Raw genomic sequence first — 57237 nt, forward strand, 5'->3', positions numbered from 1 at the left:
TGGCTCCCGGGGGTGGGCTCCACAGCCACGAGGCCATGCGTTCCACGCGTTCCGCGCACGCGGCGACCGTCGCCGCCGACGTCAGCCTCGACCAGGCCTGTCACGACGGCTGCGGCTCCGGACACCTCCATCACGCCGACGCGAGCTGCGCGTCCGGTGCCGTGAGCGGTGGGCCGGTGCTGCCCGCGCTCGCGCCCGACCCCGCCTTCACCGTCGTAGGCGCCAACGAGCCGTGCCCGGACGGGTTCGCGTCCCAGGACGGGGCCCGCGCTCCGCCGTCCCTCTCGGAACTCCAGCTGCTGCGGATCTAGGGACCGCGTGCTCCGACGCGTCCAGATCCCTTCAGCAGCAATGGAGTTCCAGCATGCGTACCACCCGACGGATCGCCGTGTCCGTGAGCGCCGTGTTCACCCTCGCGGCCTGCGGGAGCGATGCCGACAGCGGTAGCGCCCCCTCCCACAACGCCCAGGACGTCTCCTTCGCCCAGGGCATGATCCCGCACCACCAGCAGGCCGTGGAGATGGCGGAACTCGCCTCCGGCCGGGCCTCCTCCGCCGAGGTCAAGGACCTCGCCGGGCGGATCGAGAAGGCCCAGGGGCCGGAGATCACGACCATGACCGGCTGGCTGAAGTCCTGGGACGAGAAGGTCCCCGGGGCGATGTCCGGCATGAACCACTCCGCGCACTCCGGCATGGCCGGGATGATGGACGACGCCGACATGGGCAAGCTCGAGAAGGCCACCGGCGGAGAGTTCGACACCATGTTCCTGACCATGATGGTCGAACACCACGAGGGCGCCGTGAAGATGGCCACGACCGAGAAGGCCAAGGGCGAGTACAAGGACGCCACGGCCATGGCCGGTGACATCGTCACCGCGCAGAACGCCGAGATCGCCGAGATGAAGAAGCTCCTCGACGCGGAGTGACCCACACCTCACGGATAACGAGTCCTTCTCCGGGCACCCGGGGAAGGACTCTCCGGATCCGCGAGGAGCGACAGTGGCGACAGGGCGACTCCCCGATCACGAACAGCGCATACTGGACGAGGTGGAGCGCGCGTTGCGCCGCGACCGCCGTCTGGAGCGCCGGATGCGCACCCATCGGATGCGCCGGTCTCCCGACCTCTCCCGGGTCACCCACTACCGTCCGCATGTGCTGACCGTGGGGCTGCTGCTGACGGTGTCGATCACGCTGATGGTGCTGGGGATCGTCACCTCGCGGCCCGCGGTCATCTGGACGTTCGCGGCCCTGTGGCCGCTGACCCTGTTCGCGTCGTTCCGGCTGCTGTGCCGCTGGACGGAACGCTGACCGTCCCCGCCCTGTAGGGACGGTCAGCCCTCCCCCGGCTCGAACGCCGACTCGATCGGTCGTTCGTCCACCAGGACCCGTCCGCGCGGCGGTCCGCCGAGCAGGGCCCGTGCGGCGGTCAGGAGGTCCGGCGCCACGTGCTCGGCACGCGCCGTCTCCTCCGGGCGGGTCCGCTCGTCCGGTACGAGGATCCCGTGGGCGCCCACCCGGGCGGCGGCCTCGGCGTCCGCCGCGGTGCCGACCACCGCGCAGTCGCCCGGCGCGGTGCACACCCGGCCCGCCGCCCAGAGGATCAGGCCCGGTTCGGGCGGACGGCAGTGGCAGCCCTCGTCGGGACCGTGCGGGCACACGCCCCAGATGTCGAAGGGGCCGAGGAGTTCGTCGACACGGCGGTTGAGGGCCCGTACGCCGGCGTCGCCGAGCCGCCCGTCGCCGGGCCGTACGGCGACGAACCCGGTGCGGACGTCGTACAGCCGCAGCAGGTCGAGCGCCTCACGGGCTCCGGGTGCCGGGCGCACCTGGTCCGGGTCGAGGGCGTCCTCGACGAGAAAGCTGTCGCGGTCGAACAGGACCGTACGCACGCGCGTCATGCGCGCCACCTCCTGGCTCTCGCGTCACTCCATTCCCTGACGGGTAACCACACGGGGGCGGTCCATGCGGGGCCGCTGGTCCACCAGGTCGGGCGGAGGCGGCGAGTTCGGGCGGGGCGTGGCAAGTCCTGGCAGCGCGTGGCAGGGCGTGGCAAGTCCTGGCAGGGCCCGGCGGGCCCGATTACCTAAGATCGGCGGGTGGTCACCTTCCTTCTCGAACGCACCGCCCCGCTCTCCCAGGAGGAGGCCTGGCGCCGCCTCACCGAGTGGCCCCGCCACGGCGAGGTCGTCCCCCTGACGCGCGTCACCGTCGTGCCGCCCGGTCCGACGGCCGAGGGCACTCTGGTGGTCGCCCGTTCCGGGATCGGCCCGCTCGCCTTCGACGACCCCATGGAGGTCATGGTCTGGCGCCCGCCGACGGAGGGCGTCTCCGGTCTGTGCCGGCTGGAGAAGCGCGGCCGGGTGGTGAAGGGGTGGGCCGAACTGGAGGTGCACCCCGGCCCCGGCGGCCGGGCCCGCGTGATCTGGCGCGAGGAGCTGGGGGTCCGCCTCCTCCCCGGCCTGCTGCTGGGCACGGCGGCCCGGTCGGTCTTCGGAAGCGCCCTGAACCGGTTGCTGCGCGGAACGTGATCGGCGGGCCGTGCAACAGTGGCCGGTATGACGGAAGTTGACGGTACGACGGTACGGACCGACGAGGTCGAGGCGCTCGCGGTGGACGGACTCCGTTGGCTCGTGGGGACCGCGCGCGAGACGGCGGACGGCGGACTCCTCTGGCCGTCCGCGCCCTCGGAGAAGGAGCCCGAACCGTGCCTGTACGACGGCACGGCCGGGATCGTCACCGTACTCCTGGAGGCCTGGCGGCACTTCGGCGACGACTCCTGGGCCGATCTCGCCCTCCGCGCGGGCCGCGGTCTGGAGTCCGCGGTCGACGGCCTCGACGACAACTCCCTGTACTTCGGCCGGGCGGGCGTCACGCTGATGCTGCACACCCTGCACGGGGAACTCGGGGACACCGCCTGCGGCGCGGCGGCCGACCGGGCGATGGCTCTCGTACGGGCGGGCTTCGACGGGGAGCGCTGGGGCGAGCTGTTCGAGCTGATGGGCGGCAACGGCGGAATCGGCCTGACCGCGCTGGCGCTCGGTGACCCCGAGTTCGCGGTCCTCGCGGTGGAGCCCTATCTCCGGGCGGCCGAGCGGACCGAGTGGGGTGTCACCTGGCCGCACCGGCCGGGCACCGAGGCGCGTATGCACCACATGTCCCACGGCACCCTCGGCATCGCCTACGCCCTGGCCCGGATCGGGTACGCGACCGGCCGGGCCGACCTCGTGGAGTCGGCGCTGGCCGGGGTCGCGGACGTCGTGGCCCGCGACCAGGACGGCCCGGACGGTTTCCTGGTCCGGCACTCCAACCCGCAGTTCCTCCCGGACCTCATCGAGCCGATCAGCTACGGCTGGTGCCACGGCCCGGCCGGTGACGCCCAGATCTTCCGGCTGCTGCGCGACTCGGACAGGGACACGGGCAGCGACACAGGCCGGGGCACCGGCAGCGAAACGGGAAGGGAAGCGGCCAGGGACACGGAGCCCGGCTCGGACGGCGGCTCGGACGGCGGCTCGGGCGGCGGCTCGGACGGGGACCCGGCCTGGGACGCCCTCGCCGACCGCTGCTGGCACACCATCACGCACTCGGGGCTCCCACGGCGGCTGCGCCCCGGGTTCTGGGACAACCAGGGCCGCTGCTGCGGTACGGCGAGCGTCCTGGCCCTGGCCTCGGACCGGATCGCCGAGGGGCGGCGCGCGGAGGACTTCGCACAGGTCCTGGTCGCCGACCTCGCCGCCCGCGCGGTCCGGGACGGCGACGGGGCCCGCTGGTCCAACGTCGAACACCGGTCCACCCCCAGCGAGTTGGAGCCCCGCACCGGCTGGGCGCAGGGCAGCGCGGGCATCGTGCGGGAGCTGCTGCGCTTCGTCCGGCTGAGCCGGGGCGGTGAGCCGGGGTACGCGTTCGCGTGGCCGGACCAGCCGCCGGTGTCCGCTCAGGCCACGGACCCGATCCGGCGGGGCGCCTCCGCGGTGACGTCGTGATGGATCGGGGTGTGCGCACCGGTGAGGGAGACCCCGCTGCCGCCGCGCCGGGCCGCGACGATCTCGGCGGCGATGGACAGGGCCGTCTCCTCGGGGGTGCGGGCGCCGAGGTCCAGTCCGATGGGTGACCGCAGACGCGCCAACTCCATCTCGGTGACGCCGACCTGGCGGAGGCGTTCGTTGCGGTCGAGGTGGGTGCGGCGGGAGCCCATGGCGCCGACGTAGGCGACCGGGAGGGTGAGGGCCAGCTGGAGCAGGGGTACGTCGAACTTGGCATCGTGGGTGAGGACGCACAGGACGGTCCGGGCGTCGACCTCGGTGCGTTCCAGGTACCGGTGCGGCCACTCGACGACGATCTCGTCGGCCTCCGGGAAGCGGGCCCCGGTGGCGAAGACCGGCCGGGCGTCGCACACGGTCACCCGGTAGCCGAGGAACTTGCCGATCCGCACCAGCGCCGACGCGAAGTCGATGGCGCCGAAGACGATCATCCGGGGCGGCGGCACGGAGGACTCGACGAGCACGGTGAGCGGGGCCCCGCAGCGCGATCCCTGTTCGCCGATCTCCAGGGTGCCGGTGCGGCCCGCGTCCAGGAAGGCGCGGGCCTCGGCGGCGACCGTGCGGTCCAGTTCGGGGTGGGCGCCGAAACCGCCCCGGACGTCGCTGTCGTCGGAGTTCCCGGGCCGTACGACCAGTGCGCGGCCGATGAGTTCCGCCGGACCGGAGACGATCCGGGCCAGGGCCGCCGTCTCCCCGTCTGCGGCGGCTTCGAGCGCGGCCGTGACGGCCGGGCGGACCCGGTCGGCCGCCCGGACCGGGGTGACGAGGATGTCGATGACGCCGCCGCAGGTCAGGCCGACCGCGAAGGCGTCGTCGTCGCTGTAGCCGAAGCGTTCGAGGACCGACTCCCCGTCCTGGAGCGCCTGTTGGCACAGGTCGTAGACGGCTCCTTCCACGCAACCGCCGGAGACCGAGCCGATCGCCGTGCCGTCGGCGTCCACCGCGAGGGCGGCGCCCGGCCGGCGGGGCGCGCTGCCGCCGACGGCCACCACGGTGGCCACGGCGAAGTCACGTCCCTGCTCGACCCACCGGTGCAGCTCGTCGGCGATGTCCAGCATGTCTCGGTCTCCTAACGGAAGTCGTGTACCGGGGGCGGCTAGCGCACGCCCATCCAGCTCTCAATGGGATTGAGGGCGAAATAGACGAAGAAGATCACTGTCAGGGCCCACATGAACGCCCCGATCTCCCGCGCCTTGCCCTGGGCGACCTTGATGGCGACGTACGAGATGACGCCCGCCGCGACGCCCGCCGTGATCGAGTACGTGAACGGCATGATCACGACCGTCAGGAACACCGGGATCGCCGTCGCGCGGTCCGCCCAGTCCACGTGCCGCGCGTTCATCATCATCATCGCGCCGATGACCACCAGGGCCGCCGCCGCCACCTCTCCCGGCACGATGGCCGTGAGCGGGGTGAAGAACAGACAGGCCGCGAAGAACAGTCCGGTGACGACGGAGGAGAGCCCGGTGCGGGCGCCCTCGCCGACGCCGGTGGCCGACTCGACGAAGACGGTCTGGCCGGACGCGCCGGCCACACCGCCGATCGCGCCGCCCGCCCCGTCGATGAACAGCGCCTTGGACAGGCCCGGCATCCGGCCCTGCTCGTCGGCGAGCTTCGCCTCGGTGCCGACGCCGATGATGGTGGCCATCGCGTCGAAGAACCCGGCGAGCACCAGCGTGAACACGATCATGCCGACCGTCATCGCGCCGACCTGGCCCCAGCCGCCGAACTCGACCTTCCCGAAGATCGAGAAGTCGGGCATCGAGACCGCGCTGCCGTGCAGTTCGGGGGCGCCGCTGGCCCACTGCCCGGGGGCGATGGCCCCGACGGCGTTGAGGACGACGGCCAGGACGGTCCCGCCGACGATGCCGAGGAGGATCGCGCCGGGCACGCCTCGCGCCTGGAGCATGAAGATGGCGAGGAGGGTGACGGCGAACAACAGGACGGGCCAGCCCGCCAGTTCGCCCGTCGGGCCGAGCGTCACCGGGGTCGCCTTGCCCTGGTGGACGAAGCCGGCCTTGTAGAAGCCGATCAGGGCGACGAACAGACCGATGCCCATGGTGATGCCGTGCTTGAGGGCCAGCGGGATCGCGTTCATGATCATCTCACGCAGTCCGGTGACGACCAGCAGCATGATGACCACGCCGTACATCACGCACATGCCCATGGCCTGCGGCCACGTCATCACGGGCACGACCTGCGAGGACAGCACGCCGGACACGGAGAGGCCGGCGGCGAGCGCGAGCGGCACCTTGCCGAAGAAGCCCATCAGCAGCGTGGTGAAGGCCGCCGCGAACGCCGTCGCGGTGATGAGGGCCTTCTGGCCGAGGGTGTCCCCGGCGACGTCCTTGCCGGACAGGATCAGGGGATTGAGCAGGAGGATGTACGCCATCGCCATGAAGGTGGTGACGCCGCCGCGCACTTCACGCGCCACGGTGGATCCGCGCCGGGATATGTGGAAGTACCGGTCGAGCCAGGACCGGCCGGCCGGGACGCGGGTGCCTTCGCCCGCGTCGTCGGCGGTGGTCGCCGGCTCGAGTTGCTGTTGGGTCATGGTGCCGTCTCCCAAGGTTCACAGGGGCACCCGTGCGACCGCCTTTTCGGGCACGGGATTTGGGATGTGCACGACCCGGGGGACGGCCCAGGACGGACAGTTGGGGGCCCGGGGGAGCAAGTCCCCCGGGTGACTCGCCGGTTGGTCAGGTGCCGGTCAGGTGTTCCGGCCGTACCGGTGTCCGGTTCAGCTCCAGGCCCGTCGCGTTGCGGATCGCCGCGAGCACAGCGGGGGTCGAGGACAGGGTGGGTGCCTCGCCGATGCCACGCAGCCCGTACGGGGCGTGATCGTCGGCGAGTTCGAGCACGTCGACGGGGATGGTCGGCGTGTCGAGGATCGTGGGGATCAGGTAGTCCGTGAAGGAGGGGTTCCTGACCTTCGCCGTCACCGGGTCCACGATGATCTCCTCCATCACCGCGACGCCCAGGCCCTGGATCGTGCCGCCCTGGATCTGGCCGACGACGGAGAGCGGGTTGAGCGCCTTGCCGACGTCCTGCGCACAGGCCAGCTCGATCACCTTGACCAGGCCGAGCTCGGTGTCGACCTCGACGACCGCGCGGTGGGCGGCGAAGGAGTACTGGACGTGTCCGAAGCCCTGCCCGGTGCGCAGGTCGAAGGCCTCGGTGGGCCGGTGCCGCCACTCCGCCTCGACCTCGACGGACTCGCCCTCCAGCACCTCGGCCAGGTCCGCGAGGACCTCGCCGCCGTCGGTGACGACCTTGCCGCCCTCCAGGAGCAGCTCGGCGGTGGCCCAGGCGGGGTGGTAGGAACCGAACTTGCGGCGCCCGATCTCCAGGACCTTCTCCCGGACCAGCTCGCAGGAGTTCTTCACGGCGCCACCGGTGACGTACGTCTGCCGGGAGGCCGAGGTCGAACCCGCCGAGCCGACCTGGGTGTCGGCCGGGTGGATGGTCACCTGGGCGACGCCGAGCTCGGTACGGGCGATCTGCGCGTGGACGGTGACACCGCCCTGTCCGACCTCCGCCATGGCGGTGTGCACGGTGGCGACGGGCTCACCGCCGATGACCTCCATGCGGACCTTGGCGGTGGAGTAGTCGTCGAAGCCCTCGGAGAAGCCGACGTTCTTGATGCCGACCGCGTAGCCCACGCCCCGCACCACGCCTTCGCCGTGGGTGGTGTTGGACAGGCCGCCGGGAAGCTGACGTACGTCCGAGCCCTGGCTGGACTCCCACTGGCGCTCCGGAGGAAGCGGCATCGCCTTGACGCGGCGCAGGAGTTCGGCGACCGGGGCCGGTGAGTCGACGGGCTGGCCCGTCGGCATGATCGTGCCCTGCTCCATGGCGTTGAGCTGCCGGAACTCGACCCGGTCCATGCCCACCGCGTCGGCGAGCTTGTCCATCTGGGCCTCGTAGGCGAAGCACGCCTGGACCGCGCCGAAGCCGCGCATCGCCCCGCACGGCGGGTTGTTGGTGTAGAGGGCGATGGCCTCGATGTCGACGTCGTCGACCACGTAGGGGCCGATCGACAGCGAGGAGGCGTTGCCGACCACGGCCGGGGAGGCGGAGGCGTAGGCGCCGCCGTCGAGCACGATCCGGCACTTGACGTGGGTCAACTTGCCGTCGCGGGTGGCCCCGTGCTCGTAGTACAGCTTGGCCGGGTGGCGGTGGACGTGTCCGAAGAAGGACTCGAACCGGTTGTAGACGATCTTGACGGGCTTGCCCGTGCGCAGGGCCAGCAGACAGGCGTGGATCTGCATCGACAGGTCCTCGCGGCCGCCGAAGGCCCCGCCGACGCCGGACAGCGTCATGCGCACCTTGCGCTCGGGCAGGCCGAGGACGGGCGCGATCTGCCGCAGGTCGGAGTGCAGCCACTGGGTGGCGATGTAGAGGTGGACGCCACCGTCCTCGTCCGGCACGGCGAGACCCGACTCGGGGCCGAGGAAGGCCTGGTCCTGCATGCCGAACGTGTACTCGCCCTTGACGACGAAGTCGGCCCGCTCGGCGGCTCGTCGGGCGTCACCGCGGACGATCGGCTGGCGGTGCACGATGTTCGGGTGCGGGACGTGCCCGATGTGGTGGTCGTCGCGGTTCTCGTGGACGAGGATCGCGTCGGGGGCGGTCGCGGAGGCCTCGTCGGTGATGACGGGCAGCTCGCGGTACTCGACCTTGATCTTGGCGGCGGCGCGGCGGGCCGTCTCGGGGTGGTCGGCGGCGACGATGGCGACCGGCTCGCCGTGGTGGCGGACCTTGCCGTGCGCGAGGACCGGGGTGTCCTGGATCTCCAGGCCGTAGTTCTTCACCTCGGTCGGCAGGTCGTCGTACGTCATGACGGCGTACACGCCCGGCAGGGCGAGCGCCTCGCTCGTGTCGATGGACACGATCTCGGCGTGCGCGACGGTCGAGCGGAGGATCTGCCCCCAGAGCATGTCCTCGTGCCACATGTCGGAGGAGTACGCGAACTCGCCGGTGACCTTGAGGGTGCCGTCCGGGCGGAGCGTGGACTCGCCGATGCCGCCCTTGGTCGGCGCACCCTGGGTGAGCTTGGTGGGGGTGCCGTTGGGAGTGGACATCTCAGACCGCCTCTCCCTGCCGGGCGGCCGCGAGGCGGACCGCGTCCATGATCTTCTCGTAGCCGGTGCAGCGGCACAGGTTCCCCGAGAGCGCCTCGCGGATGTCCGCGTCGCTCGGGTTGGGGTTGCGCTCCAGCATCTCGTCGGCGGCGACCAGCAGCCCCGGCGTGCAGAAGCCGCACTGGACGGCACCGGCGTCGATGAACGCCTGCTGGATCGGGGCGAGTTCGGTGCCCTCGCCGGTCTGCGAGTCCTGCCCCTCGGGAGAGCGGTGCCCACAGGCACGCTCCTTGGCGTAGTCCGCGAGCCCCTCGACGGTGACGACCTCGCGGCCCTCGACCTGCCCGGCGGCGACCAGGCACGAGCACACCGGGACGCCGTCCAGGCGGACCGTGCAGGATCCGCACTCACCCTGCTCGCAGGCGTTCTTCGAGCCCGGCAGCCCGAGCCGCTCGCGCAGCACGTACAGCAGGGACTCGCCCTCCCAGACGTCGTCGGCTTCCTGCGGACGGCCGTTGACAGTGAAGTTGACGCGCATTACGCAGCTCCCTCCGTGGTGGCGGCGGTGCCGCGGTACGACTCCCAGGTCCAGGTCAGGGTGCGGCGGGCCATGATGCCGACCGCGTGGCGGCGGTAGCTCGCGGTGCCCCGGACGTCGTCGATCGGGTTGCAGGAGGCGGCGCACAGGTCCGCGAACTGCTTGGCGACCGACGGGGTGATGATCTTCCCGTTGTCCCAGAAGCCGCCCTCCTCCAGGGCCGCGTTCAGGAACTCCTCGGCGGCCTTGGCCCGCACCGGCGTGGGTGCGGCGGAACCGATCCCGGTCCGCACGGTCCGCGTCTCGGGGTGCAGCGCGAGCCCGAACGCGCACACGGCGATGACCATGGCGTTCCTGGTGCCCACCTTGCTGTACTGCTGGGGCCCGTCGGCCTTCTTCACGTGCACCGCGCGGATCAGCTCGTCGGCCGCGAGCGCGTTGCGCTTCACGCCGGTGTAGAACTCGTCGATCGGGATGCGCCGCGATCCGCGTACGGACTCCACCTCGACCTCGGCGCCGGCCGCGAGCAGCGCCGGGTGGGCGTCACCGGCCGGGGAGGCGGTACCGAGGTTGCCGCCGACGCCACCGCGGTTGCGGATCTGCGGGGAGGCCACGGTGTGCGAGGCGAGGGCCAGCCCCGGGAGCTCGCCGCGCAGGTGCTCCATGATGTGCGTGTACGGCACGGAGGCGCCCAGCCGCACGGAGTCCTCGCCGACCTCCCAGTCGGTCAGCTCGCCGACGCGGTTCAGGTCGAGCAGGTACTCGGGCCGCCGGTGGTCGAAGTTGATCTCGACCATCACGTCGGTGCCGCCCGCGATGGGCACAGCGGTGGGGTGCTCGGCCTTCGCGGCGAGCGCCTCCTCCCAGCTGGCGGGGCGAAGGAAGTCCATGACCGGCTCTCTTCTTCGTCTCGTGATCGTACGGATCGAGCCAGATCGTGTGCGGCGGCCCAGGCTCGTTCATGTGCTGTTTACGTGGAGTGGAGCCAGTACACAGCGCCGTACTCCGACCGGGTCAGTCACGGAAACCATGAAGGAGTTGGCTGGTCGCGGCCCTCATCTTGTAGATTCGTATGAACGGAGGCCCTCGGTAACCTCCATGGTTTGCTGTGGAAACGTGCGGCACAGCCCACGTGACCTGGGACACAGCCCCGGAGTCGGCAGAAGCCGCTCCTCCTCCACCGGACCCTTCCCCCATCGTAGATTTCGAGACAAAGAACGGCGGCGACGAGAATGCGGCTGCGCGCACTGCTGGACACCGACGCGCTGGGCCTGCGGCTGCTCGGTGGCGAGGGCGAACTGGACCGCACCGTGCGCGGCGTCATGACCACGGACCTGCGCGATCCGAGCCGCTACCTCTCGGGCGGCGAGCTGGTCCTGACCGGCCTCGCCTGGCGCCGGGACGCCGCCGACTCGGAGCCGTTCGTACGACTGCTCGTGCAGGCCGGAGTGGCAGCGCTGGCGGCCGGCGAGGCGGAGCTCGGGGACATCCCGGACGACCTCGTCGTGGCCTGCGCCCGGCACCGCCTCCCCCTCTTCGCCGTGCACGAGTCGGTGGCGTTCGCGACGATCACCGAGCATGTCGTACGGCAGGTCTCGGGCGAGCGCGCGGGCGACCTGGCGGCCGTGGTGGACCGGCACCGCCGCATGATGACCTCGGGCCCGGCGGGCGGCGGCCCGGACGTGGTCCTGGACCTCCTCGGCTCCGACCTGGACCTGCGCGCCTGGGTGCTGTCCCCCACCGGCCGGGCGATCGCGGGCCCGAAGACGGCGGGCCCGGGCCTTCCGGCGGACCTCTGCGCGAAGCTCGCGGCGGAACACCTGGCGGCGGCCCGCACCGGCCGCCGCGGACCGCACCGGGTCACGCTCGGCTCGTCGACGTACTCCCTGTTCCCGGTCCGCAGCTCGGGCCGCTCCCCCCACGCCTCCCGGGACGTCCGCGAGACGGTCCTGTCCGACTGGCTGCTGGCGGTGGAGGCGGACGCCGGTGACTGGCCCGAGGAACGCCTCGACCTCCTCCAGGGCGTCACCCAGCTGATCGCGGTGGAGCGCGACCGCAGGGACGCGGCCCGCACTGTCCGCCGCCGCCTCGCCCAGGAGGTCCTGGAACTGGTCCAGACGGGAGCGGCACCGGCCGAGATCGCCGCCCGCCTCAGGGTGGCCGCCCCGGTGCTGCTGCCCGGACTCGGAGCCGCCCCGCACTGGCAGGTGGTGGTGGCCAGGGTCGAGTGGCAGGACGCCGAACTGGAGGGCGGCCCGGTGGCCCAGTCCCTCCTGGAGGAGATCCTGGTGGACCCCCTCGCGACCGGCCCCGAGCCCTCCGACCGCATCGCGGTGGCCCACACCGGCGACGAGGCGATCGCCCTGGTCCCCCTGCCCGCCGTCTCGACGGAACACGACGGCTCGGAGACGGGCATCCTCGCCGACGCCCTCCTCGCATCCGTCCGCGATCCCCTCTCCGCGGGCCTGGACGGCGACGGCCGGGTCACCCTCGGCGTCAGCGCCGCGGTCCACTCGGCCGAAGGCCTCCGGGGCGCCCTGGAGGAGGCGCGGCACGCCCGCCGGGTGGCGGCGGCGCGCCCCGGCCGGGTCTGCGCGGCGGGCCACCAGGAACTGGCCTCGCACGTCCTCCTCCTTCCCTTCGTCCCGGACGACGTCAGACGAGCCTTCACGGCCCGCCTCCTCGACCCCCTGCGCGACTACGACCGCCGCCACCGGGCCGAGCTGATCCCCACCCTCGAGGCCTTCCTGGACTGCGACGGCTCCTGGACCCGCTGCGCGACCCGCCTCCACCTGCACGTCAACACGCTGCGCTACCGCGTCGGCCGGATCGAGCAGTTGACGAGCCGCGACCTGTCCCGCCTCGAGGACAAGCTGGATTTCTTCCTGGCACTGCGGATGAGCTGAAACCCACGAGCCCCCGACTCCCACGACTTTGTGAATTCCTTCACCCACCCCCTTGGCCGGGCCCGCGGATTCATGCTGAACTGCGCCCACCACTCATAGCTCGATGGCGCGCTCGGGGAGGGCAACGTGGCGCATACCGCCATGTCTGGTAACGGAACGACTGCCGGTGACGATCCACTCCAGACCGCGGTATGGCGGCTGCGCTCGAGAGCCTGCTGGGCCGACGCGGCCGCCCTGCTCCAACCGGTCACCGCACAGGCGGCCCTCCAGCGGACAGCGCTGCTGGTGGAACGCTGTCTGTACACCGAACAGGGCTGGGCGGAGGCGGAGGACGCGCTGCGCACCGCCGAGGCGCTGGCCCACAGCGACGAGGAGCGGGGCGCGGCCGCTTGTGAACGGGGGCACCTTGCGTACGCGGCGACGGTGCACGGGGTCCGTGACCGGGCGGACGAGGCGAGGGCGGCGCTCGGCCGGGCCGCCGCGCTGATCGCCCCGGGCGCCGAGGGACGGGCCCTCCTCGACTTCCGCCGGGGCCTGCTGGCGGAGAACCTGGCCCACTCCCCCCAGTCGGCCCGCGCGGCCTACCGCCGCGCCCACGCCGGAGCGACGGCCCAGTCCGACCCGCTGCTCCTCTCCTGCACCTGGCGCCACCTCGCCGGACTGGCCCTGCGGGACGGCGAGTTGGCCGAGGCCCGCCACGGCTTCGCCGAATCCCTCCGGATCCGCGAGGAGTTGGGCTACCTCGTCGGCACGGCGCCGGCGCTGGCGTCCCTGGCCGAGGCGGAGGTCGAACCCGAGGCCACGAGACTCCGCGAGGAGGCCCGCCGTTTGCACCGCCTGCTGGGCGGCATCCCGACATGGCTCTCCCGCCAGTTGACTCCGCCGGCGGCATCGGCGTGAGCGACTGAGGGGCGCCTAGGGGGGGGTGCCGGGGTCGGTTGTCAGGCGGCTTGAGGTCTGTTGTGGCTGGTCGCGCAGTTCCCCGCGCCCCTGGGTGGGTCATGGGGACGCACGCCACGACGCACTGTTCGCCGCGTACGGCGCGCAGGGGACGGGGTGGGGGGTGTCCGCCCGCAGCGGCCGGCGTCCGGAACCGAGCGCATCTCAAAGTGACCGAGCCGCCGGACCGAGGACGGATACCCCCCACCCCGGCACCGACCCCAAACCGAACGGAACGCGCTACGCACGCCCCCACCGGACAGAAACGGGCCGCCGCAGGCATTTCAGGGGCGCGGGGAACTGCGCAAAACGCCCGCCCCCACCAAGCCGCAGACGACGGACCAACCTCACGAAACGCCGGCGAAATGCCCGCCCACCAAAACCCGCACCACATCCACGTCCCGAGCCATCAACGCGTCCAGCAACGCCACATGCTCCCCCGCATCCGCCACCAGATCACCCCGCCCCCGCGACGAAACACCCCCCACCAACGGCCACTGCGACCGCCGATGCAAGTCCTCCGCGATCTGGACCAGTTGCTCGTTCCCCGACAACCCCAGCACCCCGCGGTGAAACGCCCGGTCGGTCTCCGCGTACGTCGCCCGGCACCCCGACGCCGCCGCCCGCACCGTCGCCTCCGCCAGCGGCCGCAGCTCCGCCCACCGTTCCACCGACACGGTCCGCGCCAGCCGTACCATCACCGGCACCTCGATCAGCGCCCGCACCTCGGCCAGCTCCGCCAGCTCCCGGGCCCCCCGCTCGACCACCCGGAACCCCCGGTTGGGAACGACCTCGACGGCCCCCTCCAGCGCGAGCTGCTGCATGGCCTCCCGCACGGGCGTCGCGGACACCCCGAAACGCTCCCCCAGCGCGGGCGCCGAGTACACGTCCCCCGGGCGCAACTCCCCCGCCATCAACGCCGTACGCAGAGCGTCCAGGATCTGCCCCCGCACGGACGCCCGCTGCACCACCGGCCGCGGGATCGGCACCTCGCTGTGCGTGTGCTCACCGCGCGCGTGCTCACCCTGCTCGTGCTCAGCCCTCATCTCGGACGCCCGCGTCTGCGGCGGCACCCGGACGTCGGCGGCCAGGGCCTCCCGCACGTCCCGCCCCACACCCTTCACGGGCCCTCCTCGGACGTGTCAGCACTTGGGGTCATTACGACGGGTTGTTACTCACCCGTCAAGCACCTTAGGCGCAGAACGCCTCAGTTCAAATCCCGAAAGCCTTGCTAAGGTAAGCCTTACCTTTGAAGCAGGCCCGCCGCCAGACCGACCGCGAACGGGTGGCCCCACATGCCCACACCACCGCCCACCCCCGTTTCCATCGCGACCCCCGCCACCCCCGCCTACGCCCGCCTGACCAAGGCCCTGCCCGCCCTGACCGTCACCGAGCTCCCCCCGCTCACCCCCCTCCCCTCCACCGACGGCTGGGTCACCGCAGCGGACCTCGCGGGGAACCCCGCCGCGCTGGACGCGTTCCTCGCCTGGGACCACGAGCAGGTCCTCAGGGACAACCACCGGCCGGGCCGTCCGGACGTGATCGCCGGCTTCGGCCTGCACCGCTACGCCTGGCCGGCCTGTCTCCTCTTCACCGCCCCCTGGTTCCTCCACCGCAGGGTCCCCCGCTACCCCGTGACCCACGTCTCCTACGACCGCACCCGGGGCCCGATGGCCCTCGCGGTGCACCCCAGCTCGTTCGCCTGCCTCCCGGACGACCCCGCGGCGGCACTCCCGGGCGCACGCCCGGTCCCCGACGAGGAGTCCCTGCGCGCCGAGCTGCGGGACGCGATCGCCGAGCACATGGAACCGCTGCTCACCGCCTTCGGCCCCCGTATGCGCCGCCGCGGCCGGGCCCTGTGGGGCATGATGACGGACGAGATCGTCGAGGGGATCTGGTACGTCGCCGGACTTCTCGGCGAGCACGAGAAGCGCCGGGCCGAGCGCGAACTCGACCGGCTCCTGCCCGGAACCACCAAGCCGTACGTCGGCTCCCCCGCGTTCCGGATGCTGGCCGGCCCGGACGGCGTGACGCTGCCCACCCGGGACCGGGTGAGCTGCTGCATGTACTACACACTGGCCCCGGACGACACCTGCGCCACCTGCCCGCGCACCTGCGACACGGACCGGATCGCCAAGCTCACCGCGGTCGCCGCGAGTTGAGCCGCCGTCAGGGGGACCCCCCGTGCACACCCCTCGGACGGGTCCCGTAAGATCAACGCCGACTGAGACGCCCGTTCGGTTACAGGCACTTCACAACTTCCTCACTTGGCGCAGGAACTTTCCGGAGAACCACCCGTACGGGTAGTCTTATTCGAACTCAACTCCCGCCCCTCAAGCGGCAGTTCGAGCAAAACGCTGCCCTGGGCAACTCCCTTGCACTTCCTTGGCGGCCACTTGCCCCGAAACCCCCTGAGGGCCGGTGGGAGTGGGCCACTATGGCGGGCGTTACGCCCTATCCCAATGCAAGGGACCCCCAGATGAGACTGACCGACATATCGCTGAACTGGCTGCTTCCGGGCGCCGTACTGCTCCTGGGCATGCTGGCGGCGGTGGCGGTGCTCGCGCGGAGCAAGCGGTCCGGCGGGGAGCACGCGAAAGACGACTCCTGGGAGCGCAGCGAGGAGCGCCGCAGGCGCAAGGAAGCCATATACGGCACCGCCTCCTATGTTCTCCTCTTCTGCTGCGCGGCGGTCGCCGCCGCCCTTTCCTTCCGGGGCCTGGTCGGCTTCGGTGAGGAGAACCTGAGCCTCTCCGGCGGCTGGCAGTACCTGGTGCCGTTCGGACTCGACGGCGCGGCGATGTTCTGCTCCGTGCTCGCGGTGCGCGAGGCCAGCCACGGTGACGCGGCCCTCGGCTCCCGGATACTGGTGTGGACGTTCGCCGGTGCGGCGGCCTGGTTCAACTGGGTGCACGCCCCGCGGGGCTTCGGCCACGACGGCGCCCCCCAGTTCTTCTCCGGCATGTCCCTCTCCGCGGCCGTGCTGTTCGACCGCGCGCTGAAGCAGACCCGCCGGGCCGCGCTCCGCGAGCAGGGTCTGGTGCCGCGGCCGCTGCCGCAGATCCGTGTGGTGCGCTGGCTGAGGGCGCCCCGTGAGACGTACAAGGCCTGGTCGCTGATGCTGCTGGAGAACGTCCGCAGCCTCGACGAGGCGGTCGACGAGGTCCGCGAGGACCAGCGTCAGAAGGAGACCGCCCGCATACGGCGGCGGGAGCAGCAGCGCGTCGAGCGTGCGCAGCTCAAGGCCATCAGCCGTGGCCACCGTGGATTCGTCGGCCGGGGACGGCAGTTGGAGCAGGCGCCGCAGGCCGCGGCTCTTGAGCGCGCGTCCGCGGAGCCTGCCATATCGACGCCGGAGCCCCAGCCGCTGCCCGTACGGCAGCGTCCTTCGCTCCAGCCCGTTCGCCATGGGGCTGACTCCTCCGTCGACCTCACCGCGGAGGACGACACAATGGCTCTGCCGCGTCTCGACTCGCTGGAGCGCAAGCTCAAGGATCTTGAGCAGCAGTTCGGCTAGGGAAGCCGAGGCACCATGGGAAGGGGGCGTGACCGACGCGGTCACGCCCCCTTCCCGTTGCCGTCTTTCAGGCCGCTTCGGCGTCCAGTTCGAACCAGACGGACTTGCCCACCCCGTGCGCCCGTACGCCCCAGGCGTCCGCGAGGGACTGCACCAGGACCAGGCCGCGGCCGTGCGTACTCTCGCCCGCTTCGGGTATCCGCATCCTGGGCCGGTGGGCCACGAAGTCCCGTACCTCCACCCGCAGCGCCTGCGGGCCCACGGTGGCCGTGACGACCGCGTCGTGATCGGTGTGGACGAGTGCGTTGGTGACCAGTTCGCTGGTGAGCAGTTCCGCTATCTCCGATCGTCCGGGCCTGCCCCACTGCCGTAACAGCTCGCGCAGGGCCCTGCGAGTCTCCGGTACGGCCCCCAGGTCCGCCCGCTCCAGTCTCCGCCGGAGCTGTGGCGACCGCGCCTGCTCCAGGGTGCCGTCGGTCGTCTCCTCCATGGTCTGTGCCGAGAAGGCCCCTCCTGTCGTGGGACCGCCTCCTCGTGCCTGCCTCTTCATGACCCCCGCCCGCGTGCCGATGTCGGTTCCCCTCCTGCTCGAACACGTTCACGGGGATCCATGCCCCGTAGTTCAGGCGGCAGTCATGTCGAATCATCAACACCAGGTGTTCGGCCACAGTTGCGGCGGCGGCCCCGGTCCCGCCCGCGGAGCTGCGGATTCCCTCACCGCGACGCCCGGACCGCCGTGCACGAAGACGGCTCCCGGCCGCGCCGCGCCGCGCCGCTCGACGTCCGTGCCTCCGGACTCGCCTCACGGCATGTGCCCGGCGAACCGGTACCGGCACACCGGTCCTCCGGCTCGCAAAGCCCCTGCTGGGAGCGGTGGTTGAGGCCGAGGGCGGTCCTGCCCGGGGACGCTGGGTCGCAGGCACGGCCCGGAACACCCGGGTGGGGCCTCAGGGCTCACGGGCGGGTGACTGTCGTACGGCACCTCGGACGGCCCCGGGACGGCGAGCGGAGGTGCGCCGGTTCATCCGGCCGGGCGTCGGCGGCCGGTCCCGCGCTGCCACACGGCAAACGGCCCACGCGGCCCCGGGACACCGGGACGACACCGCATGGGCCGATTCACCTACGCCCGGCTGCCGTTCCCGCCGTAGCCGGCGAAGAGCCGGGGCAGGCGGGAAACTGGCCGGATTCTGCCGTCACTTGCCTCCGCTGCTCTTGCCTCCTACGCCCTTGGTGCCGATCCCCTTGGTGCCGATGTGGAAGATCTTGTGGGTGTCGCGGGTCATGTCGACGACGAGCGTGCTGGTCTGGCCGGCGCTCCACGTGAGGGTGACGACGGCCTCCGTGTGCTTGTTGTTTCCGCTCTCGGTGACCTTCCAGGCGAGCGGGACGTTCTGGGCGCGCAGGACGCCGTCGGCGTGCTCCCTCTCCTCCCAGGCGTTCAACTCCTTCTGGAAGGCGGGCGTGAGGTAGTGGGCGCGGAGCGCGTCCCGGAGGTCGCCGCTGCCCTCGTCGGTCACCGCGTCGATGTACGTGCCGTAGAAGTCGGCGATGCGGGTGAGGTTGTCGGAGGGCTTCCCGCCGACGCTGCGCGGAGCTTTGGCGGAGGCCTGGGCGGTGGCACCGAGGCCGAGGGCCAGGGCGAGGCCGACGGCCAGGGCGGTACGGCGGGTCCTGGTGCTGCTGTTCATGTCTGATCCCCGTTTTCAGGTGCTGTGCGCTGCTGTGCGTGCTGTGCGCTGGTGTGGTGTGCGCTGGTGTGGTGTGCGCTGCTGTGTCGTGGTCCGGAGCGGGGCCGCCCGCCCGACCCCCGTGCGGGAGGGCGGCCCCGCCGGTCAGTGGAGCTTGTTGACCGCGGTGACGGTGGTCTTCTTGAAGGCCTTCACCGGGGCGTCGCCGAGGCGGCCCATCTCGCCCCAGTTGACGACGGTCACGGTGCGGCCGTCCCGGCCGACCGACATCAGGTGGACGTCGAGGGCGCCGAAGGACGTCTCGGTCGCGAGCCCGTACACATGGGCGCCCTCCTCGACGGACAGCTTCCCGAAGTCCTTGCCGGTCGCGCTGGTCTCCGGGTCGGCCTGCTCGATCCTGGTCGCGCAGTTCTTGAAGTCCCGGTTCAGCTGGGAGACGAGGCTCTTCGCCGTCGCCGTGTCGCGCAGCACGAGGGTGACCTGGCGGGCGCCGGTCTCCAGCTCGGTGCGGAACTCACGGTTCCAGGCGGAGGAGCGGGCCGGGACGCCGGCCTCGGCGCAGACGCCGAGTCCTGCCTCGCCCACCCCGACGGTGACCTTGCCGGCTGTCCAGTCGGAACTCGGGTGCGGCGGGAGGTCGGCGGCCGCGAGGAAGCCGGGTGCCTTGGGCGCCGCCTGCGCCGGAGTGGCGAGCGTCGCGCCGAGGGCGAGACCGGTGAGGGCGAGAGCGGAGAGCGCGCCGACTCGAGTGCGCATGAACATGGATGTCCCCCGTGATGAGTGCATGAGTGATCGCATGCATGAGTGATGAGTGCATGAGTGCATGAGTGCATGTGTGATGAGTGCATGAGCGTGGAATGACGCCCGCCGCCGGCTGGTCGGTCCGGCCCTGGTCGGTGCGACACCAGAAGCATCGGCTGTCACAGCAGGTCGGCGCAACGACTGACGGCCTTTTCGGAGCGGTGGAACCATCCCACCCCTTCTGACGTGCAGGTATATGGTGGGCCTGGGATACCGGATCAGGGGGGAATCGTTGTCCGCACCCGAACCGCAGGACGAGGTCCAGGAGTTCGCGGCACTGCTGCGGCGCCTGAAGGAACGCACGGACCGCAGTTACGGCTCGCTGGCCCGGCGCCTGAGCATGAACACCTCGACCCTGCACCGCTACTGCGCCGGCGACGCGGTGCCGCTCGACTTCGCTCCGGTGGAACGATTCGCCGCGCTGTGCGGGGCCTCGGCCGAGGAACGGATGGATCTGCACCGGCTGTGGCTGTCGGCGGTGGCGGCGAGGCAGCGGCCCCGGACGGCGGAGGAAGCCACGGCGGCGTCGCCGGCCCCCGGTGGAGACGATCCCGCCGACGCGGCGGTCGGTGACGCGGCTCCGGACGCGGCGGTCGGTGACGCGGTTACCGGCGACGAGACCAGCGCCGCCGACGGTGATGATGACGGTGACGACAGGCTGCTCGCGGGCCCCGGTCCCGCTGCTCCCCCGCCCCGCCCCTGGTACCGCCGTCGGCGGATCGCCGTCACCGCGGCCGCCGCGGTGGCGCTCCTTGCGACGCTGGGCAGTCTGTCGGCGCTGCCCTCGGGGCGTTCCGGGTCGGACACGGTCGCCGAGGCGCCGGGCCCCTCGTCCCGCACAGCGGCGTCGAGCACGCCCGACCGCTCCCCGTCCACCTCACCGAGCCCGTCCGCCACCACCTCCGGCTCCCCGAAGCCCAAGGGCGTCGGCGGGAGCCCGTCCGCGTCGGCGTCGGGCGGAGGTTCGGCCTCCCAGGGCGGCGGCAAGGCCGGGAAGCAGGGCGGCTTCACGGGAACGCCGCTCACCTGGACCGCCGACTCCCACGTCTGGTTCGGAGGCTGCGGCCACGACTACGTCATCACCAAGCCGCCGGCCCAGGTCCCGCCGCCCCCGGTCTCGCAGGACGCGGCGCAGTGGGCGGCGACGCAGGGCGCGATCCACGGCCGGCAGACCATGGTGCGGATCTCGGTGCAGGGCCGCAGCTCCACGGCGGTCGTCCTGGAGGACCTCCGGGTCCGGGTGGCCTCGCGCGGCGAGCCGGTCCAGGGCAACTCGTACGCCATGGAGCAGGGGTGCGGCGGCGCCCTCACCCCCCGTGAGTTCTCCGTCGATCTCGACAAGGACCGGCCGATCGCCCGGTCCAAGCCCGGCAACGACGGCGGGAACGTCATCCCGGCCGTCAAGATGCCGTACCGGGTCTCCTCGACGGACCCGGAGATCCTGCTGGTGACCGCGGAGGCGGTCACCTGCGACTGCACCTGGTACCTCGAACTGGACTGGTCCTCCCAGGGCCGCACCGGCACGGTCCGGATCGACGACCACGGCAAGCCGTTCCGCACGACGAGCATCAAGGGCCTGCCCCGCTACTGGTACGGCACGGACGCGGCCGGTCAGCGGGCCTGGGTGGAGTACACCGACTGAGGACGGGTCTAAGGCCTGGGCACGTTCCGGAGGTTGGAGCGGGCCATCTGGAGCATCCGGCCGACCCCGCCGTCGAGGACGATCTTCGAGGCGGACAGGGCGAATCCGGTGACCATCTCGGCGCTGATCTTCGGCGGGATGGACAGGGCGTTGGGGTCGGTGACGATGTCGACGAGGGCGGGGCCCTTGTGCTTGAACGCCGCCTTCAGCGCCCCGGCGAGATCCTTCGGCTTCTCGACGCGCTCGCCGTAGGCACCGCAGGCGCGGGCCACGGCGGCGAAGTCGGGGTTCTTGTTGGCGGTGCCGTAGGAGGGCAGTCCCGCGACCAGCATCTCCAACTCGACCATGCCGAGCGAGGAGTTGTTGAACAGCACGACCTTCACGGGGAGGTCGTACTGCACGAGGGTCAGGAAGTCGCCCATCAGCATGGAGAACCCGCCGTCCCCGGACATCGACACGACCTGTCGCTTCCGGTCGGTGAACTGCGCCCCGATCGCCATCGGCAGCGCGTTCGCCATCGACCCGTGCGAGAACGAACCGATCACCCGGCGACGCCCGTTGGGCGAGATGTAGCGTGCGGCCCATACGTTGCACATACCGGTGTCGACGGTGAACACGGCGTCGTCGGCGGCGAGTTCGTCCAGTACGGAGGCGACGTACTCGGGGTGGATCGGGACGTGCTTCTCGACCTTGCGGGTGTACGCCTTGACGACGCCTTCGAGCGCGTCGGCGTGCTTCTTGAGCATCTTGTCGAGGAAGCGCCGGTTCGTCTTCTCCTTGACCCGGGGTGTCAGGCACCGCAGGGTCTCCTTCACGTCGCCCCAGACGGCCAGGTCCAACTTGGAGCGGCGGCCGAGGTGTTCGGGCCGTACGTCGACCTGGGCGATCTGGACGTCGTCGGGGAGGAAGGCGTTGTACGGGAAGTCGGTGCCGAGCAGGATCAGCAGGTCGCACTCGTGGGTGGCCTCGTAGGCGGCGCCGTAGCCGAGCAGTCCGCTCATGCCGACGTCGAAGGGGTTGTCGTACTGGATCCACTCCTTGCCCCGGAGGGCGTGCCCCACAGGGGACTTGACCTTTTCCGCGAACTCCATGACCTCGGCGTGCGCGCCCGCGGTGCCGCTGCCGCAGAAGAGGGTGACCTTCTGCGCCTTGTCGATCATCTCGACGAGCTTGTCGATCTCGGCGTCGCCGGGGCGGACCGAGGGCCGTGAGGTGACCAGGGCGGTCTCGGCGGCCTGCTCGGGGGCGGGCTGGTCGGCGATGTCACCGGGCAGGGAGACGACGCTGACGCCGGAGCGGCCGACGGCGTTCTGGATGGCGGTCTGGAGCAGCCGCGGCATCTGCTTCGGGCTGGAGATCAGCTCGCTGTAGTGGCTGCACTCCTGGAAGAGTCGGTCGGGGTGGGTCTCCTGGAAGAAGCCGAGGCCGATCTCGCTGGACGGGATGTGGGAGGCGAGGGCGAGGACCGGGGCCATGGAGCGGTGGGCGTCGTAGAGGCCGTTGATGAGGTGCAGGTTGCCGGGCCCGCAGGAGCCGGCGCAGGCGGTGAGCTTGCCGGTGATCTGGGCCTCGGCGCCCGCGGCGAAGGCGGCGGTCTCCTCGTGCCGTACGTGCACCCAGTCGATGGCGGCGTTGCGCCGGACGGCGTCCACGACCGGGTTGAGGCTGTCGCCGACGACGCCGTAGAGACGCTTCACTCCGGCTTTGACGAGGATGTCCACGAACTGCTCGGCGACGTTCTGTTTGGCCATGGATCCCTGCACCCCTCTTCGGTCTTCCTTGGGTCCATCAATCCACAATGGCCGCGATCACGCCTCCCAAACCGCGGCGGCCGTCCGGTCGTCGGCGTATCCCTTGACTCTTACCTGGCTGTCGGCGAGGAACGCGGCGAGTCCGGGTGGGGGGCCTGACCACCGTCCCGTGAGGTATTCGCACAGTTCGGGTTCGCCGCGCAGGGGTTCGGCGAGGCCGCCGGTGCACATCAGGAGGGTGTCACCCGGGCGGGCGACGGAGGCGCGGAAGCGGAAGGGTGCGCGGGGCGGTTCCGGGGCGGGCTCGTAGGGGCTCGGGGGTGTGGGGATGCCGAGGTCCATGGTGAGGCGGTCGCCGTCGGGGGTCTCGGAGGGCAGCGAGCCGAAGCCGACGACGGGTTCTCCGGTGACGTCGCTGACCAGGGGTTCGATGTCGTGCCACTCGCCGTCGCGCAGCCGGAAGAGACCGCCGTCGCCCACGCCGAAGAAGACGCGGACCCGGCAGTCGGGGTCGGCGGGCAGCAGCAGACAGCGCAGGGTGGCCGCGTACTCCTCGGGGTCGACGCCCTGTTCGGCGGCGCTGGCCCGGAGTCTGCCGAGGCTGCGGTCGGTGAGGCGGTGCAGTCCGGACTTCAGGTCACCGCGGCGGGCGGCGCCGATGTCCTGCGCGAGGCGGGCGTGGCTGCGTCCCACGGCCCGTGCGATCCACTGACAGGCCTCGGCGGCGGCCCGGTGGGCGCCGGGGGTGGCGCGGGCGCCGGTGGCCATGGCGACGAGCACCAGCGCCTGGTCGCCGGTGCCGAAGCGGGCGGTGAGCAGGGAGTCCCTCCTCGGCTCCCCCCGGAACCGCGCGGAGTCCCCCCGCACGGACACCGCCCGCAGCGTGCAGGCCCCGTACCTGGCCCCGTCCAGCACGGTGTCCGCCACGAGGTCGTCGAGCTCGTCGGGATCGGCGGGCGGGAGCGCGGTGGGCTCGGCGTCATAGGTGGGCGGCCCGGACCCCACGAATCCGACGGGGGCGGGAGGGAGCGTGGGGAGGTCCACTCGGGTGGCTGTGCGGAGGGGGGCGGGGGTGGGGGGCGGGGGGCTGGTGAGGTCAGGGGCGGCCGACGGGCGATCGGGGACCGGCGTGGGGGCACCGGGTGCCGGGTCCGGGGCAAGTGACGGGGGGCTGGTGACGTGCGGGGCGGCCGACGGGCGGTCGGGGACCGGCGGGGGGTGGGCACCGGGTGCCGGGTCGGCGGTGGGGCCGGGTGCTGAGGATGCGTTCGGTGCCGGATGGGGACCAGGCTCGGGATGGCGGTCGGCCGTGGTCTCGCCGCGCTGTGGGGAGGCACCCGCGCCGGAGGTCGCGTCGCCGACCTGGTCGGGGGGTTCCGGCGTCGGGTTGGGCTGGGTGGAGCCGGGGCCGGTGGGGGCGGTGGGCGCAGCGGGTTGCGGGGCGCCGGGGGCCGGGGTGGCCCACCAGTCCCCTTCGGCGCGGTGGGTGGGCTCGTCACGGCGGACCGCGGGGGTCCCGGGGTAGTGGGGGCCGGCCTGGGAGGACGCGTCCCCGGAGCCGCCCGGGGAGACCGAGCCCGGTTCGGGGTCGCCCCTGCGCGGGTCCGGGCCGACGCCAGGGTCGCCACTGCGCGGGTCCGCACCGGAATCGCCTGTGCCGGAGTCCCCCGCGCGCGGCTCCGTGCCGGCGCTCGATCCGACCTCGCCGGAGTCACCGGGATCGTACGGAACGGGCCGGTTGTCGCCCGGCGCGGCACCCGCGCCGACGTCCCCCGCACCCGGCCGACCGAAGCCGGGACCTGACTCGGACCGGCCGCCACCGCCTCCAGGCACCCGCCCGGCGGCCCCCTGCGAGGCACCGTCCCGACCGCTGCCCCTCACAGCACCCCCGTTCCCCCGCGCACCCCAGTCGCCGTCCTCCGGCAGCGGGGGCGGAGTCGCGGGGCGTGGCGGGGCCGTGGGTGGTGGCGGTGCCGCCGTGGGTGGCCTCGGGACGTCGGGGGGCCTGCGGGACGCCGGGATGTTCGTGACGGGGGGTGTCTCCGTGGACGTACGGCCGCCGGGAGGCGAGGGCGGGAGGTCCGACGGGCCCCGCTCGTCGAAACCGGGGGGTGTGGGGCCGGGAGGGAAGGCCACAGGGCCCTGGGCGGTGCCGGGCGGCGACTGTGGGGAGCGGGGGTGCCGGCCAGGGTCCCGACCACTGCTCGTGCGGGGCGGCACGTCCCCCGGCTCGGAGAAGCCGGGCCCGGTGGCGCCGGGCTCAACACCGGGCTCGGAGAAGCCGGACTCCGCAACACCCGGCTTGTGGAAGCCGGACTCCGTAACGTCGGCCCCGGAGAAGCCGGACCCCGCAACACCAGACTCGGAGAAGCCGCGCTCCGCAACACCCGGCTCGGGGAAGCGCGGCGCAGGCACGCCCCCGGCGGACCGCGCGCTCGGTCCGGCGGCGCCCCCGCCGCCGTCCTCCACCGCCCCCGCCGCCGAGGCGAAGCGGTCGTCCAGGGTGTCCGGGGCCGGTGCGGGGCCCGTGTCGTCCGTGGAGTCGTACAGCTGCCCCCACCAGTCGTCCTCGTGACCCGTGGGCCTACCCCCCTGCTGGCTCATGCCCCCAATTGTCCACCGCGGGAGCCGTATGGAAACGGGGCATCCGCAAAAATGGCGCACGACCGAGTGCCTCGAACGGCGTGTCGAGTGAACCCTCGAACAGGTGTGGCGAAGGTGTGGCGAAAGCTGCCCGCCTCGGCGCCGGACCAGCGGACCTGCGCATCCCCGCCCCCTCCTGCACCCTGGACGAATGGGAGTGTGGGAGCTCCTGCTGGTCGGCCTGGTCATGCTGTTCGGCCTGGTCGGCGTCCTGGTGCCCGGAGTGCCGGGGTCGTGGCTGGTGTGGGCCACGGTCCTGTGGTGGGCGCTGAAGGACCCCCAGCCGGTCGCCTGGTTCGTGCTCGTGTCGGCCACCGTCGCCCTGTTCCTGTCCCAGGTGGTCCGCTGGGCGCTGCCACCGCGCCGGCTGCGGGAGAGCGGGGCCACCCCGAGGATGGCGGTGTACGCCGGGACGGGCGCGTTCCTCGGGTTCTTCCTCGTCCCCGTGCTCGGCGCGATCCCCGGCTTCATGGCGGGCATCTACCTCTGCGAACGCCACCGCCTCGGCCGGCACGGCGAGGCGCGGGCCGCGCTGCGGCAGGCGATGCGCTCGGGCGGCTCGAGCGTGCTGGCGGAGCTGTTCACCTGCCTGCTCATCATGGGCGCGTGGCTGGGGACGGTGCTGTGGGGCTGAGCTGTGGGGCTGAGCTGTGGGGCTGAGCTGTGGGGCTGACGCAGGACCGCCGCCCTGGGACCGGATTCCGATGTGCGGTTCCCCCGCGCGTGTTTGGGTGTCTGCCATGACCGCATTCAGCGAGGCCGAGCGCGCGTACCTGAAGTCACAGCGGCTGGGACGCCTGGCCACCGTCGATCAGCACGGGCAGCCGCAGGCGAACCCGGTCGGTTTCTTCCCGCAGGACGACGGCACCATCCTGATCGGCGGCCACGCGATGGGCCGCACCAAGAAGTGGCGCAACCTCCAGAGGAACCCGAAGGTCGCGCTGGTCGTCGACGACATCGTGAGCCTGAAGCCGTGGAGGGTACGCGGCATCGACATCCGCGGGGAGGCGGAACTCCTCACCGGCCCGCACGAGTTGGGTCCGCACTTCAGCGAGGAGGTGATCCGCGTCCATCCTCGCCGCATCCACAGCTGGGGTCTGGAGGAGGGCTAGAGCGCCCCTTCCAGGGTGAGCAGGGCCGTCTTGCGTTCGAGGCCGCCCGCGTATCCGGTCAGGGAGCCGTTCGCGCCGATCACGCGGTGGCAGGGGCGGAGGATCAGCAGCGGGTTGGCGCCGATCGCACCGCCCACGGCCCGTACGGCGACCCGGGAGGCGCCGACGCGGGCGGCGATCTCACCGTACGTCGCGGTCGCGCCGTACGGGACGTCGTCGAGGGCGTCCCAGACCCGGGTGCGGAACTCGGTGCCCCCGGGGCGCAACTCCAACTGGAACTCCTTGAGTTCACCGGCGAAGTAGGCGGAGAGCTGCTCCCGGGCAGCCCGGAAGGGGCCTGGGTCGTGGCGCCAACTCTCCTGGACGGTACGGCCGTTCTTCTGCCCGGGCACGGAGAGCGAGGTCAGCGCGCCGGTCTCGTCGGCGGTGAGGAGCAGTTCGCCGACAGGGCTGTCCAGGCGGGTCCAGCGGGTGGTCATGATGTCTCCAACTCTCCTGCTGCGCGCAGGTGTTGCCAGGCGTAGGAGCGCCATGGGCGCCAGCTGTCGGGGGTGTCGAGGCCGGGTGGGACGACATCGGGGTCGCCGAGCGCACGGGTGCGGACGGTGGCGACGGTACGGGCGTCCAGGCCGGGCAGGGCGAGCAGCGCGTGCTGCGCCTCGTCGCGGTCGGCGCCCGGGTCCAGCCGTACGGCGCCGTCGGCCAGGGCGGTCGCGAGCGCGCCCAGCGGTCCGGTCGCCCCCGTGAGGGCGGCGGGCTCGGGGAAGAGGTGGGTGAGGCTCCCGCAGGGGGCGTCCAGGGTCTTGCCGTGGCGCTGGACGAGACCTTCGGATGCGGTGCGGCCCACCAGTGCACGTACCGCGAACTCCTCGGGATCGGCGGCGCCGGGCGAGCGGAGTCCGGGACGGGCGGCGACCAGCGGGGCGAGCCGCGGGTCCTCGGCCAGGCGCTCGTCGACGGCGTAGGGGTCGGCGTCGAGGTCGAACAGGCGCCGCAGCCGTCCGACGGCGGTGGTCAGGTCGCGGGGGTCGGTCAGGTTCAGGTGGGCGTCGAGCCAGCCGCCGGGGTGGGCGCCGGAGGGGGCCCTGACCGTGCCGGGCCGTTCGAGGACGGCGACGATCCCGGTGCCGTGCGGGAGGCGGAGCGTGCGGCGGTAGGTGCGCCGGCCCGGTGCTCCGGTCACCTCCTCGACGCCGTGGACGGCCTCGCTCTCCAGCAGGTCGAAGACGGCGGCGGACTGGTAGGGGCCGCGGTGGGCGAGCCGTAGCGGAATGCCCGCGGTGGGGGTGGCGGGACGGCGGGCGGTCCTGGCGGCGGCCCTGAGGCCGGTGGGGGTGGCCGCGTAGATCTCACGGACGGTGTCGTTGAACTGCCGCACGCTGGCGAAGCCGGACGCGAACGCGATCTCGGTGACCGGCAGGACGGTGGTCTGGAGCAGGACGCGGGCCGTGTGGGCCCGCTGGGCGCGGGCCAGGGCGACGGGTCCGGCGCCTAGCTCGGCGGTGAGCTGCCGCTGGACCTGCCGTGGGCTGTAGCCGAGGCGGCCGGCGAGCCCGGCGACGCCCTCCCGGTCGACGACTCCGTCGCCGATCAGGCGCATCGCCCGGCCCACGACGTCGGCGCGGACGTTCCAGTCGGCGGAGCCGGGCACCGCGTCCGGACGGCACCGCCGGCAGGCCCGGAATCCGGAGCCCTGCGCGGCGGCGGCCGTCGGGTAGAAGCGGACGTTGTGACGCTTCGGGGTCACCGCGGGGCAGCTGGGGCGGCAGTAGATCCCGGTCGTCCGGACAGCGAAGAAGAACTCCCCGTCGAACCGGGCGTCCCTGCTGCGGACGGCTTCGTACCTGGTGTCTTCGTCCATCACACGTTCCAGTGTCCGCCGTGCGCAGGGGTGCGGCTGGCGGAAAACGGACGTGGGGGTGCGGTGCGTGGGCGGGTGCGGGTCCGTTGTGGCCGGTCGCGCCCACGCGGCGGAGCCGCACATGGATACAGCCCCGCGCCCCTGAAGTGGGTGCAGCCCAGGTATGCCCAGCAGTAACCCACCTAGGGGCGCGGGGAACTGCGCGACCAGCCCCCACCCAGCCGCACGCGAACGACTACGCCCAGCGCCCCCGCTTCGCCTCCATCGCCGCCTTCCCCTGCGCCCCCCGCTTCTTCCACTCCTTACGGATCTCCGACCGGAGCCGCGCATCCGTCTTCGCCACGATCCGCTGGTTCTCCCGGATCAACTTCCGGTAGCTCTCCAGCCGTCGCTCCGCCAACTCCCCGGAGTCGATCGCGGCGAGCACCGCGCACCCCGGCTCGGCCTCGTGCGCGCAGTCGTGGAACCGGCACCGCTCGGCCAGCTCCTCGATCTCCGAGAAGACCTGTCCGACACCGGTCTCGGCGTCCCACAGCCCCACGCCCCGGAGGCCGGGGGTGTCGATCAGCACGCCCCCGCCCGGCAGGGCGAGCAGGTTGCGGGTGGTGGTCGTGTGGCGGCCCTTCCCGTCGACGTCCCGGGTGGCGTGCACCTGCATCACGTCCTCGCCGACGAGCACGTTGGCCAGCGTGGACTTCCCCGCGCCGGACTGCCCGAGCAGCACGGTCGTACCGCCGGAGACGGACGCGACGAGGACGTCGAGGCCGTCGCCGTCCAGGGCGCTGACGGTCAGCACGGGCACTCCCGGGGCCGTCGTCTCCACGTCCTGCACGAGATGGGAGAGCGTGACCGGGTCCGGCACGAGGTCCGCCTTGGTGAGCACGACGAGGGGCTGGGCACCGGACTCCCAGGCCAGGGCGAGGAAGCGTTCGATGCGGCCGAGGTCGAGTTCGACGGCCAGCGACACGGCGACGATGGCGTGGTCGACGTTGGCCGCGAGGATCTGCCCCTCGGACCGCTTGGAGGAGGTGGAGCGGACGAAGGCGGTACGGCGCGGCAGATACGTCCGTACGTAGCGGGGGTTGCCCCCGGGTTCGACGACGGCCCAGTCGCCGGTGCACAGGACCCGCATCGGGTCGTGCGGGGTGACGAAGGCGGTGTCGGCGCGCAGTGTCCCGTCGGCGGTGACGATGTCGCACTGCCCGCGGTCGACCCGGACCACGCGGCCGGGGATGAGCCCTTCGGACTCGTAGGGGGCGAACGCGTCCGCCCATGCCTCGTCCCAGCCGTAGGGAGCGAGAGCGGTGAAAACTGAGGTGGAAGTCAAGGGAGACCCTTCACAGGGTGGCCCGGCACAGGAATCTTCGAGGTCAGCCGAGGGCCACGGAGGTGGACGTGATGATCTGGATGCGGGCAGCGCTCATCGCAAAGACAGCCATCGGTCGACACCTCCTCTCATCCCAAGCTCATAAGGCACGGCGGCCGTGAGCCGGCGTGCGAAGCGGTCCTCACTTTAGAGGCCCCCTTCCGTGCGCGCCACGGGTTTTTCTCGTCACCGCGTACTCACTCGAACAGCCCTGTGCGCTGGTCGTACGGGAGCGGCGGCGGTGGCATGGAAGGCACCGGAAGGCATCGCCCACGTCCAGGAGACCTCGTGATGACCCAGCGTCCGTCCCGCCCCGTCCGTGTGCTCGCCTCGGCCCTGGCGGCCGGTGCCCTGTTGACGACAGCCGCCTGTTCGGACGGTGACGACAGCGGGGCGGACGGCGCGGACACCACGCGGATCTCCTCCTCGCCGCTCGCGCAGGAGTCCCCGGCCGCGCTCACCCCGGCCGGGGCGCGGGCCGCGCTGGTGACGGAGGGGGACCTGGAGGGCGACTGGGACCAGGTGAAGGACGCGGCCGACTGGCGGGACAGTCTGCTGGTCGGCAAGGTCGACGTGGCCGACTTCCTGACCGCGAAGACGAACGCGGCCGACTGCCAGAGGTTCCTCGACGCGCTGTACAGCGACGACCTCCTGGGCAAGCCGTCCGGCGCGTCGGCGCTGACCGGCTTCGAGGAGGGCGACTCCCGGCTGCTGTACCAGGTCGCCGCCTACGACAGGAAGGCGCTCTCCGGCTCGCTGGCGTGGCTGAAGAGCCTGCCGGTCACCTGCGACCAGTTCACGGCCACGGACAGTTCGGGCGGGAAGCGCACGGTCCAGGTGACCGAGCGCTCGCTGCCCAAGGAGGGCGACGCCCGGCAGGGGCTGCGGGTCACGGTCCAGGGCACCTCGGGCGGCGCGGCCACCACCCTCACCCTCGACGTCGCGGCCCTGAGGGTGGGCACGGACGCGATCACGATCACCAACGGCGGGCTCGACGGCGTGGACGGCGACAGCACCGACACCGCCGCCGAGCTGGGCACGGGACGTCTCGAACAGGTGCAGGCGGGCCGGACGCCGTCGGCGAACCCGGGCGACACCGACTGACCGGCTGCCGCCGCTGGGACGGACGGGGGACACCCGGGCGCGGCCGAGGGTGTTCCCCAGCTCAGCGCCATGTGACATAGTACTGCCGTGAGCAAGCGACTGACCTGCGATGTCGTGGTCGTCGGAGCCGGAATGGTGGGCGCTGCCTGTGCTCTGTACGCCGCGCGGGCGGGCCTCGACGTGATCGTCGTCGACCGCGGCCCGGTGGCCGGCGGCACGACCGGCGCCGGTGAGGGCAATCTCCTGGTCTCCGACAAGGAACCGGGTCCTGAGCTCGACCTGGCCCTGCTGTCCGGCCGGTTGTGGACCGAGCTCGCGGAGGAGCTCGGCGAGCTCATCGAGTACGAGCGCAAGGGCGGCCTGGTCGTCGCCTCCACCCCCGACGGTCTCGACGCCCTGGAGAAGCTCGCGACCGGGCAACGGACCGCCGGAGTCGACGCGATGCGGGTGGCCGCGGAGCAACTCCACGATCTGGAGCCCCACTTGGCGCCCGGTCTCGCGGGCGGTGTGCTGTATCCCGAGGACGCCCAGGTCATGCCGACGCTGGCCGCCGCTCATCTCGTACGGGCCTCGGGTGCCCGTCTGCTCACCGGCGCGACGGTGACCGAGGTGCCGCGTGACCGGGCAGGTACCGTGCGCGGGGTGCGGACCGACCGGGGCGACATCGACGCGCCGTACGTCGTCAACGCCGCCGGGACCTGGGGCAGGGAGCTGGCCGCACTGGCGGGGGCGAGCCTGCCCGTGCTCCCCCGGCGCGGCTTCGTCCTCGTCACCGAACCGCTCCCCCGGCTGGTCCGCCACAAGGTGTACGCCGCCGACTACGTGGCGGACGTGGCCAGCGACTCGGCGGCCCTCCAGACCTCTCCGGTCGTCGAGGGCACGGCGGCCGGGCCCGTCCTCGTCGGCGCGAGTCGTGAACGGGTCGGCTTCGACCGGTCGTTGTCGCTGCCGGCCCTGCGTGCGCTGGCGGCCGGGGCGACCCGGCTGTTCCCGTTCCTGGAGCGGGTGCGGGCGATGCGGACCTACCTGGGGTTCCGGCCCTACATGCCCGACCATCTGCCGGCGATCGGCCCCGACCTCCGGGTCCCGGGGCTGTTCCACGCGTGCGGGCACGAGGGCGCGGGGATCGGACTGTCCACGGGGACAGGGCAGTTGATCGCCCAGGTGCTGACCGGCGGTACTCCCGAACTCGCTCTCGCGCCCTTCCGCCCCGACCGGTTCCCCGACCCCGAGGAGGCCGTGTGAACCCGCTGGAGCTGGCCCGCGCCGAGCCCGGTCCCGCCTTCACCGTCACGCTCGACGGGCGGCAGATCGAGGCCCTGCCCGGTCAGACGGTCGCCGCCGCGCTGTGGACGGCGGGCGTCACCTCCTGGCGCGGCACCCGGGGCGAGGGGCGCCCGCGCGGGCTGTTCTGCGGCATCGGCGTCTGCTTCGACTGCCTGGTGACCGTCAACGACCGCCCGAACCAACGGGCTTGCCTGCTGCCCCTGCGCCCGGGCGACCGGATCCGCACCCAGGAGGGGACGGGCCACGATGAGTGAACCCACCCTGGCGGTGATCGGCGCGGGCCCGGCCGGGCTCGCGGCCGCCCTCGCCGCGGCAGCACGCGGCATCCACGTCGTCCTCGTCGACTCGGTCCCGGCGGCGGGCGGGCAGTTCTACCGGCAGCCCGCGACCGGCCTGGGCGCCCGACGCCCCCAGGCCCTGCACCACCAGTGGCACACGTGGGAGCGCCTGCGGGACGGGCTGGACGGCCACGTACGGGCGGGCCGGGTACGGCACTTGACGGATCATCATGTCTGGCTCGTCGAGCGCCGTGGTGCCGCCGGCTTCTCCGTGCACGCCCTCCTCGGTGCCGAGCAGGAGGAGCCGGCCGAGGTCCGCGCGGACGCCGTCCTCCTCGCCACCGGAGGATACGAGAAGGTGCTGCCCTTCCCCGGCTGGACGCTGCCCGGTGTCGTCACGGCGGGCGGGGCCCAGGCCATGCTCAAGGGCGGGCTCGTGCTGCCCGGCCGTACCGTGGTCGTCGCCGGGACCGGCCCCCTGCTGCTGCCGGTGGCCGCCGGGCTCGCCACGGCGGGCGCGACGGTCGCCGCACTGGTGGACTCCGCCGACCCCACAGGGTTCGTACGGCGGTCCCGGGCGCTGGCGGCCCAGCCCGGCAAGGTCGCCGAAGGGGCCCTCTACGCGGGGCAGTTGGCCCGGCACCGGGTCCGCACCCTCCTCCACCACACCGTCGTGGAGGCACACGGCACCGAGCGGCTGGAGGCGGTCACGGTCGCGGCGCTCGACCGGGACGGACGGGTGCGCCCGGACACCCGGCGGCGCCTCGACTGCGACACCCTCGCCGTGGGTCACGGCATGCTGCCGCACACCGACCTCGCCGACGCGCTCGGCTGCCGGATCGACGGCACGGACGTGTACGCCGACGACGAGCAGCGCACCGATGTGCCGGGCGTGTGGGCGGCGGGCGAGACCACGGGGATCGGCGGCTCCGCCCTCGCGCTCGCCGAGGGGCACATCGCCGGGCGCTCGATCGCCGCGCGGCTCGCCGGCCGGGAGCCGGATCCGCGCGGGTGGGCGGCCGCCGCGCGGACCCGGAAGCGGCTGCGCGCCTTCTTCGCCGCCGTCGACTCCGTGTACGCGCCGCCCGCGCACTGGGCCGAGCAGGTCACCGACGAGACGGTGGTGTGCCGTTGCGAGGAGGTGTCGGCCGGTGCGGTGCGGGAGGCGGTCCGCGAGCTGGGGGCCGGTGATCTGCGGACCGTGAAGCTGCTGACGCGGGCCGGGATGGGCTGGTGCCAGGGCCGGATGTGCGGGCCCGGGGTCGCCGGCGTCGCCGGGTGCGCGGAGACGGCCGTGCGCAGGCCCTTCGCGCGGCCGGTGCCGCTGGGGGTGCTGGCGCGGGCCGGGGAGAACGAGAGCCGTTGACATGTCACACCCCATCGAGAGGGAGACCGTATGACCACCGACCTTCGTCCCTGGCGCGGAGTTCTCGTCGCCACCGCGCTCCCGCTGAACGACGACCTGTCCGTGAACTACGACAAGTACGCGGAGCACTGCGCCTGGCTGGTCGAGAACGGCTGTGACGGGGTCGTACCGAACGGGTCGCTCGGTGAGTACCAGGTGCTCACCCCCGAGGAGCGCGCGAAGGTCGTCGAGACGGCCGTGGCCGCCGTCGGCGGTGCCCGGGTGATGCCGGGAGTCGCCGCGTACGGCTCGGCGGAGTCCCGCCGCTGGGCCGAGCAGGCGCGCGAGGCGGGCTGCGCGTCGGTGATGCTGCTGCCGCCCAACGCCTACCGCGCCGACGAGCGGGCCGTCCTCGCCCACTACGCCGAGGTCGCGAAGGCCGGGTTGCCGGTCGTGGCGTACAACAACCCGATCGACACCAAGGTCGACCTGGTGCCGGAGCTGCTCGCCACGCTGCACGGCGAGGGGTGGATCCAGGGTGTGAAGGAGTTCTCCGGAGACGTCCGCCGGGCCTACCGGATCGCCGAACTCGCCCCGGAACTGGACCTGTTGGTCGGCGCGGACGACGTCCTGCTGGAGCTGGCCGTCGCGGGCGCCAAGGGCTGGGTGGCGGGGTACCCCAACGCCCTGCCGAAGTCCTCGGTCGAGCTGTACCGGGCCGCGACCGGGGGCGACCTCGACACCGCGCTGCCGCTGTACCGCCAGCTGCATCCGCTGCTGCGGTGGGACTCCCGCGTCGAGTTCGTGCAGGCGATCAAGCTGTCCATGGACATCGCCGGGCGGCACGGCGGCACCTGCCGTCCGCCCCGGGTGCCGCTGCTGCCCGAGCAGGAGGCCGCCGTCCGGGCCGCCACCGAGAAGGCCCTCGCGGCCGGACTGGCCTGAGGAAAGGCGGGATCATGCGCAGCAGACTCGTCCTGCACGCCGTCGACTCGCACACCGAGGGCATGCCCACCCGGGTGATCACCGGCGGCATCGGGACCATCCCCGGCGCGACGATGAACGACCGGCGGCTGTACTTCCGCGAACACCGCGACGACATCAAGCAGTTGCTGATGAACGAGCCGCGCGGGCACGCCGCGATGAGCGGCGCGATCCTCCAGCCGCCGACCCGCCCCGACTGCGACTGGGGGGTGGTCTACATCGAGGTCTCCGGCTATCTGCCGATGTGCGGACACGGCACGATCGGGGTCGCGACCGTCCTGGTGGAGACGGGCATGGTCGAGGTCGTCGAGCCGGTCACCACGATCCGGCTGGACACCCCGGCGGGCCTGGTCGTCGCCGAGGTCGCGGTGGAGGACGGCAGGGCGAGCGCGGTCACCCTGCACAACGTCCCGTCGTTCTCCGTCGGCCTGGACCGCAAGGCCACCCTGGCCGACGGACGGACGGTGACGTACGACCTGGCGTACGGCGGCAACTTCTACGCCATCCTGCCGCTGGAGCAGTTCGGGCTGCCCTTCGACCGCGGCCGCAAGGACGACATCCTGAACGCCGGGCTGTCCCTCATGGAGGCGATCAACGCGGAGGAGGAACCGGTCCACCCGGAGGACCCCTCCATCCGCGGCTGCCACCACGTCCATCTGCTCGCCCCCGGCGCCACCGCCCGCCACTCACGGCACGCCATGGCCATCCACCCCGGCTGGTTCGACCGCTCCCCCTGCGGCACCGGCACCAGTGCGCGCATGGCCCAGCTGCACGCACGCGGTGAACTCCCGCTGCACACCGAGTTCGTGAACGAGTCCTTCATCGGGACACGGTTCACGGGTCGGCTGCTCGGCACGACGGAGGTCGCGGGGCGCCCGGCCGTGCTGCCCAGCTTCACCGGCCGGGCCTGGATCACCGGCACGGCCCAGTACCTGCTCGACCCGACGGATCCGTTCCCGGCCGGGTTCGTGCTCTGAGCCCGCGACAATGGGCCGTGTCACGTGACATTGCACCACCTTCTAGGAGACGACCTCATGGCAGCCCAGCACCCCGGCGCCCCGGCCCTGCCCGTACTGGGCGGCAAGAAGAGCAGCTACCGGGAGCGGGTCGCGGACGCGCTGCGGGCGGCGCTGATCGCGGGCGAACTGCTGCCGGGCCAGGTGTACTCGGCGCCCGCGCTGGCCACCCGTTTCGGTGTCTCGGCGACGCCGGTCCGTGAGGCCATGCTCGACCTCGTGAAGGAGGGTCTGGTCGACACCGTCCCCAACAAGGGGTTCCGGGTCACGGAGGTGTCCGAGAAGCAGCTCGACGAGTACACCCACATCCGCTCCCTCATCGAGATCCCCACGGTGGTGGAACTGGCCACGACCGCCGACCCCGTCTCCCTGGAGGCGCTGCGGCCGGCTGCCCGGGAGATCGTGCTGGCGGCGGGCTCCGGTGACCTCATCGCGTACGTCGAGGCGGACACCCGGTTCCACCTCGGCCTGCTCGCGCTCGCCGGGAACGCGCATCTGGTCGAGGTGGTGGGGGATCTCCGCAAGCGGTCCCGGCTCTACGGGCTGACTCCGTTGGTGAAGTCGGGGCGGTTGCTGGCGTCGGCGGAGGAACACCTGGAGCTGCTCGACGCGTTGGTCGCCCGCGACGAGGAAGGGGTTCATCGCGTGATGACACAGCACATCGGGCATGTTCGGGGGTTGTGGGCGGCGCGGTAGGGGGTGCCGGGCGCGGTTGTGGGGCGGGTGCGGGCGCGTCGTGGCTGGTCGCGCAGTTCCCCGCGCCCCTAGGTGGGTGCAGTGACGGTGTGCCCAGCTGTGCCCACATGTTTTTAGGGGCGCGGGGAACTGCGCGACCAGCCCCCACCGGCCCGCACCCGACGAACTACCCCCTCGGCGCTACCCCTTCGCGCACGCATGCCCGTTCAAGGAGAAGTCGTACGCCGGCGCGTTCTTGCCCTGCCAGGACGCGTTGAAGCCCAGGGAGAGCGAACCGTCCGCGGGAACAGACCTGTTGTAGTCGGTCGCGGTCGCGGTCACCTTCGCCCCGCTCTGGCTGTAGTTCGCGTCCCACATCTGCGTCACCCGCTGGCCGTCCTTGAAGGACCAGGTGAGCCGCCAGTCGCTGAGGACCTCCGTGGTGGTGAACGTGACCGTGGCCTGGAAGCCGTCGGGCCACTGGTTCACGAGGGAGTACTCGACCTCGCAGGACGGCGCCGCGCTCTCGCTGGGCTCGGGCTCCGGGACGCCGCCCGAGTTGGTGCCCTGCGGTTCCGGATCGGACTTCTTCGCGCTCGACGACGGGGACGGACCGGTGGTCGGGGTCTTCGTGGGCTCCGCGGAGCCCTGGGCCCGCGAGGTGGCGGAGGGGACGGGGAAGGTGGGATTGGCCACCGGCTGCCCGTCGGCGGGGGTGCCGGTGCCGGGCTTGGCGGTGTCGTGCCCCATGTCCCCGCCCGGCATCATCGAGACGGCGAGGGCGAGCAGGGACACCAGGACGGCCGCGACGAGCAGTCCGTTTCGGACGACCTTCGCCCTGTGCGCGCCGGGGTTCGGGGGACCGCTCTCCAGCGCCGGACGGCCGGCGCCCAGGCGCACCTCGGCGGCCCGGCGACGGCGTTCCAGATAGGCGAGGCCGCCCCAGCCGATGACCCCGCCGGCCAGCGCCGCGGGCAGTCCGCCGCCGTGCAGCCGCAGACAGGCGGCGGCCTCGGCGCACTGCTGGCAGCGCGCGAGGTGCCGGGAGAGGTCGTCCGGGGTCTCGCCCGAGGTGGACCGGGTGACGGCGTCCAGCAGCCGGGCGTAGCTGCGGCACGGGCCGTCCATCGGCGAGTCGAGGTGGTTGCGGTTGCTGCGGTCCCGGAACAGGACGCGTACCTGGGCGAGTTCCTCGCCGACGGTGGCCGGGTCGAGGCCGAGCCGTCGGGCCACGACGGGCAGCGGAAGCGCCTCCACCTCGGCCAGCCACAGCAGTTCGGCGTCCGCCGCCTGGAGGTCGCGCAGTCCGCGCAGGGCGATCGGGCGCTGGAGCGGCGGGCCGGTGTAGCGTGCGGCCTTGTCGGAGTGGAGCCACAGCCGCAGGTCGGGGTCGAGGCGGTGGCCGAGGCCCTGCACCTCCCAGTCCGCCGCGGTGGTGCGAACGGCCGTGAGCAGCAGGGGTATTCGGGGCAGCCGGGCCTGGCGGCGGCCCGCACCACGGACGGCGGCCTCCGCCTCACGGGCCTCGCGCATCCCGAGGGAGAATGCCTCCGTGGCCAGATCGGTGGCGGCGGCGGAGCCGGCCGTGCACAGATCGGCATACGACAGCACGGCATCCCAGCACTCGGAGAACAGCGCGGCCTCAGCGGCGTCCTGGGGGGTCGGCAGGTCGGGCATGGGTCTCCTGCATCGAAAGCGAGGTCAACTCGCCATACTGGCAAAGGAGTTGGGGGGAACCTCGCGGCAGGACAGGAGCCTTTCACGTCTCCCACACAACTGACAAGCAGGCTATTCAAATCTGGTGACGAACGGTTTCAGCCAGAGATACGGACCCGAGGCGGAAAAGTATCAATCCCCGGCGGAATCAACCGTCTCACTCACCTTCTGCGTATCACGGAGCCCAAATGTCACACAGAAGACCCGGCTGCCGGGCAGCCGGGTCTTCACGCTCAGAGAGCGGCCTCGCGCGAGGCCTCGTCTCACACCTCCAGCGGCTCCTGCGCGGGCAGGCTGTCCATGAAGGAGCTCACCGAGAACACCGCGCGGCCGGGACCGGGAGGGCCGTAGCCGGGCGGGGAGGAGAGGCCGAAGTCGTCCATGGTCTGGCGGTAGGCCTGGAGGAGCCGGATGTGGTACTCCAGCGGCGCGCCCTGCGGGTTGGCCTTGCCGAGCGGGGTCGTCGGCTCCGGGCACCAGGTGGTGAAGCGGGGCGTAATGCCGTTCGACATGAAGAAGCGCAGGCCCTCGGTGGTGGAGGCGATCGCCTCGTCGACCGTCTTGAAGCCGAAGGGCTCGGCCATCTCCACGCCCGCCACGAAGTTGGGGATCACATTGCGTGCCCCGAAGACGTCCGCCGAGTCCAGGATCCGCTTGTGCCACTCGTCCCGGCCGACGTACCGCTCCTTGCCCGGGCAGTACATCTTGAAGAGGTACTCGTCCCACACCTCGTAGTTGGGGTGGTAGATCTGCACGCCGTAGTCCTTGAACCGCTGCACGTCGTCCTTCGGCAGCGCCTGGGCGACGACCTTGCCGATCCAGCGGTTCGGGAAGTGCTCCTCGATGGCCTTGGCGTACATGCCGTAGAAGTCGGCCTCGTCACGGCCCTGGAGCTTGGAGGTGATGGCACCGCCGGTGAGGGTGTAGGCGGTCGACGCCTTCGCCGTGTCGTAGCGGTCGATGATCTCCAGGGCTTCCAGGACCTCGTCGACGTCCTTGACCCCGGTGTACGGCCGCCCGGCCGCCTTGTGCTGGCGCCAGTTGTGGTTGATGTCGCAGTACTGGCACTCCTCCTTGGCGCCGAAGTACTGGCAGACCCGGAAGACGGTGAGGTAGATCAGGTAGCCCCACTGGATCGTCGGGGCGACCTCCATGACGGACTTCCCGCTGGAGAGCTTGTGCCGGTAGTACTCCGGCATCGGCGGCACACCCACGTCGGCGATCCGCTTCCCGTCGAGGTAGAGCCCGAGCAGCCCCTCCTCGTCGGCGGCCACGCGGTACGGCGAGGCGGGGTTGACCCGCACCGACACCACGGTCCGCCGGAGGTCGTACGGCCCGCCGGTGAGGATGATCTCCTCGGGCGGGCGGCGCAGCGCGGCCTCGCCCAGCTCCGGCAGGGTGCCGTGGTCGAAGGAGAAGATGAAGTACGACTTCGGCTTCACCTCGCCGGACTCGTTGTCGCTGAGGGCGGACGGGTCGAAGGCCACGCCACCCCGCAACAGGTCCTCCTTGAAGACGGCTTCCCGCGGAACCTGCGGGAACCGCTCCATCAGATCCTCGACCAGCGCGGTTCGGCTGCCCATCCCGTGTTCTCCTCCCGGATCGGACGTACGACTCCTCACGGTATGCCTTCGGCGGGGCGAGGGCGGAACGGGGGTCTGCTCGGTGGGCGATATATGGGTGTATGGGGTGATGAGAGTGACCGAACGTGTGCTGTCAGGCACTCCGTCCCAGCTCGGCCTCCGTCACCGGATGGGCCACCGGCTCCCCCGCCACCATCCGCCGCGCCTCGTCCACGACCGCCTCGCCCAGCCGGGCCAGTTCGTTGCCCTGCGAACCAGCGAGGTGAGGGGTGACGAAGACGTTGGGGAGGCTCAGCAGCGGTGAGTCGGCCGGGAGCGGTTCGGGGTCGGTGACGTCGAGGATCGCGGAGAGCCGGCCGGTGCGCAGTTCCGCGAGGAGGGCGTCGTGGTCCACCAGCGATCCGCGCGCGGTGTTGAGCAGGACGGCCCCGTCGGGCATCAGGGCCAGCTCACGGCGGCCCAGCAGATGGCGGGTCTCCGGGGTCTCGGGTGCGTGCACGCTGACGATCTCGGAGTCCCGCAGCAGCTCGTCCAGCGGCAGCAGCGGCACGCCCAGCGCGGCGGCGCCCGCTGAGTCGACGTAGGGGTCGTACAGGGCCGGCCGCAGGTCGAAGGGGCGCAGCAGCTCGATCACCTTGCGCCCGATCCGGGACGCCCCGATCAGCCCGACCCGCCGCCCGTGGTTGCCGATGCCCGGCACGATCCCCCAGCCGGAGGACGGCCGCCCTGCCCGCAACTGCTCCCGCCGCACGAGGACCTCCTTCCCGGCGAGCAGGATCATCGCGAGGGTGTACTCGGCGACGGGCAGGGCGTTGGCCTCGGCGGCCGAGGAGACGGCGATGCCGCGCCGCCAGAGCTCGGGCGTGGCGAAGCCCTTGACCGAGCCGGCCGCGTGCAGGACGGCCCGGAGCTTCGGGGCCGCGTCGAGGACGGACGCGTCCAGGCGGGGGCAGCCCCAGCCGGTGACCAGGATCTCGGTGCGGGACAGGACCTCGGCGAGTGCCGGGTCGGTGAGATCCTCGGCCACCAGCCCGGGATCGATGTCCACGGACTCCCGCAGCCGCGCCAGCACCTCGGGCGGGAAGACGAGCGGCACGTTCCCGGCGGTCATGGCGAACAGCGCGCGGGGGCGTTCGGACGACGGCACCTGGGGTGGCTCGGACGACGGCGTCCGGGGTCGCTCGGACAAGGCGGGGGCCTCCATACCTGCCGACATCACGTAGAAAACGCTCTCTACGTTAGGTCTCGGCAAATGAGAGGGTCAACGTATACACACTCCCCTGGAGGAACGACGGACATGTCGGAGACGATCACCAACTGGGCGGGCAACATCACCTACGCCGCCAAGGAGCTGCACCGGCCCCACTCGCTGGACGCGGTCCGCGCCCTGGTCGCCGCGAGCGCCCGGGTACGGGTCCTGGGCAGCGGGCACTCCTTCAACGAGATCGCCGAGCCGGGTCCGGAGGGCGTCCTGCTGTCGATCGCCGACCTGCCGCCGGTGATCGACGTGGACACCGCGGCCCGTACCGTACGGGTCTCGGGCGGCGTCCGCTACGCCGAACTGGCCCGCACGGTCCACGCCCACGGCCTCGCGCTGCCCAACATGGCCTCGCTGCCGCACATCTCGGTGGCCGGCTCGGTGGCGACCGGCACCCACGGCTCGGGCGTCGGCAACGGCCCGCTGTCCTCGGCCGTGCGGGAGGTGGAGCTGGTCACGGCGGACGGCTCCCCGCTGACCCTCGGCCGGGACGACCCGCGTTTCGGCGGGGCGGTCACCTCTCTGGGCGCGCTGGGTGTCGTCACCGCGCTCACCCTGGACCTCGTGCCGTCCTTCGACGTCGAGCAGTACGTGTTCACCGAACTCCCCCTCGCCGGACTGGACTCGGCGGCTTTCGAGGCGGTCATGTCGGCGGCGTACAGCGTGAGCCTGTTCACCGACTGGCGTGAGCCGGGCTTCCGGCAGGTGTGGGTCAAGCGGAGCGCGGACCAGCCGTTCGGGGACTTCCCGTGGGCCGCGCCCGCCGGCCAGAAGATGCACCCGGTGCCGGGGATGCCCGCGGTCAACTGCACCGAGCAGTCCGGGGTGCCGGGGCCCTGGCACGAGCGACTCCCGCACTTCCGGGCCGAGTTCACCCCGAGCAGCGGGGAGGAACTCCAGTCGGAGTACCTGCTGCCGCGCGAGTACGCCCTCGACGCCCTGCACGCGGTCGACGGCATCCGGGACACGGTCGCCGGGGTGCTCCAGATCTGCGAGGTGCGGACCGTGGCCGCCGACGAGCAGTGGCTGAGCCCCTCCTACGGGCGGGACACCGTGGCGCTGCACTTCACCTGGATCGCGGACACCGCGGCCGTGCTGCCGGTGGTGCGCGGGCTGGAGGAGGCGCTGGCCCCCTTCGACGCCCGGCCGCACTGGGGGAAGGTCTTCGCCACGCCGGCGGAGGTGCTGCGCGGGCGCTACCCGCGGCTCGGCGACTTCCGGAAGCTGGCGCTCGAGCTGGACCCGGGGGCAAAATTCGCCAACGCCTTCGTGCGGGCCGTACTCGCCGACTGACGTGACCCACCGGCGGGGCGCCGACATCGCGCCGGACTTTATAAAGCCCCTTTCCTAACCCCTTGTACAAAGTCCCCGCAGCCCATAGCCTTGCGCCGCGCCGGTGCCACTGTCGTCCCGGCCTGAGCTGAAGGGATGGGGGTCGGCCCTGGTGAAGCGCACATCACGTGACATCCGCACCGCGAACCGCTACGAGGTGCTGCGCCAGATCATCGCCGAGTCGCCCACCTCACGGCAGGAGCTGGCGGCGGCCACCGGGCTGAGCCTGGCCACCGTCGCCACGCTCGTGGGCGAGCTGCTCGACCTCCATATGATCACGGAGGTCGGGTTCGAGGAGTCGGCCGGCGGCCGGCCCCGGGGGCTCGTGGCCGTCAACGCGTCGGGGGGCGCGTTGATCGGCGTGGACATCGCGGAGACGTACGTCCATGTCGAGCTGTTCGACCTCGGGCTGAACGTCCTGGCCCGCGCCGAGGAGGACGTCCGGCCCGGCGAGAGCCTCCCCGAGCAGGTGGTCGCCCATGTCGCCGCCGCCGTCGGCTCGGTGGTCACCCAGGCCGGCATCGAGGGGGCCCGGGTGCTCGGCGTCGGCGTGAGCGTGCCGGGACAGGTGGACCGCGCGACCGGCATCTCGGAGTACGCGCCCAACTGGGACTGGCACGACGTGCCGCTGGTGGACCTGCTCTCCGAGTACATCGCCTACCCGCTCTACCTGGACAACCCGCTACGTGCCGTCGCGGTGGCCGAGCTGTGGTTCGGGGCCGCGCGCGGGAGCCAGAACGCCGTGGTGGTCACCCTCGGCACCGGCGTCGGCGCCGGTCTCGTGCTGGGCGGCGGGCTGCACCGCGGTGTCTCCAACAGCGCCGGCGAGTGGGGGCACAACACGATCGTCCTGGACGGACGCCTGTGCCGGTGCGGCAACCACGGCTGCGTGGAGACGTACGTGGGCGCGCCCGGGATCATGCTGAACCTGCGTGAGCTGAGCCCCGACAGCGAGCTGCTGCACCCGGGCGACCAGACGGCCACGATCGACGCGCTGGCCCGCGGGATGCTGACCGGGGACCCGGTGGCCGTCGAGGTCGTCCGGCACACCGCACGCTATCTGGGCGCCTCCGTCGCGCACCTGGTCAACCTGTTCAACCCCGAGGTGGTCGTGCTCAGCAGCTGGGTCGCGGCCGCCCTCGGCGAGCCCCTGGTCGCGGAGGTGCGCGAGGCCGTCGCCCGGCACGCGCTGCCCCGGCCGATGGCCGCCACCGAGATCGTCCTCTCCCCGATCCCCACGGACCCGGCGTGCCTGGGTGCGGCGACGTTCGCGCTCGAAGGGGCGCTCCAGTCGGTCGGGCAGAGGTCGGCGACAAAGCGCACCACCTCAGCGCGGAGCAGCACCCACAACCCCCGCTAGGAGCCGTACACAGCACCGCCTCCGCACCGAGTCCGCACCGCCTCCGCACCGCCTTCACGACGACGGAAGGGATGCACGTGACACACCCCCACCGCAGGAGACCGGCACTGCTGACGGCCGCGGCCGCACTGGCCGTCGCCGGTCCCCTGATATCCGCCCCGCCCGCGTCGGCCGTCACCCCCTCGGCGGCCGAAGTCTCCCCCCACGCGGCCCAGACCATCGACAACATCGGCGCCTCGGGCGCCTGGTGGGTCAACGACCTGAAGAACTTCGACCCCAAGGTCCAGGCCCGGGTCGCAAAGCTGCTGTTCTCCGAGGACGGCCTGGCCCTGAGCAGTTACCGCTACAACATCGGCGGTGGCGGCACCGGCGTGACCTACGCGCCCCGCGCTCCCGAGGACTTCCTGAACGACGACGGGTCCTACGACTGGAGCAAGGACAAGGCGGGCCGCACCTTCCTGTACGCGGCCGCCCGGTACGGGGTCAAGGACCTGATCGCCTTCGTCAACAGCGCGCCCGCGCGGTGGAAGACCAACGGCCTGAGCTGCGGCGGCTACCTGAAGGCGGAGAACACCGAGGACTACGCGAAGTACGTCGCCGACGTCACCGCCCACTTCGCCAAGCAGGGCGTGAAGTTCGACTGGATCAGCCCCTTCAACGAGCCGACCAACAGCTTCGCCGACTGCGGCCAGGAGGGCATGCTGGTCCCGGTCGACCAACGCGACGACATCGTGCGGGCGTTGGGCGCCGAGCAGCGGTCCCGGCACCAGCGCACCGGGATCATCGCGGACGAGTCCAGCTCCACGGTGAACTTCAACACCGAGCTCCCGCAGTGGATCTCGCAGCCGGACACCGCCCAGTACGTCGACAGGCTCGCCCACCACACGTACAACAACCCGGGCGACGACCAGCGCGCCAAGGTCTACGAGACGTCCAGGTCGGTCGGCAAGAAGTCGTGGTCGACGGAGATCTGCTGCTTCGGCAACGGCGGCACCGGCTGGGCGCAGGAGTACGACCCCACGATCGACGGCGGCCTGAACCTGTCCCGGATCATCTACAAGGACTTCGCGACCGCGCACGACTCGGCGTTCCAGTGGTGGGTGGCCCTGTCGGAGATGGTCGGCAGCGATCCGCTCGCCCGCAACAGCGAGGGCTGGAACGACGGCCTGATCTACTACGACCCGAAGTACGCCGCCAACGGCAACCAGACCCTGTACTTCACCAAGCGCTACTACGCGCTCGGCCAGTACAGCAAGTTCGTCCGGCCGGGCGCGGTCGCCCACAACGTGACCGGGGTGCCGGCCGGCGTCGAGGTGTCCACCTACGACGACCACGGCAAGTGGGTGGTGGTGGTCAACAACCACAACACCACCGACACCGCGCTGAACCTGCACTTCAACAGCAGGGCGCCGGTGCGCGCGAGCAAGGCCGTGCGGACCTCGGCGACCGAGAGCTGGGCGAAGGTCGCGAGGCCCGCGGTCGAGGGCGGCACGGCGTCGGCGACCCTGCCGGCCCGGTCCATAACCACGTACGTCCTCGACCAGAAGGGCCGCGGCACCTCGGCGGTCACCGGCGCGCTCCAGGGCCGGCAGTCCGGGAAGTGCCTGACCGCGGACACCTCCGGGGCGGTGATCAGCAGCTGCACCGGCGGGGCCGGACAGGTGTGGTCGTACGACGCGAAGGGCCGCCTGAAGGGCGTGAACGGCTACCTGACGGCAGGCGGTTCGGGGCTCGTCACCAGCCCGGAGGCGACCCGTGACGGCAGCCAGCAGTGGCTGCTGAACTCCAACGGCCAGATCGTCAGCGAGACGTCGGGGCAGTGCCTGGACGTGGGCGGACAAGCCACCGCCGACGGCAGCAAGGTCGGCCTGTGGACCTGCAACGGCGGGACCAACCAGGCCTGGTCCAGGCAGTAACGCGTTCCACCCGCAAAGGGTCGCGGGCCGCTGGTGCGGCGGCCCGCGACCCGGGGGCGTCCGGTATCCCGAACGCTTCACAACGCTTCGTACAGACTTCGTCCAACCCCTTGCCGAAGCCTTAGCCGAAGGTTACCGTCCCCGCACCGCTACAGCATTTGAGCCACCTGGCACTGAGCCGCAGAGCCAAGGCGCAGAGCCGCAAGCCGTATTCGAGACAAGGACGTCAGCATGTCGGCAATGAGCAGCACCAACTGGAACCGTCGTAACGTGATGAAGGCCGCGATGGGTCTGGCCGCGGCGGGCGGACTGGCCGCGTGCGGCGGCAACAACGGCCGTGGAGGCGGCTCCGGTTCGGGCACGGCCCTGACCCAGTACTTCCACGCCTACGGCGAGGCGGGCACCGAGCAGGCCATCAAGCGGTACGCGGCGGCGTACAAGAAGGCCGACGTCAGCACCAACTGGATCACCGGCAACAACTTCGAGTCCGCGCTCTTCGCCGCCCTGCTCACCAAGAAGGCGCCCGACGTATTCGAGTTCCACCCGCAGCTCCAGCTCGTCAAGAGCGGCCAGGTGGCGGACCTGACCGACCTGATCGACCCGGTCAAGGACGACTTCAACCCGAACGACATCAAGTCCCACACGGTCGACGGGAAGATCTACGGGATACGCATGATCGACGACCCGCAGTTCTTCTACTACCGCAAGTCGATGTTCGAGAAGGCCAAGGTCGAGGTCCCGACGACGCTCGACGAGCTGATCGAGGCCGCCGCCAAGCTCACCACGGGCAAGGTCAAGGGCGCCTTCCTCGGCAACGACTTCACCGCGATCCAGAACGTCATCATCTGGTCCGCCGGCGCCGACACCATCAACGAGAAGAACGAGATCGCCTACCACACGGACGGCGTCGTCGAGGGTCTCAAGAAGCTGCGCCAGCTGTTCACCAGCGGCAACGTGCTCCTGGACGCCCCGACCGACTTCTGGGACCCCTCCTCGCTCAACCAGGGCCTGTGTGCCATGCAGTGGGGCGGCATGTGGTCCATGCCGGCCATGCAGCAGGCACTCGGCGACGACCTCGGCATCTTCCCCTTCCCGAAGATCGGCTCCGCGGGCAAGCAGTCCGTCTACAACGGCGGCTGGTCGATCTTCGTCAACGCCAAGGGCAAGAACGTCGAGGCGGCCAAGGAGTACGTCAAGTGGCTGTGGATCGACCAGAAGCAGTACCAGGAGGACTGGGCCACCTCGTACGGCTTCCACATCCCGCCGCGCACCTCGATCGCCGCCTCGGCCACCAAGCTCAAGACCGGCCTGCCGGCCGAGGGCGTCAAGCTCTTCACCGACTACGGCCACTTCGACAACATCGCCTACGACCAGACGATGCAGACCGCGTTCGCCGAGGTGATCTCCTCCTCCGTCCGTAAGAACGGCAACCCGGAGGCGGCGCTCGACACCTGCGACAAGAAGGTCAACGTCGAGCTCAAGAAGCTGTTCGGTTAGGCCGCCGGGAAGACCACGTCATGTCGACCACCACCACGCGCGGGGTCGCCCAGCCCGCCCCGGCCACGGCCTCCCCGGCCCGGCCGCGGCGGGGCCTGCGGGGCAACCCGACCGTCAACTTCTGGCTCTTCACCGGGCCGTTCCTCATCGGCCTGGCGATCTTCGTCTTCGTGCCGATCTTCTGGAGCATCTGGCTCAGCTTCTTCGACGCCCGGTACACCGTCACGCCGAGCAAGTTCGTCGGCTTCGACAACTACGTGCAGATCCTGACCAACAGCGAGTTCCCCGACTCCCTGGTGACCTTCACCGTGTTCGCCGCGTTCATCGTGCCGACCACGTGGGCGCTGTCCCTGGGGCTCGCGCTGCTGGTCAACCGGCTGCGCTTCATGCGCGCGTTCTTCCGCTCGGTGTTCTTCCTGCCGACCGCGGTCTCCTACGTGGCCGCCGCGCTGATCTGGAAGATGTCCATCTTCAGCGGTGTCCGCTTCGGCCTCATGAACACCATGCTCGGCTGGTTCGGCGTCGACAACATCGCCTACCTCGCCAACCCGAGCCCGCCCTGGTACTGGCTGGTCATCGTGACCCTGCGGCTGTGGATCCAGTCCGGGTTCTACATGATCCTGTTCCTGGCGGCGCTCCAGAACATCCCGGCCGAGCTGTACGAGGCCGCCGCCATCGACGGCGCCAAGCCCGGCTGGCAGACCTTCCGGCACATCACGCTGCCGCAGCTGCGCGCCACCTCGACCGCCGTGATCCTGCTGCTGCTCATCGCGGCCTACCAGGCGTTCGACGAGTTCTTCAACATCATCGGGCAGAAGGCGACCTGGGCCCAGACCCCGCTCATGGAGCTCTACAAGACCGCACTCGGCACCAGCCAGGACTACGGCGCGGGCAGCGCGGGCGCGGTCGTCCTGTCGCTGCTCATCTGCCTCGTCACCCTGATCCAGGGCAAGTTCATGGGCTTCGGAAGGGGGGAGGACTCCAAGTGACCACCACCACTCCTCCGGTCGGCAAGCAGCGCGACAAGGGCCGGGGCGTCTTCGGCAACACGGGGCTGTACATCGCCGTGGGCGTCGCCGCCGTGCTGTTCCTGATCCCCTTCTACCTGATCTTCCGCAACGCCCTGTCCACGGACCTGGAGATCACCGGCGAGAACTGGAAGGTGCTGCCCTCCTTCCAGTGGGGCAACATCTCCGAACTGTTCAACGACCCGACGGTCGAGTTCGGCAAGTCCATGGTGAACTCGCTGGTCGTCGCCGTCGCGAGCACCGTGGGCACCCTCCTGGTCTGCTCGCTGGCCGGCTACGGCCTGGCCCGCATCCCCTACAAGCACGCCAACAAGGTCTTCTACGCCGTCCTCGCCACCCTGATGGTCCCGACGGCCGTGACCTTCGTCCCGAGCTTCGTCCTGGTCTCCTCCCTGGGCTGGGTGGACACGTATCGTGGCCTGATCATCCCGGGTCTGTTCAGCGGTTTCACCTGCTTCCTGTTCCGGCAGTACTTCCTGGGATTCCCGAAGGAGCTGGAGGAGGCGGCACGGGTGGACGGGCTCGGTTACTGGGGCGCGTACTGGCGGATCGTCGTACCCAACTCGCTGAACTTCTTCGCGGCCATCGCCACGATCACGTTCATCGGCGCCTGGAACTCCTTCCTGTGGCCCCTGGTCATCGGCCAGGACCCCAGCTCCTGGACCGTCCAGATCGCGCTCTCCTCCTTCATGACCAACCAGACCGTCAACTTCCACCTGATCTTCATGGCCACGGCCATCTCGATCCTGCCGCTGATCTTCGTGTTCCTCTTCCTCCAGCGCTGGCTGGTGCAGGGGATCGCGCAGACCGGCATCAAGGGCTGAGGCCCCTCTCTCAAGACCCCTCTGCCAAGACCTGGAGACCGATGTCTTTCCGCACCACCCCCAGCGCCTTCGACTACGTCGAGGACGTCTCACCCGGCAGCGGGGCCCTCCCGCCCCGCGCCTGGTACGCCTCCTCCGACGCGAAGACCCTGTCCCTCGACGGCACCTGGCGCTTCCGCCTGTCGGCGACCGCCGACGCCGAGGACGAATCCTTCGCCGAGGAGGGATACGACCCGGCCGGCTGGGCCGAGGTCACGGTCCCCGGGCACTGGGTCCTCCAGGGCGAGGGCGCCTTCGGGCTGCCCATCTACACCAACCACCTCTATCCGTTCCCGGTGGACCCGCCGCACGTGCCGACGGAGAACCCGACCGGCGACCACCTGCGCGTGTTCGACCTGCCGGAGGACTGGCCCGCACTGTCCGAGGGCGGCGCGGTGATCCGGTTCGACGGCGTCGAGTCCTGCGCCCGGGTCTGGCTCAACGGCACGGACCTCGGCGATTTCAAGGGCTCCCGGCTCGCGCACGAGTTCGCCGTCGGCCATCTGCTGAAGCCCAAGGGCAACGTCCTCGCGGTCCGGGTGCACCAGTGGTCGGCCGGCTCCTACCTGGAGGACCAGGACCAGTGGTGGCTGCCGGGCATCTTCCGTGAGGTGACCCTGCTGCACCGCCCGGCGGGCAGCGCCCTGGACTTCTTCGTGCACGCCTCCTACGACCACCTCACGGGCGAGGGCACCCTGCGCGTGGACTCCGACGTCGACGGGCGGGTGCTGGTGCCCGCCCTCGACATCGATGTCGCGACCGGTGAGTCCGTCACGGCCCTGGTGGCGCCGTGGAGCGCCGAGAGCCCCCGGCTGTACGACGGCGAGCTGGTCACCGAGGGCGAGCGGATCCCGCTCAGGATCGGCTTCCGTACGGTCGCGCTCGAGGACGGCCTGATCAAGGTCAACGGCAAGGCGATCCTCTTCAAGGGCGTCAACCGGCACGAGTGGCACCCCGAGAAGGGCCGCACCCTCGACCTCGCGACCATGCGCGAGGACGTGCTGCTGATGAAGCGGCACAACATCAACGCCGTGCGCACCTCGCACTACCCGCCGCACCCGGCCTTCCTGGACCTGTGCGACGAGTACGGCCTGTGGGTCGTCGACGAGTGCGACCTGGAGACCCACGGCTTCACCGAGCAGGAGTGGCGGGACAACCCCGTCGACGACGACCGCTGGACCCCGGCCCTCCTGGACCGTGCGGCCCGCATGGTCGAGCGGGACAAGAACCACCCCTCGATCGTCTTCTGGTCGCTGGGCAACGAGGCCGGCACCGGGCGCGGCCTGACCGCGATGGCCGAGTGGATCCACGGGCGCGACGCCTCACGTCTGGTGCACTACGAGGGCGACTGGAACTGCCGGGACACCGACGTCTACTCCCGCATGTACGCCGACCACGCCGAGGTCGAGCAGATCGGCAAGGAGCTGGACGGGGGCACCCTGGGGCGCCGGAAGCTGCCGTTCATCCAGTGCGAGTACGGCCACGCCATGGGCAACGGCCCCGGCGGCATCGCCGACTACCAGGAGCTGTTCGAGAAGTACGAGCGGCTCCAGGGCGGCTTCATCTGGGAGTGGATCGACCACGGCGTCACCCACCCCGAGCTGGGCTACGCCTACGGCGGTGACTTCGGCGAGGAGCTGCACGACGGCAACTTCGTCTGCGACGGCCTCATCTTCCCGGACCGCACCCCCTCCCCCGGCCTCGTGGAATACAAGAAGGTCATCGAGCCGGTCTCCTTCGAGGGCTCCGACGGCACCGTGCGGGTGACGAACAAGTACGACTTCGCCGACCTGTCCGCGCTCGCCTTCGAGTGGTCGTACCAGGTCGACGGCGAGACCGTCGAGGCGGGCACACTGTCGGTGCCGGCGCTGGCACCCGGCGAGTCCGCGGACCTCAAGCTCCCCGAACCGCCCGCCCACGTGGACGGCTCGGAGACCCGGTGGACGGTACGGGCCCTGCTCGCCGCCGACACCGCGTGGGCGCCGAAGGACCACGTGGTCGCCTGGGGTCAGTTCCCGGCGGTCGCGGGCGTACGGCCCTCCCTCGTGCCCTCCGCCTCGCCGGTGCGCGAGGAGCGGCTGATCACGCTCGGCCCGGCGACCTTCGACGGCCGTACCGGCGCGCTGCGGACGGTCGGCGGGGTCGCCGTCGAGAACCCGCGGCTGGACGTGTGGCGGGCGACGACCGACAACGACGACGGCACCGAGTGGAAGTCCGGGCTGCGCTACAGCACGCTGTGGCGGACCCTGGGCCTGCACCGGATGCGGCACCGCCTGGTCGGGGTGGAGCTGGAGTCCCAGGCCCTGGTCGTCCGCACCCGTGTGGCGCCCGCGGCCCGCGAGGTGGGCCTGGCCACCGAGTACCGGTGGACCTCGGACGGCTCGCGGCTGAAGCTGACCGTGTCGGTGACGCCCGAGGGGCAGTGGACGGTGCCGCTGCCGCGGCTCGGCGTCCGGCTGGGGCTGTCCGCGGTGGACTCTTCGGTCGACTCTTCGGTCGATGAGGTGACGTGGTTCGGCGGCGGGCCCGGCGAGGCGTACCCGGACACCCGGGCGGCCTCCGAGGTCGGCCGGTGGAGCGCGACCGTGGAGGAACTCCAGACGCCGTACCTGCGCCCGCAGGAGAACGGCGCCCGTGCCGACGTGCGGTGGCTGGAGCTGGGTGGCCTGCGGATCGAGGGCGACCCGGAGTTCTCCTTCGCGGCCCGGCGCTGGACGACCGAGCAGCTGGACGCGGCGACGCACCTGACCGACCTCGTGGCCGGCGAGACGCTGTGGGTCAACCTCGACCACCGCCACCACGGCATCGGCACCGCGTCCTGCGGTCCGGGCGTGCTGCCGCAGTACCACCTGCTCGCCGAGCCGGCGGAGTTCTCGTTCGTGTTCTCGGAGGTCTCCGGGTGACCTCCGGGTGGACCGTGATCTCCGGGTAAACCGTGGTCTTCGGGTGGACCGTGACCTTCGGGTGATCGAATAGTCCAACTCACGGATCGATTAATCCATTGCCCGATTGATCGACATTCTGGGACGGTCATGGTGTACCCGCGGCCGGTCGGCCCTCAAAGCCGGCCGGCCGCAACTCTTGTTCCCAGCAAGGGAGTTCACAGCGTGCCCGGAAGCATCGAGGTCCGCGGTCTGTCCCGGACCTTCCACACCACCGTCCGCCGCCCCGGCCTCGCCGGCACCCTGCGCTCCCTGGTCAACCCCGAGCGGGTCGCCAAGCACGCGGTCTCGGACATCACCTTCGACGTGGCGCCCGGTGAACTCCTCGCCCTGCTCGGCCCGAACGGCGCGGGCAAGTCCACCACCATCAAGATGCTCACCGGCATCCTCACGCCCACCTCCGGCGAGGCCCGGGTGGCGGGCGTGGTGCCGTACCAGGAACGCGAACGCAACGCCCGTAACATCGGCGCGGTCTTCGGCCAGCGCACCCAGCTGTGGTGGGACCTGCCGGTGCGGGAGTCGTTCTCGATCCTCCGGGACATCTACGAGGTGCCGAAGGCCGAACACGCGGCCCGGCTGGCGGAGTTCGACGCCATCCTGGAGCTGTCCACGTTCTGGGACACCCGGGTCCGCCATCTCTCCCTCGGCCAGCGGGTGCGCTGCGACCTGGCGGCCGCGCTGCTGCACGACCCGCCGGTGGTCTTCCTCGACGAGCCGACCATCGGCATGGACGTGGTGGTCAAGGAGCAGGTGCGGGAGTTCCTGCGCCACCAGGTCGAGGAGCGGGGCCGTACGGTCCTGCTGACCACCCATGACATGACCGAGGTGGAGCGGCTCGCCGAGCGGGTCGTCCTCATCAACCACGGCCGGCTCGTCCTGGACGGCAGCCTCGACGAGATCCGCCGCAAGTTCGGCTCGACCTGGCAGGTCAGGGCGACGTTCGCGGACGCGCACGCGGAGGTCGAGCCGCTGCCCGGGATCGCCGTACTGCGCAAGGACGGACCGCAGGTGGTCTTCGGGCCCGACGGCCCGGACGCCCCGACGGTGCACCAGGCGCTGAAGGCGGTCATCGAGCGGTACGAGGTGACGGGCGTCGCCATCGACGAGGCGGACCTCGAAGACGTGATGCGGGCCGCGTACGTGCACGCCGAGGCGGTCTGAGATGGCGGTTCTGCACGCCTGGCGCGCCGCGCGCGTCACCCCGCTCGGCGAGCTGCACGCGCCGCCCCGGATGACGGCGGTCCTGGTCCGCCTCGTCGTCCAGGTGATCCTGGTGGCGTCCCTGTGGCACGGCCTGTACGACCGCACCGGCACCACCGCGGGTCTCTCCGAGGGGCAGGCGGTGACGTACGCCGTCCTGGCCGTACTGGCTTCCCGGCTGCGGGAGTTGGACCAGTACGCGGGCCGGGACACCGTGCTCCAGCACATGCACTTCGGCACGATCGTGTACTGGTACCTGCGCCCGCTGCCCCCGCAGCGGTACCACGCCCTGCGGGCGCTCGGCGAGCAGGTGTACGGCTTCGCCTGGGCGCTCGGCGGCTACCTGGTCTGTCTGGCGGCGGGTGTGGTGGACCCGCCCAAGTCGGCCGCTGTGGCAGGGGTGTTCACGCTGAGCCTGCTCCTCGGCCAGGTGGTGCTGTACAACGTCATGCTGCTGCTGGACCAGTTGTGCTTCTGGACGGTCCGCAACAACGCGGCGATGCTGATCCTGATCTTCGCGCAGAACCTGCTGTCCGGGGTGTACGCGCCGCTGTGGTTCTTCCCGGACTGGTTCATCACGCTGAGCGGATTCCTGCCGTTCCAGGCGACGTTGAGCGTTCCGCTGTCGATCTACATCGGCCGTATCCCGCTGTCGGACGCCGGCGGGCAGCTGGCGATCCAGGCCGGCTGGGCCGTGGCGCTCACCCTGTTCACCCGTTTCCTGTGGCGGCGTGCCGCCCGCCGTGTCATCTCCCAGGGAGGCTGAGGCCGATGAACGCCGTCCGGATCGCGTGGCGCGTCACGCGGCTCAACTTCCGTGCTCAGCTGGAGTACCGGACCGAGTTCCTGCTGATGATCGCCATCGGGGCGATCTGGCAGGTGTCGGTGATCGTGTTCGCGACGGTGCTGCTGACCCGGTTCACGGGGATGGGCGGCTGGGACAGCTCGGAGGTGCTGCTGATCCCGGCGACGCGGATGCTCGCGCACGGTCTGTTCGTGCTCTTCCTGGGCCGGGTGCACGGCTCAGGCCGGCAGATCCAGGAGGGCCGGATCGACATCTACCTGACCCGCCCGATGCCGGTGCACCGCCAGCTCCAGCTGGAGTTCTTCCCCACGAACGCGATAGGCGACCTGACGGTCGCGGTCGGCCTGATGGCAGGCGCGCTGAGCCGCAGCCAGCTCGACTGGACACCGGGCCGGATCTCCTACCTCGTCGCGGCGGTCATCGGCGGCATGTTCCTGGAGGCGGCCCTCTTCACGGCGGTCGCCTCGGCGGGCCTGCGCTACCCGGCGGCCGACTACTGGAGCCGCTGGCTGGAGGAACTCCTCGGCACCTTCGGCAGCTACCCCCTGAACGTCCTCCCGAAGGCGGTCGGCGGCCTGCTGACCTACGGCCTCCCCCTCGCCTTCGTCGCCTACTTCCCGGCAGCGGTCCTGACCGGCCACGGCCACGACACGGGCGTCCCGTACTGGCTGGCGGCCCTGTCACCGCTGGTGGGGGTGGCGGCGTATCTGGGGTCGCGGGTGCTGTGGCGGTGGAGTCTTCGGCATTATGCGGGGATCGGCGGGTGACTCCCTCGACCCCACCCCAGAGCTCAAAGCGGCCTGGAAGTCGTCGAGGGAGTTCGTCCAACCCACGGTTGCCATATGCCGAGAGCGGACGGCTCTGACGATGTCCCGGTAGCACGACCGCGAGAGCGGGTCGTATCGGGTCAAGCGCTCAGCCGTCCGGTCTGATCGCCACGGTCAACCGGGCGGCCCTATTCGTGCCGGCGATGCCGACGAACGCGAGGAAGCAGTTGCCGGCTGCTCCTCCCCACGCCGCCCAGCCGGTTCCCACACCTTACGAACGCCACAATCTTCATACTGATCACACTCTGCGGCACGTATCCACAAGGTCGCATTGCAAGTTTTTACGAGTTTCAGAGGGCGCAAATCCGCTGCCGCCCAGCCGTTCGGCGCGCCTGCGAGCCGCACTCCTTCGTGAAGGCCGGGTGAGGGAATCGAGCACTTTCACGTCAACACCCGTACAGGAGTCCCCTCAGGCGTTTCCCGCGGGTGACGAACCCCGCTCAGGACTCGGTAGGGTGACGAAGATCCAGCGGGCGCCGGATCCGGGCCGGGCCGAGCCGAGCCGAGCCGATTTGAGATATGCCGGTGAAAATGCCGGTAAGGCAAGAGGGAATGAGTTCATGGGGGAGCAGTTCAAAACAGATCTGCAGCAGTTGGACACGTTCATCCGGACGCTTGAGGGATGCGTCCGAGAACTCAACGAGGCACGAACTGCCTTGGCTCACGTCCGTGCCGATCAGATCGGCACACCACGCCTGGACGAGTCCTGTGACGGATTCCAGGAGCGCTGGAAGTACGGGGCCGATCAGACCAAGAGGATGATTGACGCCATCAGCGAGGGCGTCAAGACCAACAAGGAAGCCTACGAAGCAGTGGAGGAAGCTCTGGACAGGGCTTTCAAGGACATCGGGAAGGCCTCCACAGGTGCCGAGACCAGGGGAGCCGCATAAGTGGCAACAAACCCGTACGTCGGCCTCGGATGGAATCCTGTTCCCGGAGTCCCAGGCGAAGTCCATGCACTGCAGCAGAAGGTGGCGGACGCGGCGACCTCGCTGCGCAACTGCCACAACCAGCTGCAGAGACTGAGCGGGGAAAGCAGCTACTGGCAGGGGGATGCGGCAAAGAACTTCCGCGAAGCGCTCGACGGAGACCTCGCCGTCTACGTCAAGAACGCCGCGCGCTCCCTGGAAAAGGCGGCAGCCCAGCTCAAAACGTGGGACGAAGATCTGTCCTCCCACCGGGAATTGGCGCGTAAGTACGACGACGAGGCCAGTGAAAGAAAGACCGCCGCCGAAAAGGCCAGGGGGCGCTACAGCCAGGCAAAGGACCACCCTGATCTCAAACTGGCGAACCAGCAGTTCCCCACCCAGGCGGAGGCCGATGCGGCAGAGCAGCGGCTTCGAGCCGCCGAGAGCAGCCTCGATGCGGCGACGAGTGCACTCAACAGTGCCAACGAGGCATACAACGATGTCATCCGCAAGGCGGAAGCGCTGGAACACTCGCACTCGGACAGAGCGGACCTGATCGCCAAGTCACTCGACGAAGCCACCGACAAGCTGGCTCCTCGGGAACCGGGCTGGCTGAGCAAAGCCGTCAGCGGGATCTGGGATGCGATCAAGGCTGTCGGGCAATTCCTCTACGATCACGCGGGCACCATTGGCGCCATCGCCGGCCTGCTGGCACTCATCCCTGGGCCCTGGTCTCCCGTGTTCGCGGGGATCGCGCTGGTAGCGAGCGCGGTCTCGATGACCCACAACCTCGCCGACCCCGAATTCAGATCCGCCCTGTGGGGCGACAAGTTCGGATGGAACATGGACACCTTTTCGGCCTATGGATCGCTTGCCGGCGACACTCTCGGAATGGTCCCGGGAGTCGGGGCGCTGGGCAAGGCAGGGAAAGAGGTGGCCGAAGCCGCCAGGATGGCCGAAGGCTTTGGTGAGACTGTCACCACCGGCGCGAAGGTGACCGAATTCGCCAAGGACATCGTCCCCGCCTTCTCACGAAGCCACACGGAAGACCTTGCTGCGACCGTGGCTGACGCCGCGGCAGGCGGCGCGGCCAAGGTGAAGCGGATCGCCGACTTCGGAATGAACTCCGTCAACGTGACCGCGAACCTGGCCTCTTCTGCGGAGACCTTCGGCTGGCTGCCCGATGACGGCACCGGACACAACGCGGCGGAGACCACCAAGGCTGCCGCAACTTTGCATGGGCTCGCCGGACTGGCGGGGTTCGCATGACAATGGTGGAAGCAGAGCCGAGGCCCTCCTTCTGGTACGGGATGCCACGCGGCTATCTGCAACTGGACCTGAACCCCTCATCGGAGCGAATCGAGTTGCTGGCACAGCAGGTCCTGGGCCTCCCTGCCGAACTGCGGAAGAAAGCCGACCAGGTCTTTCG

Annotated in this window: 50 protein-coding genes (2 of these 50 running past the window's edge); 32 read left to right on the top strand and 18 right to left on the bottom strand. The window is 71.2% G+C overall.

Annotation, left to right across the window (positions count from 1 at the left end; genetic code table 11):
- The 3 genes from AQJ54_RS16420 to AQJ54_RS16430 form a co-directional block, all read left to right on the top strand.
- Positions 1–311, top strand: partial view of a DUF6153 family protein gene (locus AQJ54_RS16420; RefSeq protein WP_062238065.1) — the 3' portion only. Its footprint begins 94 nt before the window's first position; 311 of the gene's 405 nt are visible here — the last part of the coding sequence; the start codon falls outside the window, past its left edge; the stop codon is at positions 309–311.
- 53 nt (positions 312–364) lie between these two features.
- Positions 365–925 carry a DUF305 domain-containing protein gene (locus AQJ54_RS16425; protein WP_062238067.1) on the top strand — a complete coding sequence of 187 codons (561 nt, stop codon included), beginning with the start codon at positions 365–367 and terminating at the stop codon, positions 923–925.
- A gap of 73 nt (positions 926–998) precedes the next feature.
- Complete coding sequence (locus tag AQJ54_RS16430) at positions 999–1307, top strand: DUF3040 domain-containing protein (RefSeq protein ID WP_062021514.1); 309 nt, start codon at positions 999–1001, stop codon at positions 1305–1307.
- Positions 1308–1330: 23 nt separating this feature from the next.
- Here the strand turns inward: AQJ54_RS16430 and AQJ54_RS16435 are convergent, their stop codons facing one another.
- Positions 1331–1897: an HAD-IIIA family hydrolase gene (locus AQJ54_RS16435; RefSeq protein ID WP_062238069.1), complete on the bottom strand. Its 567-nt coding sequence runs from the start codon at positions 1895–1897 to the stop codon at positions 1331–1333.
- 198 nt (positions 1898–2095) lie between these two features.
- Here AQJ54_RS16435 and AQJ54_RS16440 point away from each other — a divergent pair, with 198 nt between their 5' ends.
- Positions 2096–2527, top strand: a complete 432-nt coding sequence (locus tag AQJ54_RS16440; RefSeq protein WP_062238070.1) for an SRPBCC family protein — start codon at positions 2096–2098, stop codon at positions 2525–2527.
- A 27-nt stretch (positions 2528–2554) separates the two neighbouring features.
- Positions 2555–3979, top strand: coding sequence for a lanthionine synthetase LanC family protein (locus AQJ54_RS16445; protein ID WP_062238072.1), 1425 nt, complete (start codon positions 2555–2557; stop codon positions 3977–3979).
- On the opposite strand, the gene AQJ54_RS16450 is transcribed toward AQJ54_RS16445, so the two are convergent.
- The 5 genes from AQJ54_RS16450 to AQJ54_RS16470 all read right to left on the bottom strand — a co-directional run bounded on the left by AQJ54_RS16450 (position 3931) and on the right by AQJ54_RS16470 (position 10548).
- Entirely contained in the window at positions 3931–5094 is a 1164-nt protein-coding gene (locus AQJ54_RS16450; protein WP_062238073.1) for an XdhC family protein, read from the bottom strand. The two genes, AQJ54_RS16445 and AQJ54_RS16450, sit on opposite strands and share 49 nt — an antisense overlap.
- Positions 5095–5132: 38 nt before the next feature.
- A complete protein-coding gene (locus AQJ54_RS16455) occupies positions 5133–6590 on the bottom strand; it encodes an NCS2 family permease (RefSeq protein WP_062021530.1) in 1458 nt (485 codons plus the stop codon).
- Positions 6591–6735: 145 nt separating this feature from the next.
- Positions 6736–9120, bottom strand: coding sequence for a xanthine dehydrogenase family protein molybdopterin-binding subunit (locus AQJ54_RS16460; protein ID WP_062238075.1), 2385 nt, complete (start codon positions 9118–9120; stop codon positions 6736–6738).
- 1 nt (position 9121) lies between these two features.
- Positions 9122–9658 carry a (2Fe-2S)-binding protein gene (locus AQJ54_RS16465; RefSeq protein ID WP_062021536.1) on the bottom strand — a complete coding sequence of 179 codons (537 nt, stop codon included), beginning with the start codon at positions 9656–9658 and terminating at the stop codon, positions 9122–9124.
- Positions 9658–10548, bottom strand: a complete 891-nt coding sequence (locus AQJ54_RS16470) for an FAD binding domain-containing protein (protein WP_062021538.1) — start codon at positions 10546–10548, stop codon at positions 9658–9660. The genes AQJ54_RS16465 and AQJ54_RS16470 overlap by 1 nt, the downstream gene beginning before the upstream one ends.
- A 342-nt stretch (positions 10549–10890) precedes the next feature.
- On the opposite strand from AQJ54_RS16470, the gene AQJ54_RS16475 reads away from it, so the two are divergent.
- Positions 10891–12564: a PucR family transcriptional regulator gene (locus AQJ54_RS16475; protein ID WP_062238077.1), complete on the top strand. Its 1674-nt coding sequence runs from the start codon at positions 10891–10893 to the stop codon at positions 12562–12564.
- A 126-nt stretch (positions 12565–12690) separates the two neighbouring features.
- Complete coding sequence (locus tag AQJ54_RS16480) at positions 12691–13464, top strand: hypothetical protein (RefSeq protein WP_062238078.1); 774 nt, start codon at positions 12691–12693, stop codon at positions 13462–13464.
- Positions 13465–13850: 386 nt separating this feature from the next.
- Here the strand turns inward: AQJ54_RS16480 and AQJ54_RS16485 are convergent, their stop codons facing one another.
- A complete protein-coding gene (locus AQJ54_RS16485; protein WP_062238080.1) occupies positions 13851–14627 on the bottom strand; it encodes a GntR family transcriptional regulator in 777 nt (258 codons plus the stop codon).
- Between the two features lie 171 nt (positions 14628–14798).
- Between AQJ54_RS16485 and AQJ54_RS16490 the strand changes: the two genes are divergently transcribed.
- Entirely contained in the window at positions 14799–15665 is an 867-nt protein-coding gene (locus tag AQJ54_RS16490; protein ID WP_062238082.1) for a (2Fe-2S)-binding protein, read from the top strand.
- A gap of 317 nt (positions 15666–15982) precedes the next feature.
- On the top strand, positions 15983–17020 hold the full coding sequence (locus tag AQJ54_RS16495; protein WP_020133516.1) for a DUF2637 domain-containing protein: 1038 nt from the start codon (positions 15983–15985) through the stop codon (positions 17018–17020).
- Between the two features lie 67 nt (positions 17021–17087).
- On the opposite strand, the gene AQJ54_RS16500 is transcribed toward AQJ54_RS16495, so the two are convergent.
- From AQJ54_RS16500 to AQJ54_RS16510, 3 genes are all read right to left on the bottom strand, one after another.
- Positions 17088–17510, bottom strand: a complete 423-nt coding sequence (locus AQJ54_RS16500) for an ATP-binding protein (RefSeq protein ID WP_062021553.1) — start codon at positions 17508–17510, stop codon at positions 17088–17090.
- A 703-nt stretch (positions 17511–18213) separates the two neighbouring features.
- Positions 18214–18708: a hypothetical protein gene (locus tag AQJ54_RS16505; RefSeq protein ID WP_062238084.1), complete on the bottom strand. Its 495-nt coding sequence runs from the start codon at positions 18706–18708 to the stop codon at positions 18214–18216.
- Between the two features lie 144 nt (positions 18709–18852).
- Positions 18853–19470, bottom strand: a complete 618-nt coding sequence (locus AQJ54_RS16510) for a hypothetical protein (protein ID WP_062238087.1) — start codon at positions 19468–19470, stop codon at positions 18853–18855.
- A gap of 235 nt (positions 19471–19705) precedes the next feature.
- On the opposite strand from AQJ54_RS16510, the gene AQJ54_RS16515 reads away from it, so the two are divergent.
- Positions 19706–21151 carry a helix-turn-helix domain-containing protein gene (locus AQJ54_RS16515; protein ID WP_107121073.1) on the top strand — a complete coding sequence of 482 codons (1446 nt, stop codon included), beginning with the start codon at positions 19706–19708 and terminating at the stop codon, positions 21149–21151.
- 8 nt (positions 21152–21159) lie between these two features.
- On the opposite strand, the gene AQJ54_RS16520 is transcribed toward AQJ54_RS16515, so the two are convergent.
- A complete protein-coding gene (locus tag AQJ54_RS16520) occupies positions 21160–22902 on the bottom strand; it encodes a pyruvate dehydrogenase (RefSeq protein ID WP_062238089.1) in 1743 nt (580 codons plus the stop codon).
- Positions 22903–22959: 57 nt separating this feature from the next.
- A complete protein-coding gene (locus AQJ54_RS46715) occupies positions 22960–25506 on the bottom strand; it encodes a protein phosphatase 2C domain-containing protein (protein WP_248845366.1) in 2547 nt (848 codons plus the stop codon).
- Positions 25507–25696: 190 nt separating this feature from the next.
- On the opposite strand from AQJ54_RS46715, the gene AQJ54_RS16530 reads away from it, so the two are divergent.
- Together AQJ54_RS16530 and AQJ54_RS16535 are read left to right on the top strand one after the other, a co-directional pair.
- The gene (locus tag AQJ54_RS16530; RefSeq protein ID WP_062021571.1) at positions 25697–26179 is read left to right on the top strand and encodes a DUF456 domain-containing protein; all 483 of its coding nucleotides are present in this window, start codon (positions 25697–25699) and stop codon (positions 26177–26179) included.
- Positions 26180–26285: 106 nt separating this feature from the next.
- On the top strand, positions 26286–26657 hold the full coding sequence (locus tag AQJ54_RS16535; RefSeq protein WP_062021574.1) for a PPOX class F420-dependent oxidoreductase: 372 nt from the start codon (positions 26286–26288) through the stop codon (positions 26655–26657).
- Here the strand turns inward: AQJ54_RS16535 and AQJ54_RS16540 are convergent.
- From AQJ54_RS16540 to rsgA, 3 genes are all read right to left on the bottom strand, one after another.
- Positions 26654–27136 carry a methylated-DNA--[protein]-cysteine S-methyltransferase gene (locus tag AQJ54_RS16540; protein ID WP_062021577.1) on the bottom strand — a complete coding sequence of 161 codons (483 nt, stop codon included), beginning with the start codon at positions 27134–27136 and terminating at the stop codon, positions 26654–26656. The genes AQJ54_RS16535 and AQJ54_RS16540 overlap by 4 nt on opposite strands.
- Entirely contained in the window at positions 27133–28518 is a 1386-nt protein-coding gene (locus AQJ54_RS16545) for a DNA-3-methyladenine glycosylase 2 family protein (RefSeq protein ID WP_062238091.1), read from the bottom strand. The genes AQJ54_RS16540 and AQJ54_RS16545 overlap by 4 nt, the downstream gene beginning before the upstream one ends.
- A 235-nt stretch (positions 28519–28753) precedes the next feature.
- Positions 28754–29845, bottom strand: coding sequence for a ribosome small subunit-dependent GTPase A (rsgA, locus tag AQJ54_RS16550; protein ID WP_062238093.1), 1092 nt, complete (start codon positions 29843–29845; stop codon positions 28754–28756).
- Between the two features lie 330 nt (positions 29846–30175).
- Between rsgA and AQJ54_RS16555 the strand changes: the two genes are divergently transcribed.
- The 7 genes from AQJ54_RS16555 (at position 30176) to AQJ54_RS16585 (ending at position 36594) form a co-directional block, all read left to right on the top strand.
- Positions 30176–30988: a hypothetical protein gene (locus AQJ54_RS16555; protein WP_062238095.1), complete on the top strand. Its 813-nt coding sequence runs from the start codon at positions 30176–30178 to the stop codon at positions 30986–30988.
- An 87-nt stretch (positions 30989–31075) separates the two neighbouring features.
- Positions 31076–32233: an NAD(P)/FAD-dependent oxidoreductase gene (locus tag AQJ54_RS16560; RefSeq protein ID WP_062238096.1), complete on the top strand. Its 1158-nt coding sequence runs from the start codon at positions 31076–31078 to the stop codon at positions 32231–32233.
- Positions 32230–32529: a (2Fe-2S)-binding protein gene (locus tag AQJ54_RS16565; RefSeq protein WP_062238098.1), complete on the top strand. Its 300-nt coding sequence runs from the start codon at positions 32230–32232 to the stop codon at positions 32527–32529. Before AQJ54_RS16560 ends, AQJ54_RS16565 begins: the two co-directional genes overlap by 4 nt.
- A complete protein-coding gene (locus AQJ54_RS16570) occupies positions 32522–33919 on the top strand; it encodes an FAD/NAD(P)-dependent oxidoreductase (RefSeq protein ID WP_062238100.1) in 1398 nt (465 codons plus the stop codon). Before AQJ54_RS16565 ends, AQJ54_RS16570 begins: the two co-directional genes overlap by 8 nt.
- Before the next feature lie 30 nt (positions 33920–33949).
- Positions 33950–34843, top strand: a complete 894-nt coding sequence (locus tag AQJ54_RS16575) for a dihydrodipicolinate synthase family protein (RefSeq protein ID WP_062238102.1) — start codon at positions 33950–33952, stop codon at positions 34841–34843.
- A gap of 14 nt (positions 34844–34857) precedes the next feature.
- Positions 34858–35859 (top strand): proline racemase family protein, encoded by a 1002-nt coding sequence (locus AQJ54_RS16580; RefSeq protein ID WP_062238104.1) that lies wholly within the window; start codon positions 34858–34860, stop codon positions 35857–35859.
- A gap of 57 nt (positions 35860–35916) precedes the next feature.
- Positions 35917–36594, top strand: a complete 678-nt coding sequence (locus AQJ54_RS16585) for a GntR family transcriptional regulator (RefSeq protein WP_062238106.1) — start codon at positions 35917–35919, stop codon at positions 36592–36594.
- A 180-nt stretch (positions 36595–36774) separates the two neighbouring features.
- Here the strand turns inward: AQJ54_RS16585 and AQJ54_RS16590 are convergent, their stop codons facing one another.
- The 3 genes from AQJ54_RS16590 to AQJ54_RS16600 form a co-directional block, all read right to left on the bottom strand.
- Complete coding sequence (locus AQJ54_RS16590; RefSeq protein ID WP_062238107.1) at positions 36775–38250, bottom strand: cellulose-binding domain-containing protein; 1476 nt, start codon at positions 38248–38250, stop codon at positions 36775–36777.
- 302 nt (positions 38251–38552) lie between these two features.
- Positions 38553–39872: a radical SAM protein gene (locus tag AQJ54_RS16595; protein WP_030313522.1), complete on the bottom strand. Its 1320-nt coding sequence runs from the start codon at positions 39870–39872 to the stop codon at positions 38553–38555.
- A 133-nt stretch (positions 39873–40005) separates the two neighbouring features.
- Positions 40006–40983 (bottom strand): hydroxyacid dehydrogenase, encoded by a 978-nt coding sequence (locus AQJ54_RS16600; protein WP_062238686.1) that lies wholly within the window; start codon positions 40981–40983, stop codon positions 40006–40008.
- A gap of 186 nt (positions 40984–41169) precedes the next feature.
- On the opposite strand from AQJ54_RS16600, the gene AQJ54_RS16605 reads away from it, so the two are divergent.
- The 13 genes from AQJ54_RS16605 to AQJ54_RS16665 all read left to right on the top strand — a co-directional run.
- Positions 41170–42423: an FAD-binding protein gene (locus AQJ54_RS16605; protein ID WP_062238109.1), complete on the top strand. Its 1254-nt coding sequence runs from the start codon at positions 41170–41172 to the stop codon at positions 42421–42423.
- Positions 42424–42574: 151 nt separating this feature from the next.
- Positions 42575–43822: an ROK family transcriptional regulator gene (locus tag AQJ54_RS16610; RefSeq protein ID WP_062238111.1), complete on the top strand. Its 1248-nt coding sequence runs from the start codon at positions 42575–42577 to the stop codon at positions 43820–43822.
- 71 nt (positions 43823–43893) lie between these two features.
- The gene (locus AQJ54_RS16615) at positions 43894–45738 is read left to right on the top strand and encodes a glycoside hydrolase (RefSeq protein ID WP_062238113.1); all 1845 of its coding nucleotides are present in this window, start codon (positions 43894–43896) and stop codon (positions 45736–45738) included.
- Between the two features lie 231 nt (positions 45739–45969).
- Positions 45970–47235, top strand: coding sequence for an ABC transporter substrate-binding protein (locus AQJ54_RS16620; RefSeq protein ID WP_062021620.1), 1266 nt, complete (start codon positions 45970–45972; stop codon positions 47233–47235).
- A gap of 20 nt (positions 47236–47255) precedes the next feature.
- On the top strand, positions 47256–48224 hold the full coding sequence (locus AQJ54_RS16625; RefSeq protein WP_062238115.1) for a carbohydrate ABC transporter permease: 969 nt from the start codon (positions 47256–47258) through the stop codon (positions 48222–48224).
- The gene (locus tag AQJ54_RS16630; protein WP_062238117.1) at positions 48221–49087 is read left to right on the top strand and encodes a carbohydrate ABC transporter permease; all 867 of its coding nucleotides are present in this window, start codon (positions 48221–48223) and stop codon (positions 49085–49087) included. The genes AQJ54_RS16625 and AQJ54_RS16630 overlap by 4 nt, the downstream gene beginning before the upstream one ends.
- Positions 49088–49128: 41 nt before the next feature.
- A complete protein-coding gene (locus AQJ54_RS16635; protein ID WP_062238119.1) occupies positions 49129–52029 on the top strand; it encodes a glycoside hydrolase family 2 TIM barrel-domain containing protein in 2901 nt (966 codons plus the stop codon).
- A gap of 204 nt (positions 52030–52233) precedes the next feature.
- Positions 52234–53229 (top strand): ABC transporter ATP-binding protein, encoded by a 996-nt coding sequence (locus AQJ54_RS16640; protein ID WP_030313534.1) that lies wholly within the window; start codon positions 52234–52236, stop codon positions 53227–53229.
- A 1-nt stretch (position 53230) separates the two neighbouring features.
- Complete coding sequence (locus tag AQJ54_RS16645) at positions 53231–54034, top strand: ABC transporter permease (protein ID WP_062238121.1); 804 nt, start codon at positions 53231–53233, stop codon at positions 54032–54034.
- Positions 54035–54039: 5 nt separating this feature from the next.
- Positions 54040–54840 (top strand): ABC transporter permease, encoded by an 801-nt coding sequence (locus AQJ54_RS16650; RefSeq protein WP_062238122.1) that lies wholly within the window; start codon positions 54040–54042, stop codon positions 54838–54840.
- A 515-nt stretch (positions 54841–55355) separates the two neighbouring features.
- Positions 55356–55790, top strand: a complete 435-nt coding sequence (locus AQJ54_RS16655) for a DUF6317 family protein (protein ID WP_248845367.1) — start codon at positions 55356–55358, stop codon at positions 55788–55790.
- A complete protein-coding gene (locus tag AQJ54_RS16660) occupies positions 55791–57077 on the top strand; it encodes a putative T7SS-secreted protein (RefSeq protein WP_062238127.1) in 1287 nt (428 codons plus the stop codon).
- Positions 57074–57237, top strand: partial view of a hypothetical protein gene (locus tag AQJ54_RS16665; protein WP_062238129.1) — the 5' end (the start) only. 514 nt of this gene lie beyond the right edge of the window; only the first 164 of its 678 coding nucleotides appear in the window; the start codon lies at positions 57074–57076; its stop codon lies beyond the right edge, outside the window. The genes AQJ54_RS16660 and AQJ54_RS16665 overlap by 4 nt, the downstream gene beginning before the upstream one ends.

The sequence above is a fragment of the Streptomyces griseorubiginosus genome (genome assembly GCF_001514195.1).
GTDB lineage: Bacteria > Actinomycetota > Actinomycetes > Streptomycetales > Streptomycetaceae > Streptomyces > Streptomyces griseorubiginosus.

Coding starts and splice junctions, on each gene's coding strand:
- AQJ54_RS16465 (WP_062021536.1), bottom strand. CDS start 9,658: ATGCGCGTCAACTTCACTGTCAACGGCCGTCCGCAGGAAGCCGACGAC.
- AQJ54_RS16535 (WP_062021574.1), top strand. CDS start 26,286: ATGACCGCATTCAGCGAGGCCGAGCGCGCGTACCTGAAGTCACAGCGG.
- AQJ54_RS16545 (WP_062238091.1), bottom strand. CDS start 28,518: ATGGACGAAGACACCAGGTACGAAGCCGTCCGCAGCAGGGACGCCCGG.
- AQJ54_RS16530 (WP_062021571.1), top strand. CDS start 25,697: ATGGGAGTGTGGGAGCTCCTGCTGGTCGGCCTGGTCATGCTGTTCGGC.
- AQJ54_RS16520 (WP_062238089.1), bottom strand. CDS start 22,902: ATGGCCAAACAGAACGTCGCCGAGCAGTTCGTGGACATCCTCGTCAAA.
- AQJ54_RS16460 (WP_062238075.1), bottom strand. CDS start 9,120: ATGTCCACTCCCAACGGCACCCCCACCAAGCTCACCCAGGGTGCGCCG.
- AQJ54_RS16495 (WP_020133516.1), top strand. CDS start 15,983: ATGAGACTGACCGACATATCGCTGAACTGGCTGCTTCCGGGCGCCGTA.
- AQJ54_RS16505 (WP_062238084.1), bottom strand. CDS start 18,708: ATGAACAGCAGCACCAGGACCCGCCGTACCGCCCTGGCCGTCGGCCTC.
- AQJ54_RS16585 (WP_062238106.1), top strand. CDS start 35,917: ATGGCAGCCCAGCACCCCGGCGCCCCGGCCCTGCCCGTACTGGGCGGC.
- AQJ54_RS16600 (WP_062238686.1), bottom strand. CDS start 40,983: ATGACCGCCGGGAACGTGCCGCTCGTCTTCCCGCCCGAGGTGCTGGCG.
- AQJ54_RS16580 (WP_062238104.1), top strand. CDS start 34,858: ATGCGCAGCAGACTCGTCCTGCACGCCGTCGACTCGCACACCGAGGGC.
- AQJ54_RS16425 (WP_062238067.1), top strand. CDS start 365: ATGCGTACCACCCGACGGATCGCCGTGTCCGTGAGCGCCGTGTTCACC.
- AQJ54_RS16510 (WP_062238087.1), bottom strand. CDS start 19,470: ATGTTCATGCGCACTCGAGTCGGCGCGCTCTCCGCTCTCGCCCTCACC.
- AQJ54_RS16650 (WP_062238122.1), top strand. CDS start 54,040: ATGAACGCCGTCCGGATCGCGTGGCGCGTCACGCGGCTCAACTTCCGT.
- AQJ54_RS16445 (WP_062238072.1), top strand. CDS start 2,555: ATGACGGAAGTTGACGGTACGACGGTACGGACCGACGAGGTCGAGGCG.
- AQJ54_RS16500 (WP_062021553.1), bottom strand. CDS start 17,510: ATGGAGGAGACGACCGACGGCACCCTGGAGCAGGCGCGGTCGCCACAG.
- AQJ54_RS16615 (WP_062238113.1), top strand. CDS start 43,894: ATGCACGTGACACACCCCCACCGCAGGAGACCGGCACTGCTGACGGCC.
- AQJ54_RS16475 (WP_062238077.1), top strand. CDS start 10,891: ATGCGGCTGCGCGCACTGCTGGACACCGACGCGCTGGGCCTGCGGCTG.
- AQJ54_RS16540 (WP_062021577.1), bottom strand. CDS start 27,136: ATGACCACCCGCTGGACCCGCCTGGACAGCCCTGTCGGCGAACTGCTC.
- AQJ54_RS16470 (WP_062021538.1), bottom strand. CDS start 10,548: ATGGACTTCCTTCGCCCCGCCAGCTGGGAGGAGGCGCTCGCCGCGAAG.
- AQJ54_RS16590 (WP_062238107.1), bottom strand. CDS start 38,250: ATGCCCGACCTGCCGACCCCCCAGGACGCCGCTGAGGCCGCGCTGTTC.
- AQJ54_RS16555 (WP_062238095.1), top strand. CDS start 30,176: ATGACCCAGCGTCCGTCCCGCCCCGTCCGTGTGCTCGCCTCGGCCCTG.
- AQJ54_RS16625 (WP_062238115.1), top strand. CDS start 47,256: ATGTCGACCACCACCACGCGCGGGGTCGCCCAGCCCGCCCCGGCCACG.
- AQJ54_RS16570 (WP_062238100.1), top strand. CDS start 32,522: ATGAGTGAACCCACCCTGGCGGTGATCGGCGCGGGCCCGGCCGGGCTC.
- AQJ54_RS16450 (WP_062238073.1), bottom strand. CDS start 5,094: ATGCTGGACATCGCCGACGAGCTGCACCGGTGGGTCGAGCAGGGACGT.
- AQJ54_RS16455 (WP_062021530.1), bottom strand. CDS start 6,590: ATGACCCAACAGCAACTCGAGCCGGCGACCACCGCCGACGACGCGGGC.
- AQJ54_RS16575 (WP_062238102.1), top strand. CDS start 33,950: ATGACCACCGACCTTCGTCCCTGGCGCGGAGTTCTCGTCGCCACCGCG.
- AQJ54_RS16635 (WP_062238119.1), top strand. CDS start 49,129: ATGTCTTTCCGCACCACCCCCAGCGCCTTCGACTACGTCGAGGACGTC.
- AQJ54_RS16645 (WP_062238121.1), top strand. CDS start 53,231: ATGGCGGTTCTGCACGCCTGGCGCGCCGCGCGCGTCACCCCGCTCGGC.
- AQJ54_RS46715 (WP_248845366.1), bottom strand. CDS start 25,506: ATGAGCCAGCAGGGGGGTAGGCCCACGGGTCACGAGGACGACTGGTGG.
- AQJ54_RS16490 (WP_062238082.1), top strand. CDS start 14,799: ATGCCCACACCACCGCCCACCCCCGTTTCCATCGCGACCCCCGCCACC.
- AQJ54_RS16435 (WP_062238069.1), bottom strand. CDS start 1,897: ATGACGCGCGTGCGTACGGTCCTGTTCGACCGCGACAGCTTTCTCGTC.
- AQJ54_RS16515 (WP_107121073.1), top strand. CDS start 19,706: ATGGTGGGCCTGGGATACCGGATCAGGGGGGAATCGTTGTCCGCACCC.
- AQJ54_RS16620 (WP_062021620.1), top strand. CDS start 45,970: ATGTCGGCAATGAGCAGCACCAACTGGAACCGTCGTAACGTGATGAAG.
- AQJ54_RS16595 (WP_030313522.1), bottom strand. CDS start 39,872: ATGGGCAGCCGAACCGCGCTGGTCGAGGATCTGATGGAGCGGTTCCCG.
- AQJ54_RS16605 (WP_062238109.1), top strand. CDS start 41,170: ATGTCGGAGACGATCACCAACTGGGCGGGCAACATCACCTACGCCGCC.